The following is a 54,650-nucleotide window of genomic DNA, read 5'->3' as shown; positions in this document are numbered from 1 at the left end:
TCGAGCGCATGGTCTACCAGTTCTCGTGGCTGCATCGGAGCCTCCTTGAACGTTTGGACGGAACGGTGCCGTCCCGACGTCGACTGTAGACGGGACGGTACCGTTCCGTCCACCCGCTAGACTGCGACCCATGGCACGCACCCCGACCGGCGCCGCGGTCCTCCAGCCCGAGGTCACGCAGGCCATCAGCGAAGCCGTCATGTGGGAGCTCGCCGAACAGGGCTACGGGCGGCTTTCGATGGAAGCGGTGGCGAAACGCGCCGGCGTCGGCAAGAGCGCGCTGTACCGGCGGTGGGTGTCGAAGGACCACATGATCGCCTCCGTGGTGACGGAGTTCAGCGTGACCCGCGCGGCGGAGGCCGACACGGGCTCCCTGCGCGGCGACCTGCGCGAGACGATGCAGGCCCTGATCGACTGGCTCACGCACCCGCTGTTCTCGCGGATCCTGCCGGACCTGGTCGCGGAGGACGCCCGCAACCCGGACCACGGCCGCGGCCTGCGCGAGGCCATCGGCGGCCCCCGCCGCGAGGTCGGCGAGGCGATGCTGCGCCGCGCGATCACCCGCGGCGAGCTACCGGCGGACCTGGACATGGAACTGGCGCTCGACGCCCTGGCGGCGCCGATCTACTGGCGCCTGGTGGTCCGCCTGGCCCCGGCGGAGGCGGACTACGTGGACCGCCTGGTGACCTACGCCCTGCGCGCGCTCGGGGCCCGGGAGGGGTGAGTCAGGTGCGGGCCGGCTCGCCGCTGACGCGCTCGATGTTGGCGCCCAGGCGGTTGAGGTTCTCCACGAAGTGCGGGTAGCCGCGGTCGATGTGGAAGACGTCCCAGACCTCGGTGACACCGTCCGCGCACAGGCCCGCCAGCACCAGACCGGCGCCCGCGCGGATGTCCGACGCCCAGACCGGCGCGCTCGACAGCGTCTTGACGCCGCGGACCACCGCGTGGTGGCCGTCCGTGCGCGCGTCGCCCGACAGGCGGACCATTTCCTCGATGAAGCGGAAGCGCGCCTCATAAACGTTTTCGGTGATCATCGAAGTGCCTTCGGACACCGCCGAGAGCGCCACCGCGAACGGCTGCAGGTCGGTCGCGAAGCCGGGGTACGGCAGCGTCACCCAGTCGACCGCCTTCGGGCGCTCCGGCTGGACCACGCGGAAGCCCTTGTCACCGAACGTCTCGACGTCCGCGCCGGCCAGCTGCAGCTTGTTGAGGATCAGGTCGAGGTGGTGCGGGTTGACGCCGCGGACCGTGACGTCGCCGCGGGTCATCGACGCCGCGAACGCCCAGGTCGCGCCGACGATCCGGTCGCCGATCACGCTGTGCTCGGTCGGGTGCAGCTGCTCCACGCCGTGCACGGTCAGCGTCGAGGTCCCGGCGCCGTCGATCTTCGCGCCCATCTCGGTGAGCATCGTGCAGATGTCGACGATCTCGGGCTCGCGCGCGCAGTTGTCGATGACCGTGGTGCCCTCGGCCAGGACGGCCGCCATCAGGATGTTCTCGGTCGCGCCGACGCTCGGGAAGTCGAGCCAGATCTGCGCGCCGACCAGCGTCTCGGCCTTCGCGACGACGCAGCCGTGCTCGATCGTGCTCGTCGCGCCCAGCTTGCGCAGGCCGTTCTGGTGCATGTCCAGCGGGCGCGAGCCGATCGCGTCGCCGCCCGGCAGCGCGACGACGGCCTGCTTCAGCCGCCCGACCAGCGGGCCCAGCACGCAGACGGACGCGCGCAGCTTGCCCATCGCGGCCGAGTCCGCGCGGTGCGACAGCTCGGCCGGCGTCGTGATGGTGGCGGTGTCGCCTTCGATGACGACCTCGCACCCGACGCTCCGCAGCACGTCGCCCATCAGCGGGACGTCCAGGATCTGCGGGCAGTTCGTGATGGTCGTGGTGCCCTCGGCCAGCAGGGCCGCGGCCATCAGCTTCAGCACGCTGTTCTTCGCGCCGACCACGTCGACCTCGCCGACCAGCCGGGCTCCGCCATGCACGTCGAAGTGCTCGCTCATGGCCGCCAATCATGCCCTCTCGCCCGGATTCGGCCCGGGCGGGGGCCGCTATGGTGGGTTCATGGTCGTTCGCATCAACCGCGTCTACACGAAGGTCGGCGACAGCGGCACAACCGCGCTCGGCGACGGGTCCCGCGTACCGAAGACGTCCCCGCGCCTGGGCGCGTACGCGGACACGGACGAGACGAACTCGGTACTGGGACTGGCGATCGCGGTCGGCGGCCTGCCGGACGAGGTCGCGGACGTGCTGCGTGCGGTCCAGAACGATCTGTTCGACGTCGGCGCGGACCTGTGCCTGCCGATTTCCGACGACCCGCCGTACCCGCCACTGCGGATCACGGAGAAGTACGTGGAGCGGCTCGAGGGCTGGTGCGACGACTTCAACGAGCGGCTGCCGAAGCTGACGTCGTTCATCCTGCCGGGCGGGACCCCGGGAGCAGCGTTCCTGCACCAGGCGCGGACGGTGTCCCGGCGCGCCGAGCGGTCGGCTTGGGCGCTGTACGAAGCTGAGCCGGAGACGACGAACCCGGTGGCGCTGAAGTACTTGAACCGGTTGTCGGACTTGCTGTTCATCCTCGGCAGGCTGGCCAACCCCGGCGGCGACGTGCTCTGGCAGCCGGGCGGGCAGCCCTCCTAGATCCCCCAGCTCTCCCGCAGCGACCCCAGCGCCTGGTGGAAGCCGGGGAAGGTCTTCTTCACGCATTCCGGGTCGTCCAGGGTCACGCCGTCGACGAGCAAGCCCGTGATGCTGAACGCCATCGCGATCCGGTGGTCGCGGCGGCACTTCACCAGTGCTCCCGTCGGCGCGCCCGGCTGGATTTCGATCCAGTCGCGACCCGTCTCGACCTGGATGCCCAGCGCGCGCAGGTTCTCCTCGCACGCGTCCAGCCGGTCGCACTCCTTGATGCGCGTGTTGTACACGTCCTCGATGCGCACCGGACCCGAAGCGAACGGCGCGATCGCCGCCAGGGTCGGGACCGTGTCCGAAATGTCGCGCATGTTCACCGTGACCCCACGCAGGCCGCCGGACGGCCCCGCGACCGTCACCGAGTCCTCGGCCAGCTCGATGTGCGTGCCCATCTGCTCCAGCACGTCCACGAACCGGACGTCGCCCTGCAGCGCGGCCGACCCCAGGCCCGGGATGGTCACCGTGCGGCCCGTGACCGCCGCCGCGGCCAGGAAGTAGCTGGCCGTCGACGCGTCCGGCTCCACCGGGTACTCGCACGCCTGGTACGGCCGCGGCGGCACCACGAACGTCTTGCCCTCGCGACGGACGTCCACCCCGAACCGGCGCATCATCTCCAGCGTGATCTCGACGTACGGGACCGACACCAGGTCCGTCACCGTGATCCGCAGCCCCTCCGCGGTCAGCGGCCCGAGCAGCAGCAACGCCGTCAGGAACTGGGACGACAACCCCGCGTCGAGGGTCAGCGAACCGCCCTTGACGCCGTTCGCGCGGATCGTCAGCGGGTGGTGGCCCGGCTCGCCCTCGAAGGTCAGGTCGACGCCAAGCTCCCGCAGCGCGTCGGTCAGCGGGCCGAGCGGGCGCCGGCGCATCTGGTCGGACGCGTCGAAGTGGAACGTCCCGGTGCCGGCCGCGGCCAGCGCGGGCAGGAACCGGGCCGTCGTGGCGCCGTCGCGGCAGAACACGTCCGCTTCGGAGACCCCCGGGCCCGAAGGACGGCCCTCGATCGTCCACGCGCCCGGCTGCCGGTCGACGCCATAACCGAGCTTGACGAGCCCCTCGGCGAAGCCCTCGGTGTCGTCCGAATGCAGCGGACGGCCGAGGGTCGTGGTGCCGTGCGCGGCGGCGGCCAGGAACAGGCCGCGAGCGGTGACGGACTTGGAGCCGGGGATCTCGACGAGAGTCACGAACCCAGTTTAGTGTGGCGAGATCTCGGCCATCGGGCCCCAGTCGGAGGCGTCCTGGACGTTGATGATCTGCGGGTTGTCGCTGATGTAGGCACCCAGGTTCGCGACCGCCCACTTGAAGTGGTCGGAGCCGACGTGCGCGACGGCGGCGTCTTGCCCCTCGAAGCCTTCGACCAGCACGTACGTGTTCTTGTCGTCGAGGCTGCGGGACCACTCGAAGAACCGGTTGCCCGCTTCGCCCCGGGTGTTCTTGGTGTAGTCCGCGACGATGTCCGGCCAGGCTTCCGCGTGCTCCGGCTTGACCGGGAACTTGACCACGATGAAGATCATGGCCTCAACCCTAAGCCCTGGACCGGGGGTCCGGCTGTCTCGGTTTGAGACAAACAGGGTCAGGACGCGCGCGGAAGACGTCGCCCGGGCGGGGCGGATTCGAGCCAGGAGAGAAAGCCGGTCAGCGCGCCCGGGCCCATGGCGATCTCGATCGCCTCCTGGGTCTCCGACTCGCAGCGCAGCACGGTCGAGCCCTCGGGAACGGCGTAGGCCTCGCTCCCGGACGGGTCCCGCCGGTCGGCGATCTGCATGCTTTCGCGCTGGAAGACGCGGTCCGGGCCGGTCCGCAGGCTCCACACGCGGTACCAGACGAACTCGTCGCCCTCGTAGCGGCCCAGCCCCAGGTGCCAACTGGACCGCGCGGCGTCCGGACGCCACCGCAGCGCGACGCTCACGCCCCCGCCGCGACGCATCCGGATCCACCGCTGGCCGTACCAGGCGACCAGCACGGCGAGCACGATCAGGAGCCCGGCTACCACCACGGTGATCTTCACGGCCCGGCTCCTGCCCGTCTCCTGCTCAGGCCGACTGGCCTGCCGCGCGGAGCTGGGCGGTGGCCCTGGTCCGCTCGGTCTCGTCGTCGGCGCTCAGTGCCGCCTTCGCCGCGTCGACGTCGATTTCGTCGGAAAGCTCGGCGCTCTCGGCGAGGATGCTCACGCCGGTGCCGGTCACGGAGAGGAATCCGCCGTGCACGGCCGCGCAGACCGTCTCGCCGTCGGTGGTCGTCACCTTGACCACGCCACCCTCGACGAGCTGCCCGAGCACGGGTTCGTGACCGGCCATGATGCCGATCTCGCCCTCGGTGGTCTGGGCCACCACGAAAGTGGCGGTACCCGACCAGAGACGGCGCTCGACGGCCACCAGCTCCACGGACATCTCAGCCACGCAGCACTCCTTCGCTCGGGGTGTTACCACCGAGTGTAATAGGTCCGTATCCCGGTATGAGAACGGCGGGGGCTCGAGTCCACAGTGGACACCGCCCCCGCCGCCTCAGGGAAGTCACTTCTTGGTGATTTCCTTGTACTTCTTCTCGAGGTCCTCGAGGCCACCGATACCCAGGAACGCCTGCTCCGGGTAGTGGTCGAAGTCACCCTTCGAGATGCGGTCGAACGACTCGATGGTCTCCGAGAGCGGCACCGTCGAGCCCGGGATCTGCGTGAACGCCTCGGCGACCAGCATGTTCTGCGACAGGAACCGCTCGATGCGGCGCGCGCGCTGAACGGTGAGCTTGTCCTCTTCCGAGAGCTCGTCCATACCGAGGATCGCGATGATGTCCTGCAGCTCCTTGTACTTCTGCAGGATCCGGATGACCTCGGACGCCACCCGGTAGTGGTCCTCGCCGACGATGGCCGGGTCGAGGATCGTCGACGTCGACGCCAGCGGGTCCACCGCCGGGAAGATGCCCTTCTGGAAGACACCACGCGAGAGCTCGGTGGTGGCGTCCAGGTGGGCGAACGTCGCGGCCGGGGCCGGGTCGGTGTAGTCGTCCGCGGGGACGTAGATCGCCTGCATCGAGGTGATCGACCGGCCTCGGGTCGAGGTGATCCGCTCCTGGAGCTGGCCCATCTCGTCCGCCAGCGTCGGCTGGTAACCCACGGCCGACGGCATGCGGCCCAGCAGGGTCGACACCTCGGAACCGGCCTGGGTGAACCGGAAGATGTTGTCGATGAACAGCAGCACGTCCTGGTTCTGCACATCGCGGAAGTACTCCGCCATGGTCAGCGCGGACAGGGCGACGCGCATGCGCGTGCCCGGCGGCTCGTCCATCTGGCCGAACACGAGGGCGGTGTCGTTGATGACGCCGTCTTCGCTCATCTCCAGGAAGAGGTCGTTGCCCTCACGGGTGCGCTCGCCGACCCCGGCGAACACCGACGTACCACCGAAGTTCCGGGCGACACGGGTGATCATCTCCTTGATGAGCACCGTCTTGCCCACGCCGGCACCGCCGAAGAGGCCGATCTTGCCACCCTGGACGTACGGGGTGAGCAGGTCGACGACCTTCAGGCCGGTCTCCAGCATCTCCGTCTTGCCCTCGAGCTGGTCGAAGGACGGCGGGTTGCGGTGGATGCCCCAGCGCTCGAGGTCGTCGCCGTAGCCGGGCTCGTCGAGGCACTCGCCGAGCGCGTTGTAGACGTGGCCCTTGACCTTGTCGCCCACCGGCACGGTGATCGGCTTGCCGGTGTCGGTGACCTCGGCGCCCCGGACCAGGCCGTCCTGCGGCTGGAGCGAGATGGTGCGGACGAGGTTGTCGCCCAGGTGGCTGGCGACCTCGAGGGTCACCGTCTTGCGCAGCTGCTCGAACTCGATCTCGACCTTGAGCGCGTTGAACTGGTCGGGCACGGAACCGCGCGGGAACTCGACGTCGACGACCGGACCGGTCACCGACACGATGCGCCCCTTGGCGCGCGGGGCTTCAGTACTGGTCATCAATCATCACTTCCTGCTGCGGTGAGCGCGTTCGCGCCACCGACGATTTCGGAGATCTCCTGGGTGATCTGCGCCTGGCGGGCCTGGTTCATCTCCCGCGTCAGGTTGCCGACCAGCTCGTTCGCGTTGTCCGACGCCGCCTTCATCGCCGTCCGGCGGGCGGCCAGCTCGGACGCCGCGGACTCGAGCAGGGCGGCGTAGAGACGCGTGTTGATGTACTTCGGCAGGAGCGCGTCCAGCAGCTTGTCGGCACTCGGCTCGAACTCGTAGCTGGGGAGCAGCTCGCCCGCGGGCTTCTGCTCCTCTTCGCCGTCGGTGTACTCGACCTCCAGCGGCGCGACGCGCTTGGCGACCGGCCGCTGGGTCAGCATCGACACGAACTCGGTGTAGACGATGTGGATCTCGTCGACACCCTCGATGCCGTCGGCGTTGCCGTGCTCGTCGTCGACACCGGCCATGAACGACTCGACGAGGGCCTCGCCGGCCGCGACCGCGCCGGTGTAGGTCGGCTGGTCGGAGAAGCCCGTCCAGCTGTCCACGACCGGGCGGTCCCGGAACCGGTAGTAGTTCAGGCCCTTGTTGCCGGTGACGTAGATCTGCGCTTCCTTGCCCTCGTCACGGAGCAGGGAAAGCAGCTCTTCCGTCGCGCGCAGCACGTTGGAGTTGTAGCCACCGCACTGGCCCTTGTCACTGGTCACGACCAGGACAGCGGCCCGCTTCGGGTTCGGGCGCTCGACCAGCATGGGGTGGTCGAGGTTGGCCGCCGCACCGGCCAGCGCCGAGAGCACCTTGGTGATCTCGTCGGCGTACGGCCGGGAAGCGGCGACCTTCGCCCGCGCCTTGGTGATGCGCGCGGTGGCGATGAGCTCCATCGCCTTGGTGATCTTGCCGATCGACTTGGTCGCCTTGATGCGCGACCGAAGTTCCCGGAGTTGTGCGGCCATGAGCTATCAGCTCACTTCTTCGGGGCGGGCTTGTTGACCTTGACGGTCTCGTGCCCGACCTTGTCGGCGTCCATGGCGTCGGCGTCCGCCTCGACGAGGGACTTGCCCTCGGACGTGGTGAACTCCTTCTTGAACTCGTTGACCGCGTTGACCACGCTTTCGCGGGTCTCCTCGGGGAACTTGCCCGACTCGCGGATGCCACCGAGCAGGTCCGAGTGCTTGCGCCGGGCCGAATCGAGGAACTCGTGGTTGAAGCGGCGGACGTCCTCGGTCGGGACCGAGTCGTAGTGGCCGTTCGTGCCCAGGTACACCGTGAGGACCTGCTCCTCGACCGGGACCGGCGAGTACTGCGGCTGCTTGAGCACCTCGTACAGCCGGGCACCGCGCTCGAGCTGCGCCTTCGACGCGTCGTCGAGGTCCGAGGCGAAGGCGGCGAACGACTCCAGCTCGCGGTACTGCGACAGGTCGATCCGGAGCGAGCCCGCGACGTCCTTCATCGCCTTGACCTGCGCGGCACCACCCACGCGGGACACCGAGATGCCCACGTCGATGGCCGGGCGCTGACCGGCGTTGAACAGGTCCGACTGGAAGAAGCACTGGCCGTCGGTGATCGAGATGACGTTCGTCGGGATGTAGGCCGACACGTCGTTGGCCTTCGTCTCGATGATCGGCAGCCCGGTCAGCGAGCCGGCGCCCAGCTCGTCCGAGAGCTTCGCGCACCGCTCGAGGAGACGGGAGTGCAAGTAGAAGACGTCGCCGGGGAACGCCTCGCGGCCCGGCGGGCGACGCAGCAGCAGCGAGATCGCGCGGTACGCGTCGGCCTGCTTGGTCAGGTCGTCGAACACGATGAGGACGTGCTTGCCCTCGAACATCCAGTGCTGGCCGATGGCCGAGCCGGTGTACGGCGCGATCCACTTGAAGCCGGCGGAGTCCGAAGCCGGCGCCGCGACGATGGTGGTGTACTCCATCGCGCCGGCGTCCTCGAGGGACTTCTTGACCGCGGCGATCGTGGAGCCCTTTTGGCCGATCGCGACGTAGATGCAGCGAACCTGCTTCTTCTCGTCGCCGGTGTCCCAGTTGGCCTTCTGGTTGATGATCGTGTCCACGGCGACGGCGGTCTTGCCCGTCTTGCGGTCACCGATGATCAGCTGGCGCTGGCCGCGGCCGATCGGGGTCATCGCGTCGATCGCGGTGATGCCGGTCTGCAGCGGCTCCGACACCGGCTGGCGCTCGACCACCGAAGCGGCCTTGACCTCCAGCGGGCGGCGGTCGGTGGTCTCGATGTCGCCGAGACCGTCGATGGCGGCACCCAGCGGGTTCACGACGCGGCCGAGGTAGCCGTCGCCGACCGGCACCGACAGGACCTGGCCGGTGCGCTTGACCTGCTGGCCCTCTTCGATGCTTTCGAAGTCGCCGAGGATCGCGGCACCGATGGAGCGCGCGTCCAGGTTGAGCGCGACGCCCAGGACGCCGCCGGGGAACTCGAGCAGCTCGTTGGCCATGGCCGAGGGCAGGCCCTCGATGTGGGCGATGCCGTCACCGGCGTCGATCACGATGCCAACTTCTTCCCGGCTCACGTCCGGGGCGTAACTCGAGACGTAGTTCTCGATCGCGCTACGGATCTCATCCGAGGAGATCGTCAGCTCGGCCATGTCTTTCCCGCTCTCGCTTCGTTCTTGCCAGTATGCAAAGTCTTGTGTGACCCGGCGCTATGCCCGGGCCAGCCGCCTGCGCAGCGCCGCCAGCCGGCCCGCCGCGCTCCCGTCGATGACCTCGTCGCCGACGCGGACGACGAGCCCGCCGCCGAGCCGGGGGTCGACCTCGACGTGCAACGCGATCTGCCGCCCGTAGATGTCGTTCAGCTTCGCGCCCAGCTGGGCGGTCTGCTCGTCGGTCAGGGCGCTCGCGCTGGTCACGTACGCGACCGAGCGCTGGCGGCGTTCCGCGGCCAGCTTCACGAGCGCGTCGAGCCCGACGCCGACGCCGCGGCCCCTGGCCCGGCGGACGACCTGCTCGACGAGGGTCTCGGTGACCACGTCCACCTTGTCGGCGAACAGGCCACGCACCAGCGTCCGCTTGGCTTCGGCGGTACCGGTCAGGTCAGACAGCGCGGTCTCGAGCTCCGGGTGGTTGGCCACGACCCGCGCGACCTGGAAGAGCTGGGACTCGACAGTGTCGACGTTCCCGGTCTTCTCGGCCGCGGTGAGCAGTGCCGAACGGCCGAGCGACTCGAGCCCGTCCGTCAGCTGACGGGGGCTGGACCAGCGGCTGCCCGCCACGGCGTCGAGCACCTTCAGGGCCGGTTCGGACAGCTTCCCGTCGAACAGCCGGCGCACCAGCGAGGTGCGCGCCTCCGGCGACGCCGAAGCGTCGCTCACCGCCCGGCGCAGACCGATCTCGCGGTCCAGCAGGTCGACGACCGAGAGCAGCTCGTCGCCGACTGTGGCCGCGTCGGCTCCCGCGTCGGCCAGAACCTCGCCGAGGCGTTCCTCGGCGAGGCCGAGCGCTTCACGGCTCGCAGCATGCAGCGTCATTCCGGTCTACTTCCCCGCTCCACCAGCGGCACCGGCGGTGTCCAGCTCCGCGAGGAACCGGTCGACGGTGCCACGACGGCGCGCCTCGTCTTCGAGCGACTCACCGACGATGCGGCTGGCCAGCTCCACGGCGTTGCGGCCCATGTCGGCCCGCAGCTCGGCGATGATCTGCGCCTTCTGGGCCTGCAGCTGGGCCTGGCCCTGGGCGACGATGCGCTGGGACTCGGCCTCCGCCTCGGCCCGCAGTTCCGCCTTGATCTGCTCGGCTTCGAGCCGGGCGTCGTCGCGGATCTTCGCGGCTTCGCTGCGGGCTTCCTGCAGCTGCGCCCGATACTTGGCGAGCGCCTCCTCGGCCTCGGCCTGGGCCTTTTCCGCCTTTTCGATGCCGCCTTCGATCATCTGGGCGCGTTCTTCGTACGCCGCTTCGAAGCGCGGAACGACGTACTTCTTCAGAACGAGCAGCAGGATCACGAAGGCGACGATCCCGAGGATGACCTCGGGGATGTGCGGGATGATCGGGTTGGGCGCCTCTTCGGCGGCCAACACCAGGTCCGTCTTCAGCACAACGTCTCCTTAAGCGATGAGCTAACCGAACTCAGGCAGCGGAGGCGATGAAGTAGATGACGATACCGATCAGGGCCAGCACCTCGGTCAGAACGAAGGTCGAGAAGCCGATGCCCTGCAGCTTGCCCTGCGCCTCCGGCTGACGCGCCGTGCCGTTGATGACGGCGGCGAAGATCAGACCCACACCGATGCCCGGGCCGATCGCGCCCAGGCCGTACCCGATGGCGGCGAGGCCGGGGTTGATGTTGACGGCTTCAGCGGCGGCCTGGGCCAGAACGATGTTGCTCACGTGCATTTCCCTTCACTTCGGTCCACGCGCTCGCGTGAATCGGGGGCTTGTGTTCTCAGTGCTCCGACGCCAGCGCGGCGCCGATGTACCCGGCCGACAGCAGGGCGAAGATGTAGGCCTGCAGCACCTGGATGAAGGCCTCGAGGAAAGTCATCAGGATCGCGAAGATGAACGCCACCGGAGAGACGAGCTTCAGCCCGAAACCGTCGGTCTCGGTCAGCAGGAAGCTGCCGCCGAGGGTGAACACCATGATGATGAGGTGACCGGCGAACATCGCGGCGAACACTCGGATGGCGAGCGTGGCCGGCGCGATGAAGAACTTCTGCGCGAACTCGATCGTCGAGAACAGCGGCAGCACGAAGCCCGGGACTCCAGCCGGCGCGAGCTCCTTCTTCAGGTAGCCCTTGAAGCCGTAGCGCTTGAAGCCGACGTAGTGGTAGACCGGGTAGACGACCAGCACCGAAAGCGCGAGCGGGAACCCGATCCGCGCCATGGTCGGGAACTGGAAGAACGGGATGATCCCGAACAGGTTGTTCACCAGTACGAAGGTGAAGAGGCCGAGGATCAGCGGGATGAACGGCTTGAAGTCCTTCGAGCCGATCTGTTCCCGCGCGATGTTGTTGCGGCCGAAGTTGTAGACCGACTCGGCGATGAACTGCGACTTGCCGGGGACGACCTTCAGCTTCCGGGACGCCACCAAGAAGTAGGCGACGATGAGGATCAGCGAGATCACCACGAGCAGCATCGGCTTGGTGAAGCTGCCCCAGTACCCGGAGCCGAAAAGAGGCGGCAGGTTGAAGTCCGCCACACCGGGGGGCGTGAAAGTGCCACCCTCGGTCAGTACCAGCGCGCCCACTGGGCTCCTTCCGGTTCTCCCGGCCGGCGTTCACTCCGCCGGGGGAATCGTCACGATCTGGACTTAACGTACCCGATACGTATCGGGACGCCGGAGGCGGCTGCCCCACTGTGCGATGAACACGGCTTCACGTTCTGCACACGGGGTTGTCTCGCGTGAACACTGCCCTGCGGTCTACTTCGGACCAGCGGCGAAGAGGCGGAACTACACGGTCGCCACACTGCTGATCGCGGTTCGTCTTAGGGAGCGTGCGGTCGAGGCCGCCACCCTTGACGCGGACCATACCAGCAGGTCAATCAGTGCCGTACAGGCGTACTCCATACCAACCGATCAGCCCAGGACCTAAGTCCCGGGTCCGCCCGGGACCCAGGTCCGGACCCGGCCGGGACCGGGTTCGCAACGGCGCAGGCGGCGGCTTCGGGACTGTTTTCAGCACAAGACGCCTGTGGTCCCGGTCACACTCTTGCGGCGGCCGCCCAGTTCACCGTGAGTAACGGAAACCCACGGCAAAACGGACCGGCGTCAGGAGGGGATGATCGTCGGGATCTTGGTCTTGCGGAAGGCGGCGAACTCGGCCGCGGCGGCCAGCAGGATGGCGACGATCATCGTGATACCCAAGGACATCGGGTGCAGCGCGGTGACGCCCTTGAGCAAGGTGAGCGCACCGAACAGCAGCACGACCTTCACGACGTACCCGCCGAGCGCGATGACCATGACGAACATCGGGTCCTGGCCGGCGCTGAACCTCATCAGGCCCAGCGTCGACAGCGACGCGAGCATGGCGAGCACCCCGCCGACGAGCGAGCCCAGAAAGCCGGGCATGCCCTTGAGGATGCTGAAGAGCGCGATGCAGACGATCACCGCGGGCGGGGTCACCAGCAGCGAAGCCTTGGTCATCGCGCGGGCGGCCTGCAGCACCACCTTGGCGTGCGGGTTCTCCTGCGCTTCGGTTCCGGTCTCGCTCACAGCTGGCTCCCTGCTCGGTTCAGCCACCGAGTGTAGAGAACGCGCCTGGTCAGGTTCCGGGCTGGTTGCGTGAACGCAGGCGCGGCACGATCGAGACCACCACCGCGAACACCAGCCCCACCCCGATGATCCACAGCGCCGCCACGTCGTCGAACAGCGTCACCGAGACCGCGCCGAACGCCAGGATCCCCGCCCACAAGTAGATCAGCAGCACCGCCCGGCGCTGGGAATGGCCGATCTCCAGCAGCCGGTGGTGCAGGTGCATCTTGTCCGCCGCGAACGGGCTCTCGCCACGGCGGGTGCGGCGGATGACCGCCATGATCAGGTCCAGCAGCGGGACGAACAGCACCGCCGCCACGACCACCAGCGGCGACAGCAGCGCGATCGCGTCCTTGCCGCTGAACTGCGGGTACGGCACGCGCCCGGACGCCGACGTCGTCGCGCCCGCGAGCATCAGGCCGATCATCATCGACCCGGAGTCGCCCATGAAGATCTTCGCGGGCTGGAAGTTGTACGGGAGGAACCCCAGACACGCGCCGGCGAGCGTGGCCGCGATCAGGGCCGGCGGGTAGGTGCCGACGTCGCCGCCGGAGCTGTCGAGCAGGCCCAGCGAAAACGCGCACGTCGCCGCCGCCGCGATGAAGCCGAGGCCGCCGGCCAGGCCGTCCAGGCCGTCGACGAAGTTCATCGCGTTGACCATCACCACGACCATCACGACCGTGAGCAGCGCGCCCTGGTTCTTGTCGAGCACCAGCACCGAGCCGAACGAGCCGGCGTTGCCACCCCACGGCACCCAGAACGACACCCACTGCACGCCGAAGATGACCAGGATCCCGGCGCACATGACCTGGCCGGCCAGCTTCGTCCAGGCGTCCAGCTCGAACCGGTCGTCGAGCGCGCCGATCAGCGAAATGACGCCGGCCGCGAGCAGCACGCCGACCGAGTCGAACGAGGCGTCGAAGCCGTGCGACAGCGCGGGCAGCTGGTGGGCCAGTCCCATCGCGCCCGCGACGCCGAGGAAGATGCCGATCCCGCCCATCCGCGGGATCGGGGCGACGTGGACGTCGCGCGCACGCGGGTTGGCGATCGCGCCGACGCGGATCGCGAGCCGGCGCACGAGGCCGGTGAGCAGGTAGGTCACCGCCGTCGCGGTCAGCGCGACGAGGATGTATTCCCGGATGGGGAGAAGACCGGATAAGGGCGGCACGGGTGCGTCACGCTCGCGGGGTCGGGGTCACCCGCGACACGCTATCGTGCCGCGGAAAACCGCTTGATCCGGCTTCAGGCCAACGATTCCGCGGGAACACCGAGCACCTCCGCGATGGCGTCCTTGCTCACCGCGCCCTCGCGCAGCACCACCGGTTCGGTGCCGGTGAGGTCCACGATGCTCGACGCGACGGGCTGGCCGCTCGAGCCGCCGTCGAGGTACACCGCGACCGAGTCGCCGAGCTGTTCCTGCGCCTCCTGCGCGGTGCTGGCCGGCGGCCGGCCCGAGACGTTCGCGCTCGACACGGCCATCGGGCCGACGTCGCGCAGCAGCTCCAGGGCCACCGGGTGCAGCGGCATCCGGAGCATCACGGTGCCGCGGGCGTCGCCGAGGTTCCACTGCAGACTCGGCGCGTGCGGGAGCACGATGGACAGATCGCCCGGCCAGAACGCTTCGACGAGCGCGCGTGCCTGCGGGGGCACGCCGAGCACCAGGCCGTCCACAGTGGACCACGAGCCGACGAGGACGCCGACCGGCATGTCCGGGCCGCGGTTCTTCGCGCGCAGCAGCGCCTGGACGGCGCCCGCGTCGAACGCGTCGGCGCCGATGCCGTAGACCGTGTCGGTCGGCAGCACGACCAGCCTGCTCGACCGCACCGCGCCCGCGGCCGCCGTCAGTCCGTCGGCCCGGGACTCCCGCTTGCTGCAGTCGTAGACCACGCTCATGAGCGCCAAGAGTAGTCCCGCCGCCGGAGCGGGCGTCCGCCGCGTCACACCGGCGCACTGACAACCGGCCAGACTTTCGTCGTGGGGCAAGCGGGTAAACCTCCCGCCGGGGCCGAACCGGGGCACCGCGGCTCAATACGGTCGATCATCGGGACCCACCACCCCCGTGGGTTCCCAGCGAAGGAGCCGCAGATGCGTTCCAGAACCCCGAAGGCACTCGCCCTGCTCGCCGCGGTCACCGTCCTCACCGGGCTCGGCGCCGGCACCGCCGCCGCCGAGCCGCTGACCCGCGGCTGGCCGGCCCCGATCGACGCCGCGCACTGGGAGAACCAGGACCACATGACCTGGTCGGACTACCAGAAGGTGCCCGGCACGAACTGGGCCGACCCGAACCTCAAGCCGACCCAGCGCACGTTCAAGGGCGCTGTCGTCCTCGCCGACTACTCCGACCAGGACTTCGTCGTCACGCAGCCCGCGGGCTCGACCGTGTTCGGCAACCCTGGCCCCGCCGCCGCCGGCATCCCGCGCGCGAACGTCGCGCAGTACTACCAGGACTTCCTCAACAAGCCCGAGGCGCTCAACAACGGGCACACGATCAACGAATACTGGATGGAGGACTCCGGCGGCCGCCTCGGCGTGCAGCTGACCGCGTTCGGGCCGTACCGGCTGCCCGGCAAGTCCTTCGAGTACGGCATGGAGTTCCAGCCGGACGCGTGCCCGCCGAGCGCGAACTGCGACCGCGACATCCGCACGGACGCCGGCAACGCCTGGCGCGCCGACGTCGGTGACGCGGCGAACCAGTTCGACTTCGTCTTCTACCTCTCCGCCGGCCAGGACGAGAGCTCCACCTGGCAGGAGTTCGGCGAGATGAAGTTCGGCACCAAGGAGAACGTGCCCGACGCGTTCGGGCCGCCGAACCACGACCTGCCCAACTACGCGGCCACCCGGTACGTGCCGTGGACGTCGTGGGCGTCGGCCGCCAGCATCTGGCCCAACGCCGGCAACGGCAGCTCGGTGCAGGCCGAGAGCTCCGGCCAGTCGACCTACGCCCACGAGTTCAGCCACATCCTGGGCATCGGCGACAACTACAACAACCCGTTCGGGATCCCGCCGTGGCGGGACTACTCCGGCGCCTGGGAAATGCTGTCCCGCGGCACGTTCAACGGCCCGGGCGGCCCGCACACGCGCTGGCAGATCCCGGCAACGCAGGGCAGCTCGATGGGCGCGCAGCACATGCTGCGCAACAAGCTGAAGCTCGGCATCGTCGACCCGGCCGACGTCCTGCAGCTCGACCGGAACCAGCTGGCGACGTCCGGGCCGGTGTCGGCCCGCATCACCGCGCGCGAGGCCGAGGCGCAGCCCGGCGCGTTCACCGGGCTGAACATCAAGCTCACCGGCGGGGACAAGAGCCCGAAGTGCGACAAGGCGACCGACCCGTTCTGCGACGGCGGCGGCTACGACAACTACACCCTCGAGGTCGTCGACCGGATGGGCGCGGACTCCTTCTCCCCGGACTCCGGCGTGCTGATCGCCAAGACGAAGGACAAGGACAACGCGCCCTTCGAGTGGGTCATCGACGCGAACCCGCAGGACATCGGCATCACCGACTACACGAAGCCGGACGGCACACCGGTGAAGATCACCATCGGTGACTACCGGCAGCTCAACGACGCCCTGTTCAAGGCGGGTACCGAGGCGGCGAGCCCGTACGAGTTCACCGACCAGGCGAACCGGCTGAAGTTCCTGGTCACCGACCTCGCGCGGGACCGCAAGGGCGTCCTGTCGTACACGGTGACGGTGGCTTCGCTGGACGGCGCGGGCAGCCAGGCCCGCGGCGCCGCGGTGACCCCGGCCCTGCCGGCGTTCGCCCGCGGCGGCCTCGCGACCTGCGACTTCGGCCTGCTCAACACGGGCTCGGCTCGCGGGGCGAAGGCACCGTACGACACGGACACGTACCGGTTGGGCGTGTCGACGGACGCCCGCGGCTGGGAGGTCCGGCTGCCGAACGAGCTGGCGACGGCGAAGTTCGGCGGGCACGTGAAGGTGCCGGCGTACGCGAAGCGCGGAGCGGGCGGCGACCTCGCGGCCCGGGTGAAGCTGACGGCGACATCGGTGAGCGACCCGTCGAAGACCGCGACGGCGAGCTGCACGGCGTTCGGCTTCTAGCGGCTGGTCCGGAGGGGGCCACTCGCGGGTGGTCCCTCCGGGCGGCTGTTCAGCCCAGCCGCTTAGCCGTGACGAACCGGGACCGGCCCGCGAGGTCCGCGTGGCCTTCGACGCCCGTCAGCACCCGCCGGGCCCGCACCAGCGCCGGGACCGCCGAGCCGTGCGTGTCGTCGTGCTCGATCGCCAGCCCGCCGCCGGGACGCAGCAGCCGCGCTCCCGCCGCGATCGCGTGCCGGATCACCGCCAGGCCGCTCTCCTCCGCGAACACCGCGCGCGGCGGGTCGTGCTCCGCGACCTCCGGGGGCACCGGTGTGCCCTCCGGGACGTACGGCGGGTTGCACAGCACCAGGTCGACCAGGCCGTCGAGCTCGGCGAACATCGTCGGGTCGCTGATGTCGCCGGAGTACAGGCGGATCGGGGTGTTGCCCGCGTCGGCGTGGACGTCGGCGTTGTGGCGCGCCCAGGCCAGCGCCTGCGGGTCGACGTCCACCGCGTAGACGACCGCGTCCGGCCGCGCGTTCGCGACCGCCAGCGCCAGCGCGCCGGAGCCGGTGCACAGGTCCACCACGACCGGGAACTCGCGCCCCTGCAGGAACTTGACGCCCCATTCGAGCAGCAGCTCGGTCTCCGGCCGCGGCACGAACACCCCCGCGCCGACCGCGACGGTGATGTCCCCGAGTGCCGCCCAGCCGGTCAGGTACTGCAGCGGGATCCGCTTCGCGCGCTGCTGGACGAGCTGGCCGATCGCCTCGATCACCGGCGGGTCGACCAGCGGCACCATCGGCAGCCTGCCGCGTTCGACCCCCAGCACGTGCGCCGCGATCACCTCGGCGTCGAACCGCGGCGAGGAGACGCCGGCGCGTTCGAGGATCCGGGTGGCCTCGATGATGGCCAGGCGCAGCGGCTGCCGATTCACTCGTCGTCCTTCACCTCGTCAAGCCTGGCACACCAGGCGGAACTCCCCCGTCAGGACACGCGCCGGTCCCACGCCGTCCAGCGTATCGAGACGCCCTCAGCCCCCGGCGGACAAGTACCCGGCCAGCGCGCTCCGGCGCCGCTGCAGCGTGCCGATCCGGTCGTCCATCGCGGTCAGCTCGCGGTGCAGCAGGCCGGCCAGCTCCGGGCACAGGTCGAGGTGGGCTTCCTCACCGCTCGCGCACTGCAACGCGGACGCGATGACCTCGGTGGTCAGCCCGGCTCCGAGCAGCCGCCGGATCTGCCGCACGCGCACGACCGCGTCCTCGTCGTAGGTCCGGTAGCCGTTGCCGTCGCGCGAGGCCGTCAGCAGGCCCTGCTCCTCGTAGTAGCGCAGCAGCCGCGTGCTGACGCCGGTGCGTCCCGCGAGCTCGCCGATCCGCATGTGCCCCCCATCCCCTTGCGGGTTGACCTTCACACCGATGTGAAGACCTAACGTCGGCGGCATGACCGAACATTTCCGCCACGTCGTCCGGGGTTCCGGGCCCGGCCTGCTGCTCGCCCACGGGGGCGGCGGCAGCGTCGAAGGCAACTTCGGCCCGATCCTCGGCGACCTCGCGCGCACGCACACCGTCGTCGGCCCCGACTACCCCGGCTCCGGCGCGACGCCGCGCAGCGAAACCCCGCTCGATCTGGACGAAGTCGCCGACGAGCTGGTCTCGATCGCGGTCGGCGCCGGGGTGGAGCGCTTCGCGATCCTCGGGTACTCGCTCGGGACGGCGGTCGCGGTCCGCGCGACCACCCGGCACCCGGACCGCGTCACCGGCCTGATCCTGACCAGCGGGTTCGCCCGGCTCGACAACCGGATCCGGCTCGCCGTCGACGTCTGGGCCGCGCTCCTGCACGACGACCCGCGGCTGCTCGCGAAGTTCCTCACGCTGGTCGCGACCGGCGGCCCGCACCTGGAGTCCCTGACGCCGGAGCAGCTGGACCGGGCCGTCGACGGGCTCGCCGCGTTCCTCCCCGACGGCAGCCCCGAGCAGGTCGGGCTGGTCGCGCAGGTCGACACCCACGCGGAGCTGGCCGCGATCGCCGTGCCCACGCTCGTCGTCGCGACCACGCTCGACGGGCTCGCGTCACCCGCGTTGTCGCGCGAGCTCGCCGACGGCATTCCCGGCGCCGGGCTCGTCGAAATCGAGGCCGGCCACAACATCGGCGTCGAAGCCCGTGACGAATGGCTCGCCGCCATCGAAAAGTTCCTCGGAGGCCTCTGATGGACCTGGAAGTCGTGCTCCCGAACGAACACCCGGACCTGGACCCCGCGCGGCCCGCCGAACTCGCGCGGCTGGCCGAGGACCTCGGCTACCACGCCGCCTGGCTGCCCGACCACCTCATCCCGCCCGGGGCCTTCGGGGACGTCTTCGGCGGGGTCTACGAGCCGCTCGTCACGCTCGCGCACATCGCCGCGCGGACCAGCCGGATCCGGCTCGGGACGTCGGTGCTGATCGTGCCGCTGCGGGAGCCGTTCGCGCTGGCCAAGCAGGTCGCGACGCTCGACCGGCTCTCCGGGCACCGGTTCGACCTCGGGGTCGGCACCGGCTGGAACGAGCCCGAGTTCGCCGAGGTCGGGGCCGACTTCCGCACCCGCGGCCGGCGGGCCGACGCCACCCTCGACCTGCTCGCCGAGGTCTTCCGCACCGGCCGCGGCCCCGGCGGCGGGTACTTCGAGCCGCGGCCCGCCGGGCCGGTGCCGATCACCGTCGGCGGCAACTCCGACGTCGCGCTGCGCCGGGCCGCGCGGATCGGCTCGGGCTGGATGAGCGCCGGCCTGTCCCCCGCCGAAGTCGGCGAGCGCGCCGGAAAGCTCATCGGCATGACAAACGGCCGCGAAACACGGGTCACCGCCAGAATGGAATGGAACGGCGGCGATCTCGGCGCCGCCATCGCGCGATTCCGGGCGTATATCCTGGCCGGGGCGGACGCGGTGGCCGTCCACTTCGGCCCGGCCGAGGACTACGGACAGCGGATGACCGTGTTCGCCGAGGGCGTCGCCGATCTCTAGGATGCCCGAGACGCCGACCCCCGGGAGCGCCAGTGCCGACCGAGCCGACCACGCGCCGCCGGGTCGCGTTCATCTTCCCCATCTACAACGAGGAAGCGAACATCGACGTGCTGCACCGCACGGTCGACGAGGTCACCGCGCCCCTGGCCGGGCGGTACGACTTCAGCTTCATCTACGTCGACGACGGCAGCCGGGACGCGTCCCTGGACCGGCTCACCGAGCTGGGGGCGCGCGACCCCCGCGTCACGGTCGTCGAGCTGTCCCGCAACTTCGGCCACCAGATGGCGGTCACCGCCGGGCTCGACCTGGTGGACGCCGACGCCACGATCATCATGGACAGCGACCTGCAGGACCCGCCGCGGGTCGCCCTCGAGCTGCTCGAGAAGTGGGAAGAGGGCTACGAGGTCGTCTACGCGCAGCGCCGGTCGCGCCGGGATTCGCCGTTCAAGCGGTTCACCGCGAGCGCGTTCTACTGGTTCCTCCAGAAGATGGCCGCCGTCGAGATCCCGAAGAACACCGGCGACTTCCGGCTGGTCGACCGCAAGGTCGTCGACGAGCTGCGCAAGTACCGCGAGCGCGACCGGTTCCTGCGCGGCCTGGTCAGCTACGTCGGGTTCAAGCAGACGGCGGTGCTGTTCGACCGCGACCAGCGGCACGCCGGCGTCACCGGCTACCCGCTGACGAAGATGCTGCGCTTCGCCGCCGACGGCATCCTCGGGTTCTCGACGACGCCGCTGCGGATGATCACGCGGATGGGGTACCTGATCTCGCTGCTGAGCTTCCTCGGCGTGCTCTACGTCGTCGGCGTGAAGCTGTTCGCGCCGGAGACGGCGGTGCCCGGCTGGGCGTTCATCACCATCGCGATGTTCTTCCTCGGCGGCATCCAGATCATCATGCTCGGCGTGCTCGGCAGCTACATCGGCCGCACGTACTCGCAGGTCCAGAACCGGCCGCTGTACACGGTGGCCTCGGTGCGCACGGGCGTTCCCGAGTCCGCCGAAGACCGCCGGAGCGCCGCCCGATGAGGCTCGTCACGGCCACGCAGGTGCGCTTCGGGATCGTCGGGATCGGCAACACGCTCGTCGACGTGCTGGGCTACGCGCTCCTGGCGACGCTGGGCGTGCCGACGTTCGTGGCGAACCTCATCTCGACGACGGCGGGCATGCTGCTGTCGTTCACGCTGAACCGGAACTTCACGTTCCGGGCGAAAGACGGCGACGTCCGGCGTCAGGCGGTGCTGTTCTTCGTGGTGACGGCATTCGGGCTCTGGGTGGTCCAGTTCCTCGTCATCACGCTGGTGAGCCACCTGTTCCCGGGGGTCAACCTGCTGGTGCCGAAGGGCGCCGCGATCGTCGTCGGGCTGTTCTGGAACTACCTGCTCTACCACTACGTCGTGTTCCGGCACCGGCCCGTTTCGCCCGTTCCCGGTGCAGCGCCCGCCGACTCTGTGTGATCTCGTACGCTGGTCCGGGTGCGATCCCGTGAACTCCGCTTCGGCCTGGGCGTCTTCGTCCTCTCCCTGGGCGTGCTGCTGCTCCGGTTCCTCGTGCCGAGGCCGGTCGGGATGGCGGACAACGGTGACGGCTGGCGCCTGCTGTGCGACCTCGGCGGCCGGCACCCGGAGCTCAAGTCCGAGTTCTACGTGCACTTCAGCTACGGGCCGGGATCGGCCTGCAAGAGCGACTACATCTCGAGCCAGGCGTGGCTCGACTGGTTCGCGAGCAAGCTCGGGAAGGTGCTCGGCTCGCCGGCGGAGCTCAACCTGCTGGTGCTCGGCGCGATCACGTGCGTGCTGGTCGCGGCCGGCGTCGCGGCGACGGTCCTCGGCCTGGAGCTGAGCCGCCGCAACCGCGTCATCGCCGCGGTGCTCCTGCTGCTCGTGATGGCCGATTCGGCGTTCTTCGGTTACTTCGCCTCGGTGCTCAGCGAGGGCGCCGGGTTCGTCGGCATCCTGCTGATGGCCGGCGGGCTGCTGCTGATGAACCGCACGGGCGCGTGGCGGTACTGGGGCGCCGCGCTGACCGTCGTGGGCGCGCTGATCGGCATCAACGCGAAGTCGCAGACGCTGCTGCTGATCCCGCTGTTCGTGCTGGCGCTGGCGCTGATCCGCCCGCTCGGCGCGCGGGGCCGGGCGCGGTGGCTGCTGCCGCTGGGCGTGCTGCTGATCGTGGGCGCGGGGACGGCGGCGGTGCAGTCCCAAGGCGACCCGGCCAACGCCGAGTACCGCGAAGCGAACATGTACCACGTGGTGTTCGACAGCATCGTGGACGGCAAGCACGACACGGACGCCGACCTGGCGGCGCTGGGCCTGCCGCCGAGCGCGAAGAAGTTCATCGGCACCGGCTGGTGGGCGGCGAGCCCCTGGACGGACGCGGACTACAACGGCTTCCGCGACAAGATCAGCCGCCGCAACGTCGTGCAGTACTACGCCTCCCACCCGACGCGCACGCTGCAGATCCTCCAGCAGGGCGCGGTCGACACCCTGACCGCACGCCCATCCCGGCTGGGCAGCTTCGCCGAGTCGGCCGGGTTCCCGCAGATGGCCCAGGAGTACCGGGTGCCCGTGTTCTCCGGGCTGTCCGCGCTGGCCGCGCCGCTGGGGCTGTTCCTGCTGGTGCCGTTCTGGCTGCTGACCGGCTGGGCCGGGGTGCGGGCCTTCCGCCGTCGTGCGCGCGAGTACGGCGTCGTCGTGTTCTTCCTGCTGCTGTTCGCGGTGGGCCAGTTCGGGCTGTCGGCGCTCGGCGAGGGCGTCGAGGGCGTGAAGCACCAGCTGCTGACGCTGTTCCCGACGTTCCTGGCGTTCGTGTTCGCGGTGCTGAGCTTCTTCCCGCGGCCGGCTCGGCCGGCGGAGAAGGCCGCTCCGGAGGAAGAGCCGGCGACGGAGGTCTTCCAGGCCTTCAAGGAACCGGAGCAGCCCGCCGTCCGCTGACGGCCGTCACGCCGTGCGCGGCCTCCTCCACAGCCAGACGACCGCCAGCACGCCGGCCACGCAGGGCGTCATCCCGGCCCAGCCCAGCGCCGGCGGCAAGCCGGTGTCGCCGGACGTGTCCCGGATGAGCAGCCCGGTCAGGCCCACGCTCACGCCGAGCACGAGCCCTACCGTCGCCGTTGCGCGGGCCCACCGCTTGCCCGCCCGGACGGCCAGGATCGTCGCGAGCCAGGTCACCACACCCGCGGCGCCGACCACGGCCAGCAGGCCCCGGCAGGTGTCGACGGCAGCGCCGAGCTGCGCCGGGGTGTAGCTGGGGTAACCGGCACGGAGGTGGTCGGCCAGCAGGTCGGCGACGAACGAGAAGGCCGCTGCGAAGACGGTCAAGGCGAGCCCGGCCCACAGCGCCGCCGACACCCGGAACGTGGCGCTCATCCGTACATCGCCACCTGGTAGAACGCCGCGAGGGCCTGGTCGATGGGGTGGGGCTGCGGCACGCCCGCGGAGTCGAGCCGGTTCCACCGCTGCAGGTTCACCGCGACGGCCAGCTGCCGCTCGCCGTCGGCCCGGATCACGGCGAGGGCTCCGCCGCCCCAGACCGTGCCGCCGTGGCCCCAGAAGGTGGCCTGGCCGGGAGCGTCCACCGGGTGCAGGCCGAGGCCGTAGTCGATCAGCTTGCCCTCCTGCGAGATGACCTGGACGGTGCGTTGCATCTGCGCAAGCGACGACCGGTCGACGATCTCGCCGGCGAGCAGCTTGCGGTAGAAGCGGTTGAGGTCCGCGACGGTCGAAACCAGCGAGGCCGCCGGCCCCACCCAGGACATGTCGAACTCGCTGTAGTCGCGCGGCGGGTCGATCATGCCGAACCACGATTCGTAGAGCCGCGAGTGCGGACCGCCGACGTGCGTTCCACTGGGGAGCTCGGTGTCCAGGAGGCCGGCGCGCTCGATGACGTCCCGGGTGATGACCTTGTCGGCCGGGGTGCCGGTGACGTGTTCCAGGAGCTCGCCGAGGAGCAGGTAGCCGGTGTTGGAGTACAACCCCGGCGTACCGCCCGGGGTGCCGGCGGCCGGCGCGGTGACCCCCATCCCGATCAGGTCGGCGGCCTCGAACCGGGTGAACCGGTGGTCGTCGAAGCTCTCGGGCCCGGTCTTCGCCAGGTCAGGGAACGCTCTGAGCGCGGGATAGGCGTACGGCAGGTATTCGGCGAGCCCGCTGGTGTGGTTGATCAGCATCCGGACCGTGATCGCGTCACCGCGCGCTCCGGGCACCAGCCGCGGCAGGTAGTGGCCGATCGGGGTGTCGAGCCCGATTTCGCCGTTCTCGACCTGCTGCAGCACGGCGGCGGCGGTGAAGGTCTTGGTGATGCTGCCGACGCGGTGCCGCAGGCCGGCGGTGACGGGACGGCCGGTGGCGACGTCGGCCACCCCGGCCGCGCCGCGCCAGACCTGGTCACCGGCTCGCACCTCGGCGAACAAGCCCGGCATCCCGGCGCGGTGGACGTTCTCGAGGGCGGCGTCCAGTTCGGACGGGTCCAGTGTGTTCGGCACGTCAAGGGTCCTTTCTCGATCCACGGGAAGGCTGATGTCCTCATTATGCACGCACCGCGTGCAACAGCAAGTGCATAGGTTAGACTGCCGGTGGACGAGAGGGGTGCGATGACAGGCCGCAGGCGCTGGGCGACCGAGGAGATCCTGGATACGGCAGCTGAGCTGCTGCGCACGAGCGACGCCGAGTCGTTCAGCGTGCGCAAGCTCGCCGCGGCGCTCGGGACCGATTCTTCGAGCCTCTACCGGCACTTCCGCAACAAGACCGAGCTGCTGCGCGCGGTCGCCGACCGGATCCTCGTGGCCGCCATGGACGGCTACCGTCCCGAGGGCGACTGGAAACAGCGCCTCACCGCCACGGCACTGCGCTTGCGGGAGGCGTTCGGGCAGCACCCGCAGATCGCCGCGATCTGGGGACGCTACGCGTCAGGCGGGACCGGCTCCCGGCTCGTGATGGAAGAGGTGCTGCAGGCGCTGCGCACGTCGGGGCTGCCCGAGGAAGAAATCCCGGCGCGCTACCACCGGCTGGCGATCCTCATCGCCGCGTTGATCGCCTCCGAGGCGGGGGTCAGCACCGTGACCCCCACCGAGCACGAACAAGGCATGGAACAGTTCCGCGTCGCGGTACTGGGCGCCGACCCCGAACGCTTCCCGGCCTTGTCCCACTTCGCCCGCGAAGTGCGCCCCCTCGGGGCAGACCGCCGCGCGGCGTTCGAAGAGCTCCTCGCGGCGCAGCTCGACCGGATCGAGGCCGGGATCCCCTGACCGGACTCCGTGTCGACCCCGCAATCACGCGTGTCGACCGTCGAATCACGCGTGTCGACCGATTCAGCCCGACTGCGAGGCCAGGCGCTCTTCGCGGTCCGCTGTCGCCAACGCGTCCAGGACGCCGTCGAGGTCGCCGTCGAGGACCTGGTCCAGGTTGTACGCCTTGTAGTTCACGCGGTGGTCCGAGATCCGGTTCTCCGGGAAGTTGTACGTGCGGATCCGCTCCGAGCGGTCCACCGTGCGGACCTGCGACCGCCGGGCGTCCGACGCCTTGGCCGCGGCCTCCTCCTCGGCGTTCGCCTGGAGGCGGGCCTGCAGCACCTGCAGGGCCCGCGCGCGGTTCTGGATCTGGGACTTCTCGTTCTGGCACGACACGACGATGCCCGTCGGCAGGTGGGTGATCCGCACCGCCGAGTCGGTCGTGTTGACGCTCTGGCCGCCGGGGCCCGACGAGCGGAAGACGTCGATGCGCAGGTCGTTCGGGTCGATCTCGACCTCGACCTCCTCCGGCTCCGGGTAGATCAGCACCCCGGACGCCGACGTGTGGATCCGGCCCTGCGACTCGGTCGCCGGCACGCGCTGGACGCGGTGCACGCCACCCTCGAACTTCAGCCGGGACCAGACGCCGTCGACGACGGCCGACTTGGTCTTGACCGACAGCGTGACGTCCTTGTAGCCGCCCAGGTCGGAGTCCACCGAGTCGAGGACCTCGGCCTTCCAGCCATGGCGCTCGGCGTAGCGCAGGTACATCCGCAGCAGGTCGCCGGCGAACAGGGCCGACTCCTCGCCGCCCTCGCCGGACTTGATCTCCATCACGACGTCGGAGCCGTCGTACGGGTCGCGCGGCAGCAGCAGCTCGGTGAGCTTCGACTCGAGGTTGGGGATCCGCGCGCTCAGCTCCTCGGCCTCCGCGGCGAACTCCGCGTCCTCCGAGGCCATCTCCTTGGCGGCCGAGAGGTCGTCGCGGACGGTGTCGAGCTCGTGGACGGCGCGCACCACCGGCGTCAGCTCGGCGTAGCGGCGGCCGAGCTTGCGGGCGCGCGCCTGGTCGGCGTGCACCGCCGGGTCCGCCAGTTGGGTCTCCAGCTCCGCGTGTTCGGCGAGCAGCCCCTTGAGCGAGCTCGAATCCACCTGTGCCACCTCTCAGCCCGGGTCAAGACAAGAAACGGCGCCCACCCGAACGTGCGGGTGGGCGCCGTTGAAAAAGCTACTTGGCGTCGGCGTCCTTCTTCTGACGCTTGCCGTAGCGAGCCTCGAAGCGCGCGACCCGGCCACCGGTGTCCATGATCTTCTGCTTGCCCGTGTAGAACGGGTGGCAGTTCGAGCAGATCTCGACGTGGATGTCGCCACTGGTCTTGGTGCTGCGCGTGGTGAAGCTGTTTCCGCAGTCGCAGTTCACGTTCGTGACCACGTACTCGGGGTGAATGCCGCTCTTCATGGTGTCCTCTCTCGTTGGCTCCGGGTCCCCAGTCGTTCACGGGGTGAACCGGCGCCGGACTTCAGCGGCTAATTCTGCCAGACGGGCTGACGATCACTGGAACGCACCCCGCTGACCTGGTATTCCGAACGCCGTGAAGGCCTCCTTACCGGCTCTTATGGCCGGTAAGGAGGCCTTCACGGACTTACGTGCGTGACGCTCAGTCGTCTTCGCCGCCGCCGAGGGCGGTCTTCGACACCTGCATCAGGAACTCGGTGTTCGTCTTCGTCTTGCGCAGCCGCGAGATCAGCAGGTCGATGGCCTGCTGCGAGTCGAGCGCGTGCAGCACCCGGCTCAGCTTCACGGTCACGGCCAGCTCGTCCGGGTTGAGCAGCAGCTCGTCCTTACGAGTACCGGACGGGTTGACGTCGACGGCCGGGAACACGCGGCGCTCGGCGATCTTGCGGTCGAGCTTGAGCTCCGCGTTACCGGTGCCCTTGAACTCTTCGAAGATGACCGTGTCCATCGTCGACCCGGTCTCCACCATCGCCGTGGCGAAGATGGTCAGCGAGCCGCCGTTCTCGATGTTGCGCGCCGCACCCAGGAACCGCTTCGGCGGGTACAGCGCGGTCGAGTCGACACCACCGGACAGGATCCGGCCGGACGCCGGGGCCGCCAGGTTGTACGCGCGGCCGAGCCGGGTGATCGAGTCGAGCAGCACGACGACGTCGTGGCCCATCTCGACCAGGCGCTTGGCCCGCTCGATGGACAGCTCCGCGACCGAGGTGTGGTCCGCCGGCGGCCGGTCGAAGGTGGAGGCGATGACCTCACCCTTCACCGAGCGCTGCATGTCCGTGACCTCTTCCGGACGCTCGTCCACGAGGACGACCATCAGGTGGCACTCGGGGTTGTTCGTCGAGATCGCGTTCGCGATGTCCTGCATGATCGTGGTCTTACCGGCCTTCGGCGGCGACACGATCAGGGCACGCTGCCCCTTGCCGACCGGCATGATCAGGTCGATCACGCGGGTCGTGAGCTTGTGCGACTCGGTCTCGAGGCGCAGCCGCTCGTTCGGGTACAGCGGGGTCAGCTTGGTGAAGTCGGGACGCCGCTTGGCCTCGTCCGGCTCCAGCCCGTTGATCGAGTCGACGCGCACCAGCGGGTTGAACTTCTGCCGCTGCTGCTCGCCGTCCCGCGGCTGGCGCACGACGCCGGTGATGGCGTCACCACGGCGCAGGCCGTACTTGCGGACCAGCGAAAGCGAGACGTACACGTCGTTCGGGCCGGCGAGGTAGCCGGAAGTCCGCACGAACGCGTAGTTGTCGAGCACGTCCAGGATGCCCGCGACGGGCAGCAGGACGTCGTCCTCGCGGATCTCGGTGTCCGGCGAACCGCCGACGTCGCGCTGGCCGCCACCACTGCCGCGGCGACGACGGTCGCGGAAGCGACGGCCGCGACGGCCGCCTTCCTCGTCGTCGTCCTGCTGCTGCTGGGCGCGGTTGTCGCGGTTGTCCTGGCCGCGGCTGCCGCCGTCCTGCTGGTTGCGCTGGCGGTTGCCGTCCTGGCGGTTGTCGTTGCGGCCGCCCTGGCGCTGCTGGTCGCGGTTGTTGCCGCCACTCTGCTGACGGTCGCCCCCGCCCTGCTGGCGGTCACCGCTCTGCTGGCGGTCACCGCTGCCCTGGCGTTCCCCGCTCTGCTGACGGTCCCCGCTGCCCTGGCGGTCGCCACCGCCCTGACCGTCGGGCGACCCGGCGGCGCGGTTCGAGCCGCGACGACGCCGGCCGCGGCCACCCTCCTCGGGCTGGCCGTCCTGGCCCTGCTGGCCGTCCTGCTTGTCCTGCTGCGGGCGCTCGGCCTGCGGCGGGGTGTCCACCGCGGGCGCGCTCGCCACCGGGGCCTCGGCCTTCGGCTCCGGCTTGGTCTCGACCGGCGCCGACGCCGCCGCGGCCTTCGGCTCGCGCTTCGGGGCCTTGACCGGCTCGCCGACGCCCTCCAGCGGCAGGGTCTCGGCAGCCGCACGCTTGCGAGACTTGCCCTGACGCTCACGGATCGCGGCGATCAAGTCGCCCTTGCGCATGCCCGTCGTCTCACCGACGCCGAGCTCCCCAGCCAGCGAACGCAGTTCCGCCACGGTCTTCCCGGTCAACCCGCCGACCGTCTTCTTGGGAGCGGGGGTGGTGCCGTTCGACTCCGCGGCGCTGCTACCCACGTCGCTCAAAAGATCGGTGTTGCTCACACATGTCCTTCCTGACCGATCCACGCCTCCAGGCGGATCAGCGGACTGCCGCTCGCTTCTGATCGCGAACCGGCGTATCTGCCCCCCGATACGGGAGATGAGCTCTTCGGCCGTGCGAAACACAGCTGGAGCGCCTCCACCACAGGGTTTGCGTCCTCCCTTCGGAGGACACGAAATTCGGCACCGCCGAAACCGGAAACCCGCCTACGTTCATCCGCGTTACCCCGCTTGCCAGGCGGTGCGGATTCGGCGGATCAACGAAGGATGCGATCCGGGAGGACCGGCATCGGGTGCGGAAACGCACGGTGATCGAACGCCCCCGAGGGTAGACCGCGCGGGTGCCGGGTGCAACAACCACCCCCCGCGTGGCGGGCCCCGCCGCAGGCACGTGACCCAGCCTTCACTGCGCCGCAACCTGCACGCCCGTGAGATCAACGGGCAGTTCGAAGACGTCGAAGCCCTCAACGTCGACCTCCGGCGGCAATATTCCCGTCGTGGTCAGCGCGAGCACCGTGGGGCCCGCGCCGGAGACGGCGGCGGCGACCCCGCGTGCACGCAGCGTCGTCACCAGCTCGCCGCTCGCCGGGTACGCGGGCGCCCGGTAGTGCTGGTGCAGGCGGTCTTCGGTGGCCGCGAGCAGCAGCTCCGGCTTCGCCGTCAGCGCGTGCACGGCGAGCGCGGCGCGGCCGGCGTTGTGCGCCGCGTCGGCGTGCGGCACGGTCGCCGGGAGCAGGCCGCGCGTGGTCGCGGTGGCCGAGCGCACCGACGGCACCGCCACGACCGGCCGGATCGCCTCGTGCGGCGCGAGCCGCTCGGCGTGGAACTCCGCGCCTTGGCACCAGGCCACGACGAGGCCGCCGAACAGGCTCGCCGCGGCGTTGTCGGCGTGGCCTTCGAAGCCGGCGGCCAGCTGCAGCGCGCCGAACTCGTCGAGCTCCCGGCCCGCGAGCGCGTACCCGGCGGCGACGCCGGAGACGACCGCGGCCGCCGACGAGCCGAGCCCGCGCGCGTGCGGGATCGCGTTGTAGCAGCGCAGGTGCAGGCCCGGCGGCTCGACGCCGAGGTGCTCGCAGGTCCGCCGGATGGCGCGCACCACGAGGTGGGTTTCGTCGGTGGGGACGTCCTCGACCCCACCCGCGCCGGCGTCGATCACCTCGACCTTGAGCCCGGCGTCGATGACCCGCACCTCGACGACGTCGTGCAGGCCCAGGGCCATGCCGAACGCGTCGAAGCCCGGCCCGAGGTTCGCCGTCGAGGACGGGACGGTGACCTTGAACCCCGCGCTCACCGCAGGTCCAGCGCCGCCGCGACCGCCGAGGGGTCCACCGCGAGGGGCTCGACCTCGACGTTGCCCGCCAGAGCCGTCTGCGGGTCCTTCAGGCCGTGCCCGGTGACGGTGCAGACGACCTTGGAGCCGCGGGGCAGCCTGCCGTCGGCGACCGTGGCCAGCAGGCCGGCCACGCTGGTGGCCGACGCCGGCTCGACGAACACGCCTTCGCGCCCGGCCAGCAGCCGGTACGCCTCGAGGATCTTCTCGTCGGTGACGGCCTCGAAAAGCCCGTTCGACGCGTCCTTCGCCTTCACCGCGGCGGTCCACGACGCCGGGCTGCCGATCCGGATCGCCGTCGCGATCGTGTCCGGGTCGCGCACCGGCTCGCCGTGCACCAGCGGCGCCGCACCGGCCGCCTGGAAGCCGAACATCCGCGGGGTGTTCTTCACCACATCGTCGGCCGCGTACTCCGAATACCCCGCCCAGTAAGCGGTGATGTTCCCCGCGTTGCCGACCGGCAGGCAGTGGATGTCCGGCGCCGCGCCCAGCGCGTCGCAGATTTCGAACGCCGCGGTCTTCTGGCCGGCGATGCGCACCGGGTTGACCGAGTTGACCAGGGTGACCGGGTAGTCGGCCGCGGTCTTGCGGGCCAGCTCGAGGCAGTCGTCGAAGTTGCCGTCGACCTGCAGGATCCGCGCGCCGTGCAGCACGGCCTGGGCGAGCTTGCCCATCGCGATCTTGCCCTGCGGCACCAGCACGGCGCAGGTCAGGCCGGCGCGGGCGGCGTAGGCCGCGGCCGAGGCGGACGTGTTGCCGGTCGACGCGCAGATCACCGCCTTGAGCCCGCTGGCGAGCGCGTGCGTGATGGCCACGGTCATCCCGCGGTCCTTGAACGAGCCGGTCGGGTTGGCGCCCTCGACCTTGAGGTACACCTCGCAGCCGGTCAGCTCGGACAGGTAACGCGCGGACAGCAGCGGCGTGTTGCCCTCCCCGAGCGTGACGACCTGCGCCCCGTCCGGAACCGGGACGCGATCCCGGTACGCCTCGATGATTCCCGGCCACGGCTGGCTGCTCATGCGTCCTCGCCCTCCACCCGCATCACGCTGACAACTTCGTGGACGACGTCGAGCTTCGCGATCTCGTCCACAGTGGACTGCAGGGCCGCGTCCGGGGCCTGGTGCGTCACCACGACCAGGCTCGCGCGGTCGCCGACGTCGCTCTGCCGCACGGCCGCGATGCTCACGCCGTGCCCGGCGAACGCCTGCGCCACCTGGGCGAGCACGCCGGCGCGGTCGGCCACGGAAAGGCTTACGTGGTACCGGGTCGGCGTCTGGCCCATCGGCCGCACCGGCAGCGCCGCGTGCGCGGACTCGCGCGGGCCGCGGCCGCCGGCGACCAGGTTGCGGGCCACCGCGACGAGGTCGCCGAGCACGGCGCTCGCGGTCGGCGCGCCCCCCGCGCCCTGGCCGTAGAACATCAGCTCGCCGGCGGCGTCGGCCTCGACGTAGACGGCGTTGAACGCGCCACCGACCCCGGCCAGCTGGTGGCTGCGCGGGATCATCACCGGGTGCACGCGGGCGGAGACCGACTCGACGCCGTCGTCGTCGGTCACGCGTTCGCAGATCGCCAGGAGCTTGACCGTGCGGCCGAGCATCCGGGCCGCGCCGAGGTCGGCGGCGGTGACGTCGGCGATGCCCTCGCGGTGCACGTCCGAAGCGGTCACGCGGGTGTGGAAGGCCAGCGACGCGAGGATCGCGGCCTTCGACGCGGCGTCGTAGCCGTCGACGTCGGCCGTCGGGTCGGCCTCGGCGTACCCGAGCCGGCTGGCTTCGTCGAGCGTCTCGGCGTACCCGGCGCCGGTCGAGTCCATCGCGGACAGGATGTAGTTCGTGGTGCCGTTGACGATGCCCATCACGCGCGTGATCCGGTCGCCCGCGAGGGATTCGCGCAGCGGGCGCAGCAGCGGGATGGCGCCGGCGACGGCGGCCTCGAAGTAGAGGTCCGCGCCGGCGGCGTCGGCCGCCTCGAACAGGTCGGCGGAGTGCTCGGCCAGCAGGGCCTTGTTCGCCGTGACGACCGACTTCCCGGCCTTCAGCGCGGCCAGCAGCCAGCCGCGCACCGGCTCGATGCCGCCGACCAGCTCGACCACGACGTCGACGTCGTCGCTGGTCACGAGCTTCTCGGCGTCGGCGGTCAGCAGCTCCGGCGGCAGCTCGGGGTGCTTGTCCGGGCGGCGGACGGCGATGCCGGCCACCTCGACCGCCACGCCGGCGCGGGCGGCCAGCTCATCGGCCTGCTCGGCCAGCAGCCGGGCGACCTCGCCGCCGACGGTCCCGCAGCCGAGCAGGGCGACCTTGACGGCCCGTCGTTCTTCAGGGGCAGTCACTGTGTTCAGACCTCCAGGCGCAGCATGTCGTCGGTCGTCTCGCGCCGCAGCAGCAGCCGGGAGCCGCCGTTGCGCACGGCGACCACGGCCGGTCGAGGCTGCCGGTTGTACGTGCTCGCCATCGAGTAGCAGTAGGCACCGGTCGCCGCGACCGCCAGCAGGTCGCCGGGAGCCAGCGTGTCGGGCAGCCAGCAGTCTCGTACGACGATGTCGCCGGACTCACAGTGTTTTCCCACCACCCGGGACAGTACGGCCCGAACCGGCTGGTTGGCCTCTTCCGCGGAGCGGGAAACCAGCCGGACGTCGTACACCGCGTCGTAGAGCGCGGTCCGGATGTTGTCGCTCATCCCGCCGTCGACGCTGACGTACCGGCGCACCGCGTCGTCGCCGAGCGAGACGTCCTTGATCGTGCCGACCTCGTACAGCGTGACCGTGCCGGGACCGGCGATGGCGCGGCCGGGCTCGCCGGCGATGCGCGGCACCGGCAGGCCCGCGTACGCGCACTCCTTGCGGACGATCTCGCGGATCTGCGTGATCATCTGCGCCGGCGGCGGCGGGTTGTCCTTCTCGGTGTAGGCGATGCCGAAGCCGCCGCCGAGGTCGACCAGGCTCAGCTGGTCGAGCAGCTCGGGGCCGTGCTCCTTGGCCAGGTCGGCGAGCAGTCCGACGACGCGGCGGGCGGCGACCTCGAAGCCGTCGGCGTCGAAGATCTGCGAGCCGATGTGGCTGTGCAGGCCGGTGAGCTTGAGCGAACGCGCGTTGAGCACCCGGCGCACCGCCTCGGCGGCGTCGCCGGAAGCCAGCGAGAACCCGAACTTCTGGTCTTCGTGGGCGGTCGCGATGAACTCGTGGGTGTGCGCCTCGACGCCGACGGTGACCCGGATGAGCACCGCCTGCACGACGTCGTGGCGCGCGGCGATGTCGGCCAGCCGGGCGATCTCGAAGTACGAGTCGAGCACGATCGTGCCCACTCCGGCGACGACCGCGGCTTCGAGCTCCGCGGGCGACTTGTTGTTGCCGTGGAAGGTGATCCGGTCGGCCGGGAAGTTCGCGCGCTGCGCCACGGCGAGCTCGCCGCCGCTGCACACGTCGAGGCTCAGCCCCTGCTCGGCCACCCAGCGGGCGATCTCGATGGACAGGAACGCCTTCGACGCGTAGTGCACGAGCGTTGGGTCGTCGAACGCCTCGGCGTAGTCCGCGCAGCGGGACTTGAAGTCGGCCTCGTCGACGACGAACAGGGGCGTGCCGTGCTTCTCGGCGAGCTCGCGGACGTCGACCCCGGCGATCCGCACGACGCCGTCGGCGGCGCGGAACGTGTTGCGGGGCCACACTTTCGCCGGCAGCTTGTCGAGCTCCTCGGCCCCCGAAGGCTGGAGCCCGGAGGTGTCGGCGTGGGGGTAGACGTCGGCGTGCCTGGGGCCCGCGGGGTGAGCCATGGGTTACATCCGTTCCGGAGCAGAAACACCGAGCAGGGCGAGCCCGTTCGCCAGCACCTGGCGCGCCGCCTCGCACAGCGCGAGCCGCGCGAAGGTCAGCGGGGTGGCTTCTTCGTCACCCATCGGGAGGACTCGGCCCACGGTGTAGAACTTGTGGTAGGCGCCCGCGAGTTCTTCGAGGTAGCGCGCGATCCGGTGCGGCTCCCGCATGTCGGCGGCACGGCGCACCATTTCCGGGAATTCGCCGATGGTGCGGATCAGGTCGCCCTCGGCGGGCAGCGTGAGGAGTCCGAAATCGACGTCCGATCCGGACTGCTTCACGAGGCCGAGGTCGGCCGCGTTGCGCTGCAGGGACGCCAGCCGCGCGTGGGCGTACTGGACGTAGTAGACGGGGTTGTCGTTGGAGTGCTTGCGCAGCAGGTCCAGGTCGACGTCCAAAGTGGAGTCCACGGAGTACCGGATCAGCTCGTAGCGGGCCGGGTCGACGCCGACGGCCTCGACGAGGTCCTCCATGGTGATCACGGTGCCCGCGCGCTTGGACATCCGCACCGGCTTGCCGTCGCTGACCAGGTTGACCATCTGGCCGATCAGCACCTCGACCGTCGCCGGGTCGTCGCCGAACGCGGCGGCCGCGGCCTTGAGCCGGGCGATGTAGCCGTGGTGGTCCGCGCCGAGCATGTAGATGCACAGGTCGAAGCCGCGGTTGCGCTTGTCCTTGAAGTAGGCCAGGTCGCCGGCGATGTAGGCCGGGTTGCCGTCCTGCTTGATGACGACGCGGTCCTTGTCGTCGCCGTACTCGGACGACTTCAGCCACCAGGCGCCGTCGTTGAAGTACAGGTTCCCGGAGTCCTTCAGCTGCTGGACGGCGGTGTCGACCGCACCCGACTCGTGCAGCGAGTTCTCGTGGAAGTAGACGTCGAAGTCGGTGCCGAAGTCGTGCAGGCTCTGCCTGATCTCGGTGAACATCAGCTCGATGCCGATCCGGCGGAACGTCTCGTGCCGCTGCTCCTCCGGCAGCGACAGCGCGCTCGGCTCGGCCTTGATGACCTCGGCCGCGATGTCGTTGATGTAGCCGCCCGCGTAGCCGTCTTCCGGCGCGGGCTCGCCCTTCGCGGCGGCGACCAGGGACCGGACGAACCGGTCGATCTGGGCACCGGCGTCGTTGAAGTAGTACTCGCGGGTGACCTCGCCGCCCTGGGCGCCCAGCACCCGGCCCAGCGCGTCGCCGACCGCGGCCCAGCGGGTGCCGCCCAGGTGGATCGGGCCGGTCGGGTTCGCCGAGACGAACTCGAGGTTGATCTTCGTCCCGGCCAGCGCGTCCCCGCGCCCGAACGCCGCGCCGGCGTCGAGCACCTGGCGCACGATGTCACCCTGCGCGGCCGCGGCGAGCCGGAAGTTGAGGAAGCCGGGGCCGGCCACCTCGGCCGAGGTGACGCCGTCGTCCGCCGCGACGGCCGCGGCGAGCGCCTCGGCGAAGTCACGCGGCTTCAGCCCGGCCTTCTTGGCCACCTGCAGGGCCAGGTTCGTCGCGTAGTCGCCGTGGTCGGGGTTGCGCGGGCGTTCGATGGTCACCTGCTCCGGCAGCACGGCGTCGTCGATGCCGCGTGCGGCGAGCACCTGCACGGCGGAGCTGCGGACCAGGTCGGCGAGAGCGGCGGGAGTCACTCGTCGAATTCTAGGTGTGCCCAGGTCGGACGGTTTCAGCGGTCTCGGCCACGTTACGAAGGGCATCCACAAACGGCTTTTCCGGGGGCTCCGGGTGGCGGAGCCCCCGGCCCGAGGCGAAGCCTCGGCAGGGCACTGTGAGGTGTTAACGGTGATCAGACGGGCGGTCTCTACACTGGCCCGGGCGGGAATCCGTCCGCATCCACCAGAGGGAGAACGCGGAAGCCATGGCGAACGGGACAACTCGGAAAAAGGGCTCGGCGGTGAAGGCGGCCCGCGGTTCCGTGGTGAGCAAGAAGGGCACGCCGTGGGGCACGATCATCGCCGTCGTGGCCATCGTCGCCCTGGCCGGCGCCGTGATCACCTACTACATGGTGGCGTCCGCGCCGAAGCGTGAGCAGTCCGACCGCGAAGCGGCCGCGGCCTCGTTCGCGCCGACGGCGTCCGACCCGGACCCCTCGAAGCGCATCCCCGGCGTGGTGACGGCCACCTACACCGGCAGCGTGCACGTGCTCCCGACCGAGCGCGTCGCCTACGACAAGACCCCGCCGTTCGGCGGCCCGCACGACGGTTACTGGGCCACCTGCACCGGCACGGTGTACCCGAACGCGGTCCGGACCGAGAACATGGTCCACGCGCTCGAGCACGGCGCCGTCTGGATCGCCTACAACCCGCAGCAGGTCAGCGGCGACGCGCTCAACCTGCTGAAGGTCCGCGCCGAAGGCAAGCCGTACACGATGCTGTCGCCGTACCCGGGCCTCGACAAGCCGATCTCGCTGCAGTCGTGGGGCCACCAGCTGAAGCTGGACAAGGCCGACGACGCCCGGATCGACGAGTTCATCGCCGCACTGCGCAGCAACCCGAACGGCGTCTACCCCGAGGTCGGCGCGTCCTGTGACGCCCTCGGTGCGGGCCAGTTCGACCCGGACAACCCGCCGCCGTTCGACCCGTCGAAGCCGGGCCCGGACGCCAAGCCGATGGACTACAAGGGCACGCCGGAAGCCCAGGCCGACCAGCAGACCGGTGGCGTGAGCCAGCAGCCCGTCCCCTCGACCGGCGCCCCCGCGCCTTCGGCGACCCCCACCAAGTGAGCACCGAAGCCGACGTCGACGTCGAAGCTCCCGAGCAGCCGACCTGGTCCCGCTGGGTGATCATCGGCGGGACGCTGCTCGCGGTGCTGCTGATCGGCGCGACCGCGGGGATGTTCCTCACCCGCACCATCGACGACGACCCGGCCGCCGCAACCCCGGCGGCCGGGTCGGTCGAGGTCGGCTTCGCCCAGGACATGTCGACGCACCACCTGCAGGCCGTCACGATGGCCGGCTGGGCCCGCGACCACTCGACCGACCCGCAGATCCGTCAGCTGGCCTTCGACATCGAGCGCACGCAGCTCGAGCAGGTCGGCCGGATGAAGGGCTGGCTCATGCTGTGGGACCAGCCGGAGCAGGCGATCGGCGCGCCGATGAAGTGGATGACCGAGCCGATGACGGGCCACGACGGCATGGCGATGGGCACGTCCTCGGTCAACCCGGGCGCCGGCGCGCTGATGCCGGGCATGGCGACGGAGGCGGAGCTGGCCAAGCTGCGTTCGCTGTCGGGCAAGGAGCTGGACGTCTACTTCCTCCAGCTGATGCTCCGCCACCACCAGGGCGGCACGACGATGGCCCAGTACGCGGCGGCGCATTCCTCGATGACGGCGTTGCAGGCTTTGGTCCGCAGCATCCTCACTTCGCAGGGCGCGGAGATGGACCAGATGAAGCTGATGCTTTCGGGCCGGGGCGCCCAGCCACTCCCCTGACTACCAGCTGAGCTCCTGGCACCGCCGCGCACAGTGCGGCGCTTCCACCTGCAGCGTGGCGTGCTCGATCGCGTACCGCGTCGCCAGCAGGTTCTGCGCTTCCGTCAGCACGTCCGACTGCTGCGCGGGCGGCGCCAGCGTCAAGTGCGCCGAAGCCACCTCCATGCCGGACGTCAGCGTCCACACGTGCAGGTCGTGCACGTCCGCGACGCCCGGCAGCGCGGCCAGCTCCGCGTTGATCGCGCCGACGTCGACGCCCCGGGGCGCGTGCTGGAAGAGGATCCGCAGCGCGCGCCGGGCCAGCGTCCACGTGCGGGGCAGCACGAACAGCCCGATCGCGACACCGATGATCGGGTCGGCGTAGCGCCAGCCCGTCAGCAGCGTCAGCGCGCCGCTCACCAGCACGCCGACCGAGCCGATCAGGTCGGCCAGCACTTCGAGGTAGGCGCCCCGGACGTTGAGGCTCTCCTTCGCGCCCGACCGCAACACGGCGAACGACACGAGGTTGGCCGCGAGGCCGGCCGTGGCGGCCAGCAGCACCGGCAGGCCGGGCACCGCGGGCGGGTCGCTGATCCGGCCGACGGCCTCGACGAGGACGTACCCCGCGACGCCGAACAGCAGGACGGCGTTGGCCAGCGCGGCCAGCACTTCCGCGCGGTAGAGCCCGAAGGTGCGGCTGACCGTGGGGCCCGTGCGCCGCGCCAGGATGATCGCGGTCAGCGCCATGCCGACCCCGAGGACGTCGGTGAACATGTGGGCCGCGTCGGAGATCAGGGCCAGCGAGCCGGTCGTGAAGCCGACGATGAACTCCAGCACCATGAAGCCGGCGCCGATGCCCAGGGCGATGGTCAGGCTCCGCACGTAGCGGCCGGACGCGCTCGCGGGCGTGACCGACTGCCCGTGCCCGTGGCCGTGTCCCATTACGCCTCCGTTCCCGGTTTCACCGTCGAGGCCAAACATATAGTCGGATGCGCATACGTGCAACAGAGGGCACCCTAAATTCACCCACCCGAAAGCTACTCCGCGGGCTTCCGGTGACCAATCCACCAGGAGGGGTTTCCCAGCGGGCGGACCCGTCACGCTTCGGCGTCGACCATCCGCCGCAGCAGGTCGCGCAGCTGCACGCGGTCGTCCGGACCGAGCGCCGCCAGCGGTTCGGCCGCGAAGCCCAGCGACCGCCGGAAGTTCCGCGCCAGCACGGCACCCGCGGGTGCGGCCACGATGTTCTTGACCTGCCGGTCGCGAGCGTCGGACCGGCGCTCGACCAGGCCGCGGGCTTCCAGCCGGTCGATGATCCCCGTCACGTTCGAGCGCTCCGAGTTCAGCTTCTCGGCGATCCGGTGCATCGGCAGCGGCTCCCCGAGCGCGCCGAGCACCTTGGCCCGCACCGTCGTCAGCCCCTGGGCGGGCGTACTGCGCGGCGAAGTTCGCCGTCGAAGGCAGGCCGAAGTGATCCTGGGCGCGACGAGGGCCGACGCGCCGGCGTTCCGCATCCAGACGTCGAAGCAGGCCGAGGAGTTCGTCGGGCTCAAGTTCGCCGACCGCGACGGCTCGGCCGTGCAGCGGCTGACGACCGGCCGGCTCGCCTAGCGCACCAGCCGGAAGAAGCCGCGGACCTGCTCGACGAACAGCCCGGGCTGCTCGAGCGCGGCGAAGTGCCCACCGACGGGAAGCTCCTCGAACCACCGCAGGTCGGTGTAGCGCTGCTCGACCTGCCGCCGCGACGGTCGCACGATCTCCTTGGGGAACACCGAAACCCCGGCCGGAACATCCACTGTGGACAGATCACGGTCGTTGTTCTCCCAGTACATCCGCGCCGAAGACGCCGCCGTCGCGGTGAACCAGTAGGCGGAGATGTCATCGAGGATCTTCTGCCGGTCGACGGCGTCCTCCGGGTGGCCCTTGTTGTCGGTCCAGGCCCAGAACTTCTCGGCGATCCAGGCGGCCTGCCCGGCGGGCGAGTCGGTGAGGCCGTAGCCGAGCGTCTGCGGCCGGGTGGCCTGCTGCGCGGAGTAGCCGGCCCCGGACCGCCGGAACTCTTGGAGGTCGGCGAGGGCCAGCCGCTCCTCGGGCGTCGGATCGTCCTCGGCCATCGGCACTGGAGCGAAGTTGACGTGCACCCCGGCGACCCGCCCGGACCGCGCGAGGGCGTTGGTGATGGCGGCGCCCCAGTCACCGCCCTGGGCGCCGTAGCGGTCGTAGCCGAGCTCCCGCATGAGCAGGTCCCACAGCTCGGCGACCCGCGCGATCTTCAGCGCGGGCTTGTCACTCCACCCGAACCCGGGCAGCGACGGCGCGACGACGTGGAAGGCATCGGCGGGGTCACCCCCGTACTTCGCGGGGTCACTGAGCGGCCCGAAGACGTCGAGGAACTCGAGAACGGACCCGGGCCACCCATGGGTGAGCACGAGCGGAAGCGCACCAGGCTCCGGCGACCGAAGGTGCACGAAGTGCAGACCGACACCATCGACCTCGGCCCGGAACTGCGGAAAGGCGTTGAGCCGGGCGGCGAACCCGAAGTCGTACTCCTCACCCCAGTCCCGGCAGAGTTCCTGGACATAGGAGAGCGGAACACCCTGCGACCAGTCCCCGACGGTCTCGGCCTCGGGCCACCGAGTCCGCCGAAGCCGCTCCCGCAGGTCGGAGATATCAGCCTCATCGAGAGACACCTGGAACGGCTTGACCATCTCGGCTCCTTCAGGTGGGCTTCCCACGCTAGCGACGTCCGGGCGAATGGATCAACTTTCCTACCGCTGACCAGCCAGTTTGCCCCTGGACCCACCTGCCCGCAGGGGGTCGGGGTGATGCGCTAAGCTTTCGGAGTCGCCCAGCGATGGGCCCTCGTAGCTCAGGGGATAGAGCACTGCCCTCCGGAGGCAGGTGTCGCAGGTTCGAATCCTGCCGAGGGCACGTTTGTCTACAACAACCAGTCAGCCCCTGTAGACGAAATCGCGACAGGGGCTTTTTCGCGTCTCACTTTTCCGGTGGGGCACCGCGCCAGCGCCAGCCTGTTTGGCGCGGCCTGCCCGGGACCTCGACGCGGTCCATCGCCCACAAGAGCGCCGTCCACGGGTCCAGGTCCGAGACGTCACCGACGTGCGGGAACAGCCGGGACACCGTTCGGGCGCAGACGTCTCGGGGTGGGTCCAGCGTCAAGCCGAGGCCGCGGGCCACGTCCTCGCCGTGGACCAGCACCTCCGCGCACCCCATTGCCGCGAAACCGGCTGGGTCCGCGTTGCCCGTCGGGTGGTATGCGCGCGCTTCCGGGGACGCCGTGCGGACCACCGCCGCGAGGATCGCGCTGCCCGCCAAGGCGAACTCCAGCGCGTCGGCCGACGTCGCGTCCTTCTCCAGCGCTGCCAGGAACGGCACGTAACCACTGGGACGGCGTGAGACGAGCTGGGCCGCGTACGACAGCAAGCAGTCGCCGATGTGCTCCGCGGTGCGGAAACCGTCCAGGTCGCCCGTGCCCGCCACTGTCGTCCAGTCCTTCGAAGCCGCCGGGCGCAACCCGTCGGCCAGGCAGACGATGGCCGCTTCCAGATGATCGGCGGAAACCTGCTTCATGATCGCGACCCTAGCCGGTAGTTTCCCGGTGCGACACCGAACTGGCGCTTGAACGCGTGCGAGAACGCGAAAGGCGAGCCATAGCCCACCTTCGAAGCGATCGAGGGCAGCGGCAAATCCGTGTCCTGCAACAACCCGGCCGCCGTGGTCAAGCGCCACCACGTCAGGTACGCCATCGGTGAGTGGCCGGTCAACGCCGTGAACCGGCGGGCGAGCGTCGCGCGGGACAAACCCACCTGGGCCGCCAGGTCCTCGATCCGCCATGGTGCCTCAGGATTCGCGTGCAGGGCCGCCAACGCCGACGCGATCGCGGGGTCGCGCAACGCCTGGGGCCAGCCCGTGTCCGCGTTGCTCGCCAGCCACGCGCGGATCAGGTACACCAGCAACAAGTCCAGCAAACCGGCGAGGACCGTGGCCGAACCTGGACGATGCGAAGTCACCTCGGCTCCGAGCAGGTCGATCGCCGCCCGGAGTTCCGAAGACCCGCCCACCTCGGCCGGGACGTGCACCACCTCCGGCAGGCTCGCCAGCACCGGGTGGCGGCGCGCGTGGGACAGGCGGTACTTGCCGCACAGGAACTCCGTGCGGCCGTCCGGCTCCTCCACCGCCGCCTCGAACGGCACCGCCCCGAACGCGTCCGGCCGCGACGACAGCGTGTGGGAGCTGCCGTGCGGGACCAGGACCACGTCGCCCGCACCCAGGGGTACCGGCTCGCCGGCGGCCGGGATCAGCCAGCCGCTGCCGCGCAGCAGCACGTGGAAGCCCGCGCCCTCGTACGGCGCGAAGCGGTAACACCAGTCGGCGCCGGCGCGAAGCCGGTTCGACGTCGGCTGCCCGATCCGTACCGCGGTGATTGCGTCACTCAGCAGGTCCACACCGCAACTATAAGACGTTCGCGCATCAAAGTGAGCAAGAAGAGCATTGGAAAGCTCATTTGAGAGCGTCAGAGTGGAGTCATGCACATCGGTGACGTCGAAGTCGTGAAGGTTCTCGAGTGGGAGGGCGAGATCGCCCCGGCGCGGACCATCGTCCCCAGCCCGCCCGAGCTCTGGCAGGACAACGCCCACTGGCTCGCGCCCGACCACTGGAACCCCGGAACCGGCGGCTACCGCGGCACCGTCCAGACCTGGGTGCTCCGCAGCGAGGGCCGGGTGATCCTCGTCGACACCGGCGTCGGCAACGACCGGCACCGCCCGCAGATCCCGCTGTTCGACCACCTGACGACGAACTTCCTCGACCGGCTCGCCGACGCCGGCGTCCGGCCCGAAGACGTCGACGTCGTCGTCAACACCCACATCCACTACGACCACGTCGGCTGGAACACCTTGCTGCGCAACGGCGAATGGGTGCCGGCCTTCCCCAACGCCACCTACCTGATCCCCCGCGCCGACCAGACGTACTTCGACCCGCGCAACGCCCACCGGCGCCCCGCCCCGCGCACCGAGCACGAACAGCTCCGCCGCGAAGGCAGCCTGCTCGTCTACGCCGACAGCATCGCGCCCGTGCTCGGCAAAGCCGTGCTGTGGGAAGGCGACCACCGCATCGACCGCAACCTGACCCTCGAGCCCGCGCCCGGCCACACCCCCGGCTCGTCCGTCGTCCGCCTGGCCTCCGGCGGAGACCGCGCCGTGTTCGTCGGCGACCTGCTGCACAGCCCCGTCCAGATCCTCGCGCCTGAGCACAGCAGCTGCTTCTGCGAAGACCAACAGCAGGCCGCTGTCACCCGGCGCAGCGTCCTCGAACGCGCCGCGGACAACCGCGAGCTCGTCGTCCCCGCCCACTTCGCCGGCCCCGGCGCCGCCGAGGTGCGCCGCGACGGCAGCCGGTTCGCCATCCACCGCTGGGCGGGTGATCCTGTCGAAAAGCTGTGAACCGGACGGATCCGGCACTGCCGGGCGGCTCCGCGCGTTGTCAGGGGGACAAGGAGGAACCATGGGTGCACTAGGGACACTGCTCGGCTTCGCGCTGAGCCTGTACCTGCTCGTGCTGATCGCGCGGATGGTGCTGGACTGGGTCGGGATGCTGGCCGACAGCCCGCCGTGGACGCGGCGGGCCCGGAGCCTGGCCTACTCGGCGACCGAGCCGGTCATCGGGCCGGTGCGGCGGGTCGTGCGGCCGGTGCGGATCGGCGGGATCTCGCTCGACCTCGCCTTCACGCTGGTCTTCATCGGGGTGATCGTGCTGCGGGGGATCGTCTTCGCGCTTTAGAAACTGCCTCGGTAGCCCGGGGACAGCCGGTCGATGCCGCGTTCCAGCTCGCTGCGGACCCCGCGCAGGTCGATGCCGTCGGGGTCGACCAGCGCTTGCATCGAGATCCCGCGCAGCTGCGCCAGCAGCGCCGACGCGTACGCATCCGCGTCGCGGACGCCGGTGATGGACCCGTCCGCGACGCCGCTGGCCAGAGTCTGGGCGATGGCGAACCGGAAACGGCGGTCGGCCTCGGTCAGCGCGCCGCGCAGGGCCGAGTACTCCGCCGCCGCGTCGCCCCAGCACGCCAGGAAGGCCTGGTTGAGCGTCGGCATCGTGCGGATCAGCTCGAAGATGATGTCGAGCAGCGCGCGCAGCATGTCCATCGGCGTCGCAGTGGCCGAACCGGTCCGGGCCGCGACGGCCTCGCTGTAGGCGTTGGTGAACTCCTCGACGGCGTACTCGACCAGCCGCTGCCCGAGCCCGTCCTTGTCGCCGAAGTGCTGGAAGATGACGGACCGCGCGTAGCCGGAGCGGGCGCAGACGGCCCCGAGCTTCAGCCGGCCGAACCCCTCGTCGGCGACGAGGTGCGCGGCGGCGTTCAGAATGCGCGCCTCGACGGCGGCTTCCTCGCCGTCCTGCGGGATCCGGTCTGCGGCGGAACGGTCCACGCGCGTCATGCTAGCCACTCGAACCGGACACCACCGGCCGAACGGTCAGCGGATCGTGCGAGGACCGTCAGCGCGGCCGCGCACCCTCGGGTCATCACCACCGACCCGAGAGGACTCTCCGATGACTGCCAAGACCGTGCTCGTGTCCGGGGCCAGCATCGCCGGCCCGTCCGCGGCCTACTGGCTGCGCCGCCACGGCTACCGCGTGACCGTCGTCGAAACCGCCCCCGCGCTGCGGCCCGGCGGCCAGGCCGTCGACTTCCGGGGTGAGCAGGTGAAGCTCCTGCGGGCCATGGGCATCCTCGACGACGTCCGCCGGTTCGAGACCGCGATGGGCGACCAGACCGTGCTCGGCCTCGACGCACAGCCCCAGTTGACCGTGCCCGGCGCCGCCTGGAGCGGGGAGGTCGAGATCCTGCGCGGCGACCTCGCGCGGATCCTCTACGAACACACCAAGGACTACACGGAGTACGTCTTCGGCGACCGCGTCACGAGTCTCACCGAGACCGCCGACGGCGTCGACGTCACCTTCCGCCACGGCGCGCCGCGCCGGTTCGACCTCGTCGTCGGGGCCGACGGCGTGCACTCCGGGGTGCGGGCCGCCGCCTTCGGGCCCGAGCCGGACTTCCGGCACGACCTCGGGTTCGGGATCGCCGGGTTCACCGCGCCCAACCACCTCGGCCTCGACCACACCAGCATCATGTACAACGAGTCCGGCCGCGGCCTGAGCGTGGGCAGCCACCGGCTGGCGGACCGGCTGCACGTCGGCCTGGTCTTCGCCGCCGACGGCGTCGAGTTCCGCCGCCGCACCCCCGACGAGCAGCGCGCCCTGGTCGCGCGGCTCTTCGCGGACACCGGCTGGGAGACACCGAAGCTGCTCGAGGCGCTGCCGGAGGCGGACGACCTGTACGTCGACTCGATCAGCCAGATCCACCTCGACCGCTGGTCGACGGGCCGGGTCGTGCTGCTCGGCGACGCCGCCTGGTGCGCCGGGCCCGGCGGGTCCGGCACCGGCCTCGCCATGATGGGCGCGCAGGTGCTGGCCGGCGAGCTCGCGGCGGCCGGCGGCGACCACGTGACGGCGTTCGCGAAGTACGAGGAGCGCCTCCGCAAGCCGGCCACGGTCGGGCAGAAGAACGGCAAGGGCTCGGGCAACTTCCTCGCGCCGCGCACCGCCGCGAAGATCCGCAGCCGCAACCGCGCCTACCGGATGCTGAGCACGCGGCTGTTCGGCAAGGTGTTCACCTGGATGACCGATCGCGCCGCCAACGCACTGGAATATCGTGAGTACCCCGCGCTCACGTCCGCGTGAAGCGACGATCTTCGTCTCTTCGGGGGACTCGGCTGGCGACCCGGCGTGGCCTGCGTCACTCTTGACGCCATGTCAATACGTCGGGCCGCCGACGCCCCGGTCCGGACGGCGCTCGTCGGCCTGACCGTGCTGGCCTTGGGCGTGCTCACGGCGCTCAACGCGCGCTCCCTGCCCGTGATCGGCGACGGCACGACCTACTCCGCCGAGTTCAGCGAGGCGGCCGGCGTGTTCGAGGGCAACGACGTCCGCATCGCCGGCGTCGAGGTCGGCCGCGTCTCGGAGGTCAAGCTGCGCGGCGACCGCGTGCTGATCTCCTTCCAGGTCAAGGGCGCGTGGCTGGGCGACGCGACGGGCGCGGCGATCCGGCTGAAGACCGTGCTCGGCCAGAAGTACCTCGCGCTCGACCCGCAAGGCGACGGGACGCTGGATCCCGGACAGCCGATCCCGCGCTCGCGCACCAGCGTTCCCTACGACATCCTCGACGCGTTCGGGGAGCTTTCGTCCACTGTGGACAAGATCGACACCGCCCAGCTGGCGAAGAGCTTCGACACGCTGACGGCGACGCTGGCCGACACGCCGCAGAGCGTCCGGGCCGCGCTCACCGGGCTGTCACGGCTGTCGGACACGCTCGCCACGCGGGACCACCAGCTCGCCTCCCTGCTCGGCAACACGCGCGTCGTTTCGCAGACGCTCGTCGACCGCGACAGCGCCGTGCGGCAACTCCTGGACGACGGGAACCAGCTGCTCGCCGAGGTGAGCGACCGCGAACAGGCGATCAGCTCCCTGCTCGACGGGTCACGACGGCTCGCCACCGAGCTGTCCGGGCTGATCAGCGACAACGACGCGCAGCTCGGCCCGCTGCTCACCCAGCTCGACCAGCTGACGTCGATGCTGCAGCGCAACCAGGACGCGCTCGCCGCCGGCATCCGGGGGTTCGCGCCCCTGGTCCGGCTGGGCGTCAACCTCTCCGGGAACGGCCGGTGGATCGACGGCTACCTGTGCGGGCTCGTCCTGCCGTCGTTCGGCCCGCTGAACGAAGAAGGCTGCCACGGCTGAGCCCGCGTGGCATGCTGGCGCCGTGCGATACCTGCTCCTGCTGTGCGGCGACGAGTCCGCGGGCGCGGCGGCCGGCCCGGAAATGGCCCGGCGCTGCCACGAATGGGCCGCCGAGGCCGAAGGGCGCGGCGTCCGGCAGGGCGGCGTGGGCCTGCACCCGCCTGCCGAGGCGAAGACGATCCGGGTGCGGGACGGCTCGGTCCTGCTGACCGACGGCCCGTTCGCCGAGACCAAGGAACAGGTCGGCGGCTACAACATCCTCGAGTGCGCGGACCGGTCGACAGCCGTCGAGGTCGCTTCGCGGCACCCGTGGGCCGCGATCGGCACGCTGGAGCTGCGCGAAATCCTCGACGGGCCGCCTACGGCTTCGTGATCTTCACGGTCACCTGGTTGTCGCTGTAGGTGTAGGCGACGTACTCGAACTCGACGCCGGTGCGCTCGACGTACTCCGTCCAGGCGCGGTACTCGTGCCGCTTCCAGCCGGGGAAGTTGAAGAACTCGTCGAAGTGCACGATGCTGCCCGCGCGCAGCCGCGGCCCGCACTGGTCGAGCACGGTCTTGGCCGAGCTGTAGAGGTCGCCGTCGACGTGCAGGAAGTCGACGTGCTTTTCGTGCGTCCCGAGGAAGCCCGGGAGACTGTCGGCGAACAGGCCGACGACCAGCTCGGCACCGGGGACGTCCGGCAGGTCGTCGCGGGCGAAGGCGCCGGCGGGCATGCCGTTGAGCCACGCTTCGGGCAGCCCGTCGAAGGAGTCGAAGCCGTAGACCTCCCGGCCGCCCCGGGCGCCGGCGATCGTCCGGAGCGTGTTGCCGGACGCGACCCCGAACTCCAGCGCCATCCCGCCTTGCGGCGCCAGGGAAAGCGCGTACTCGAGCGTCTCCTTCGGCCGGCCGAAGTGCCTCGCGCCGACCAGGTTCTCGCGGGCGAAGACGTTGCTCTCCAGCGCGGCGTCCTGATCGCCGGCGTAGACGATGTCGCGACGGCTGCGAATCTCGAACTCCACCACCCGGTCGAGGACGCGGTCACTCTGACGGACGATCTCTTCGCGGAGCTCGGCGGCCATCCGGTTCAGCTGATCGGTGTACGGGTCGTGCACTTTCGAGGCCAGCCCGAACAGGAGCCTACCCAGCGTTCGCCGCAGGGTTTTCGTTACGGGTGAACGGGTTTCCGTAGGGCTCATTCAGGGACGGTACCTGACGGGGCCGGACGACCCGCGCACTCCCCTGGGCCGCGGCACAGAGCGTGACCTCGTCCGCAGCGTCCACTGTGTACACCTCGCACCGGCAGGTGGCTCGCGATCTTCCGGCCTGCACCACGACGGCGTGGGCCCGCAGCAGGACACCGGTGGCCGGGCGGAGGTAGTCGATCGTGAAGCCGGCGGTGAGCAGCGCGGGCCCGAGCACGGTGCCGGCGGCGAAGGTGAGCGCGTTGTCGGCGGCGTAGGCCAGTACGCCGCCGTGGAGAAAGCCGTTCTGCTGCTCAAGTTCGTCGCGGATGTCCAGTTCCAGGGTGGCCGCGCCGTCACCGAACCCGGTCAGCCGGGCACCGAGCAGCCGGCTGAACGGCTGGCTAGCCAAACCCGCGCGGGCGGCTTCGAAATCCAGCATGCATCCTCACTTCACTAGTGAAGTGAGGATGGCGCTCCGGGTGCCGGGCTGTCAAGATCGGGGCGTGCCCGAACCCGACCAGCGCCTGTTCTTCCTGCTCCAGCAGGCCGCCCACCGGCTGCGCGTGGCCGCCGACCGCCGCTGCTCGGCCGCGGCCGGCATCACGACGGCCCAGCTCGGGGCACTCTTCGCCGTCCGCGAAGGCGCCTTGACCCAACGCGAGCTCGCGGCCCGGCTCGGCCAGCGCGAATCCGCGGTGACGGCGATGGTGACGCGCCTGGTCGACGCGGGCCTGGTCGGCAAGAGCGCCCATCCGCGCGAGCACCGCGCGGTGCTCCTGGAGCTGACCGCGGCGGGCGAAGACGCGCTGGTCCGGGTGGCGCCGGAGATCGAAGAGTTCAACGCTCAGCTGCACGCGGTCCTGGGCGAGGACGGCTTCCGGCGGACCTCCGAGGGAGTCGCCAAGCTCGCCGCCCGGGAGTGGTGAGGCCGGCTCACGCCACGATGAGCCGGAACCCCGCGTCCCACTCCGGCAGGTCCAGCAGCTCCGCGTGGTCCTCGTGCCAGCGCCCCGACTCCAGGTCGGCCCGCAATCGGGCAATTCCCCGGGACACCGCCTCGGGCGACGTCTGCGCGAGCGCCGAACACGACCGCCGCACCGCCGGGTCGAGGTAAGCCTCCGGACGGCGCCAGTGAGCCGGGAACACGCCGTCCGTGAAGTCCCACGGCACCGGCAGCTCGACCACCGAAGACGCGCCCAGGAAATTCGCGATCTCCGGCGCCGACGGACGGGACCGCTCGAGCAGTGCCACCTCCGGCACGTAATCCCGCACGAGCCAGAAGTCGTTGTGCAGCGCGGTGTCGTAGGCCAAGACGACCTGACGGCGCGAAACGCGGCGCAGCTCGGCAAGACCCCGTCGCCAGTCCGGCCAGTGGTGCACGGTCAGCACCGCCAGAGCCGCGTCGAACGTGCCGTCGGCGAACGGCAACGCCTCCGCGACTGCGCGCACCACCGGGGCGGCTTCAGGACGCCGTTGCCGGATCATCTCCGCCGACGGCTCCACGGCGACGACGCGCCGGGAAGGAGGCTCGTACGACCCCGTGCCGGAGCCGACGTCGAGCACGGAACCCGCCGAACCCAGCGCGTCGAGCACCGGCGCGAGCCACCGCGGGTCGGTGCGCCTCCCCAGCGCGTAGCCGACGCCGATCTCGTCGTAGCGGGTCATCGCTCGGGGCTGTCGCCGCCGTTCTGCTCGGCCAGGAACCGCTCGAACTGGGACCCGAGCTCCTCCGCGGTCGGCATGTGCTCGACCGACTCCGCGAGCAGCGAACCCCGCTCCGAGGCCTCGATGAACGTGTCGTACTGCCGCTCCAGCGCGCGGACGACTTCGGCGATCTCGTCGGAGTCCGCGACCTGGCGGTTGATCTCGGCGTCGGCGAGGTCCGCCGCCGCGCGCAGCTCGCCCTCGGCCAGGCTCAGGCCGGTCGAGCGGCCCAGCGCGTCGAGCACGATCAGCGACGCGGACGGGTACGTCGACTGCGCCAGGTAGTGCGGCACGTGCGCGGCGAACCCGACGGCGTCGTGGCCCCACTCGCCGAGGCGGTACTCCAGCAGCGCGGCCAGGCTGCCCGGCACCTGCAGCCGGTTGGGCAACGGCTGGTGCTCGCCGACCAGGTCCTTGCGGGTCGCGTGCACGGTGACGCCGAGCGGGCGGGTGTGCGGCGCGCCCATCGGGATGCCGTGGAACCCGGCGGTGAGCCGGACGCCCCAACGCTCGACGAGGTTGCGCACCGCGCGGCAGAACCGCTCCCAGTCGTGGTCGGGCTCCGGGCCGGACAGCAGCAGGAACGGTGTGGCGTCGGCGTCGTGCAGCAGGTGGACGACCAGTTCCGGCGCGTCGTAGTCCTCCCAGTGGTCCACGGCGTAGGTCATCGTCGGCCGGCGCGAGCGGTAGTCGATGAGCCGGTCGACGTCGAAGCGCGCGATCACCCGGTGTTCGCCGCCGAGCAGGTGCTCGGCCAGCACACGGCCCGCCGAGCCGGCGTCCATGAACCCTTCGAAGTGGTGCATGAGCACCGCTCCGGTCAGGTCGGGGACGTCCGAGTCCACCTCGTACAGGTCGTCGGGATCGAGTCCCACCGGGTCCTCCAGCTCGCTGATACAGCAATCCATCAAGCACAACACACCCCGACGGCGAATCCATTCCTCCGACGGTGTGGCCGATCGTAACGGCACGCGATCGAAGGCGGACCGAATCGCCATCGTGACACTTGTCGTGGGCACGCAAGGCGCCGATCGGGCACGCTTGACCTGTGACCGAACACAGCACGAACACAGTGGCGTTGCGGCTGCGGCCGCCGGCGCACCGGGTCAGCCGGCGGGCCATCGGCTACTGGACGGCCACCGCCGCGATCCTGTGGATCATCCTCATCGGGGTGCAGGCGGTCATCGTGCTGACCAGCGACGATCCGCCGGCGTTCCTCGACGTCACGCTGATCGTCTCGTGCGTGCTCGCGCCGCTGCACCTGATCGTGATGCCGCAGTGGCGCTACCACGTGCACCGCTGGGAGGTCACCGACGAGGCCGTCTACACGCAGGCCGGCTGGCTGAAGCAGGAGTGGCGGATCGCGCCGGTTTCGCGGATCCAGACCGTCGACATCGAGCGCGACCCCTTCGAGCAGCTGTTCGGGCTGGCGAAGATCACCGTGACGACGGCGTCCGCGGCGGGTCCGCTGCGCATCGCGGGCCTCAGGCACGACCGCGCGCTGGAGCTGGCCGACGAGCTCACGAAGACGACACAAGCGATCCGGGGTGACGCGACATGAGCCCCGCCGACGCACTCTCCCCCGCGGAGGCGGCCGAGAGCACCGAAGCCCTGGTGACGCCGCCCGCCGAAGGCTCGCAGGACGCGCCGTGGCACCGCCTCGACCGGCGCATGCTGCTCATCCGGCCGGTGCTGGACCTGGTGCGGTCGCTGCCGGTGCTGCTGGGCGCGCTGCTCGTCGGCCAAGGCGAACCGTGGCAGTGGATCGGTCTCGTTTTCACCGCGATCGCCGTGTTCACCGGCGTTTCGCACGTGCTGACCTCGCGCTACCGGATCACCGAGACACAGGTCGAGTGGCACACCGGGCTGCTGCTGCGCAAGCAGCGGGCCATCCCCCGCGACCGGATCCGCACGGTCGACGTCACCTCCGAGCCGAAGCACCGGCTGTTCAAGCTGGCGGCCGCGCGGATCGGCACCGGGCGGCACTCGCACGGCAAGGGCCCGGGCAAGGACGAGCTCGTCCTCGACGCCGTCACGATCGCCGAAGCGCAGCGGCTGCGGACGCTCCTGCTGCACCGCAAGGCCGTGGAGACGGCGGCCGAAGACACCGCCGCGGCTCCCGCGCCGCCGGAGCAGGTCGTCGCCGTGGTCGACAAGAAGTGGCTGCGGTACGCGCCGTTCACGTTGTCCGGGCTGGCGGTGGTCGGCGCCGCCGTGGGCACCGTCTACCACTTCGCGCACGAGCTGCACTTCGACCCGGTCCAGTTCTCGCTGGTCCAGACGGTCGTCGGGCACTTCGCCGACACTCCGACGTGGGTGAGCCTGGTGCTGGCCGCCGCCGGGCTGCTGGTGCTCGTCTCGCTGCTGTCGGTCGGCGGGTACGTGCTGTCGTTCTGGAACTTCCGGCTCACTCGCGAACCCGCCGGCACGCTGCACATCCGGCGCGGCCTGATCACGACGCGCTCGGTGTCGATCGAGGAGGACCGCCTGCGGGGCGTGGAGATCCGCGAGCCGCTGCCGCTGCGGCTGGCCGGTGGCGCCCGCTGCGTCGCCATCGCCGGCGGCCTGCGCGAGGGCAAGGGCGCGGACAAGAGCGGCGGCCTGCTGCTCCCGCCCGCGCCGCTCGCGAAAGCGCACGAGGTCGTCGCGGAGGTGCTCGGCGAAGACCCGGCCGCGACGCCGCTGGTGCGCCACCCGCGCCGGGCGCTGTACCGGCGGCTCTCGCGGGCCGTCGGCGGGGTGCTGCTGCTCGCCGCGGCGCTGTACGGCCTGGCGTGGCTCGGCCCGCTGCCGGACTGGCCGTGGCAGGTGGCGCTCGCGCTGGTGCCGTTCGCCGCGCTGGTCGGCTGGGACCGCTACCGCGGCCTCGGGCACGCCTTCACCGGCCGCTACCTGGTGACGCGCTCGGGTTCGCTGGACCGCGGCACCGCGGCGGTCCGCCGCGACGGGATGACCGGCGTCGTCGTCGAACGCTCGTACTTCCAGCGCCGGGCCGGGCTGGTCACGATCATCGCGCCGGTCGCCGCGGGCAAGGGGCACTACCGCGTGCTCGACGTCGGCGAGGCCGACGGGCTCGCGCTCGCCGACCAGGCGATGCCAGGCCTGCTGACGCCGTTCCTGGAGCGTGGCTGACCCGTACGGCGTCGTCCACGGTAAATGGCGGCTGGTCGTACTACAACAAAACGCAGATCGGCACGTTTCGGTGGATATTACGTCGGGTCACCGGCGGTGACGAAACCCGGCGCGTTCCGGACGCTCTGACCCGCGGTTTTTCCCCAATGGCGGGCCGTCGGCAGAATGCTGGCCTTCGTTTAACACAACGTGCTAATTTATTCACCCCGTGTGATAGCGAAGGTCGTTTTTGTCTCACCGAGAGGTCATGATGACGCCTGCCGTCAGTACCGTCGACGGTTCCGCCACCACCGCCCCACGCCGCACCCCCGGCGCCAGCAGCTCCCGGAAGGTCCTCCAGCTGCTCCTCGCCTTTTCCGAACGCCGCTGGGAGGCCAGTGTCGCCGAGCTCGCCGCGACGATCGGCACCCCGGTCGCGACGACCTACCGCTACGTGGCCCTGCTCAAGGAGCTGCAGCTGCTCGAGGAAGGCCGGGCCGGGCACTACCACCTCACCAGCCAGGTGATGCCGCTCGCGCGCGCCGCGCAGCTGGCGAACGACCTCGTGCGGCTGGCGAAGCCGTCGATGGAGGAAGCGGCCCGCGAGCTCGGCGAGACGGTGATGCTCTTCCAGCAGTTCGGCGACGCCGCCGTGTGCGCGGACCGCGTCGAATGCGACCGCGCCATGCGGTTCACGTTCGAGCCGGGGCATTCCGTGCCGCTCGGCGTCGGCGCGTCGGGGAAGATGCTGCTCGCGCTGCTGCCGGAGATCGAGCGCGACCGGCGGCTGGTGCCGATCGTCGAACAGCGCGGCACGATCGTGCGCGACGAGCTCAAACACGCGCTGGAGAACCGGTTTTCGGTCAGTTCCGGGGAAATCGACGAAGGCGTCTGGGCGTGTTCGGTGCCGGTGGCCACCTACGGGCGGCGGCCGACCGTGCTGAGCCTGGCCGGGCCGGCCGCGCGGATCACCGACGAGGCCCGGCACACCGCGATCACCGCCCTGCAGGGGTACGCGACCCGCATCCAGCGGACGGTTTCGTCTTATTCGCTGTGAAAATCCCGGCCGGGCGCGTACGAATGCCTTCGTGATCCGGCTCGCACGCCCCGACGACCTGCCCGCGTTGATCGACATCGAACGCGAGGCGGGCAGCCTCTTCCGCGCCCTCGACATGGCCGCGATCGCCGACGACGACCCGGGTTCGGTGGCCGAGCTGGCGGTGTACCAGTCCGACGGCCGCGCCTGGGTGAGTGTGGACGACGGCGACCGGCCGGTGGCCTACCTCGTCGCCGAGGTGGTCGACGGGCACGCGCACGTCGAGCAGGTCTCGGTGCGGCCCTCGCACGCGCGGCGCGGGCTGGGCAGCGCGCTGATCGAGACGCTCGCCGGATGGGCGGCCGCACGCGGGTTGCCGGCGCTGACGCTCACGACGTTCACGGCCGTCCCGTGGAACGCGCCGTACTACGAGCGGCTGCGGTTCCGGGTGCTGGCGGACGCGGAAATCGGTGCCGGACTGCGGGCGATCCGCCGCGCGGAGGCGGCCCGCGGCCTGGACGCCTGGCCGCGCGTGGCGATGATCCGTCCGCTCTGACCTGGGGTTCTCACCTGCGTGGGGGATCCACTGGCGCACCCGGTCGAACATGTGTTCTACTGTGCTCGCCGGCCTCGGAGGGGGAAGCTCCTGGGCCGGCCCACAGACTTCGGAGGTTGTCATGGCGGTCAAGATCACCCACCTGACGAACGGCCAGCAGGTGCGTTTCGCCAACGCCGACGGCGCCCGCCGCTACGCCGAGATCATGGGCGGCGGCGTCGACAAGTGGCGCTTCGCGGTCGTGCCCGAGGACCCGATGCTCCGGAAAATGTCGGACTCGGTCGTTAACGTGCCCGTATGGCGCATGACTTCCAGGTAGTGGTGGATACGGCCGACCCGCACGTGCTCGCCGACTGGTGGGCCGAGACGCTCGGCTGGCCCGTGGAACCGACCGACGAGGACTTCATCCGCGAGATGATCGCGAAGGGGTACGCGAAGGAAGAGGAAACCCGGACGTACGACGGAGCACTGGTGTGGAGAACGGGGGCGGCGATCCGCCATCCGGACTCCCCACCCGAGGGTCCACCCCGGCGGATCCTGTTCCAGGAGGTCCCGGAGCCGAAGACGGTGAAGAACCGCCTCCACATCGACGTGTGGGTCGGCGCGGACAACGTCGAGGCAACCCTGGAGAAGCTGACGGCGCGCGGGGCGAAGTACCTGCACCGGGGGCGGCAGGGGCCGCACAGCTGGGTGACGATGGCGGACCCGGAAGGCAACGAGTTCTGCATTTCGTGAGCCGGGCACGAGTTCCGGCTCCAATCACGCGAGATCCGCTTGCGGTCACGCGAAACCCGGCCTCGGACACGCCCTCGACGGGGCGCACGAACGTCGTGAACGACTCTTTCCTGCCGTCGGAGGACAGGAAAGAGTCGTTCATGACCTCGGCGCGGTTCGGCCACAGTCTGGGCGGCCCACCCGGAACGTCGCGAATGACTCATTCGGGGCTTCGGAGGTCCCGAATGAGTCATTCGC

At 70.5% G+C, this 54,650-nt stretch carries 62 protein-coding genes and 1 tRNA gene (1 of these 63 running past the window's edge); 25 read left to right on the top strand and 38 right to left on the bottom strand.

Annotated elements, in window-relative coordinates; all coding sequences use genetic code 11:
* On the bottom strand, nucleotides 1–35 hold the beginning of the coding sequence (locus AB0C38_RS19830; protein WP_360675079.1) for a nuclear transport factor 2 family protein. Its footprint begins 403 nt before the window's first position; only the first 35 of its 438 coding nucleotides appear in the window; the start codon lies at nucleotides 33–35; the stop codon falls past the left edge of the window.
* 95 nt (nucleotides 36–130) lie between these two features.
* Between AB0C38_RS19830 and AB0C38_RS19825 the strand changes: the two genes are divergently transcribed.
* Nucleotides 131–724: a TetR/AcrR family transcriptional regulator gene (locus AB0C38_RS19825; protein ID WP_360675076.1), complete on the top strand. Its 594-nt coding sequence runs from the start codon at nucleotides 131–133 to the stop codon at nucleotides 722–724.
* 1 nt (nucleotide 725) lies between these two features.
* On the opposite strand, the gene murA is transcribed toward AB0C38_RS19825, so the two are convergent.
* Nucleotides 726–2,000, bottom strand: coding sequence for a UDP-N-acetylglucosamine 1-carboxyvinyltransferase (gene murA / locus AB0C38_RS19820; RefSeq protein WP_360675073.1), 1,275 nt, complete (start codon nucleotides 1,998–2,000; stop codon nucleotides 726–728).
* 61 nt (nucleotides 2,001–2,061) lie between these two features.
* On the opposite strand from murA, the gene AB0C38_RS19815 reads away from it, so the two are divergent.
* Nucleotides 2,062–2,637, top strand: a complete 576-nt coding sequence (locus tag AB0C38_RS19815; RefSeq protein ID WP_360675070.1) for a cob(I)yrinic acid a,c-diamide adenosyltransferase — start codon at nucleotides 2,062–2,064, stop codon at nucleotides 2,635–2,637.
* Here AB0C38_RS19815 and aroA read toward each other — a convergent pair.
* The 14 genes from aroA to AB0C38_RS19745 all read right to left on the bottom strand — a co-directional run bounded on the left by aroA (nucleotide 2,634) and on the right by AB0C38_RS19745 (nucleotide 14,714).
* Nucleotides 2,634–3,872, bottom strand: a complete 1,239-nt coding sequence (gene aroA, locus AB0C38_RS19810; protein ID WP_360675068.1) for a 3-phosphoshikimate 1-carboxyvinyltransferase — start codon at nucleotides 3,870–3,872, stop codon at nucleotides 2,634–2,636. The two genes, AB0C38_RS19815 and aroA, sit on opposite strands and share 4 nt — an antisense overlap.
* Nucleotides 3,873–3,881: 9 nt before the next feature.
* On the bottom strand, nucleotides 3,882–4,202 hold the full coding sequence (locus tag AB0C38_RS19805; RefSeq protein WP_360675065.1) for a putative quinol monooxygenase: 321 nt from the start codon (nucleotides 4,200–4,202) through the stop codon (nucleotides 3,882–3,884).
* 59 nt (nucleotides 4,203–4,261) lie between these two features.
* Nucleotides 4,262–4,696 carry a DUF2550 domain-containing protein gene (locus AB0C38_RS19800; RefSeq protein ID WP_360675062.1) on the bottom strand — a complete coding sequence of 145 codons (435 nt, stop codon included), beginning with the start codon at nucleotides 4,694–4,696 and terminating at the stop codon, nucleotides 4,262–4,264.
* A gap of 25 nt (nucleotides 4,697–4,721) precedes the next feature.
* Nucleotides 4,722–5,087, bottom strand: a complete 366-nt coding sequence (locus AB0C38_RS19795) for a F0F1 ATP synthase subunit epsilon (protein WP_125312946.1) — start codon at nucleotides 5,085–5,087, stop codon at nucleotides 4,722–4,724.
* A 114-nt stretch (nucleotides 5,088–5,201) separates the two neighbouring features.
* Entirely contained in the window at nucleotides 5,202–6,629 is a 1,428-nt protein-coding gene (gene atpD, locus AB0C38_RS19790) for a F0F1 ATP synthase subunit beta (RefSeq protein ID WP_285476233.1), read from the bottom strand.
* Nucleotides 6,629–7,573 (bottom strand): F0F1 ATP synthase subunit gamma, encoded by a 945-nt coding sequence (locus AB0C38_RS19785; protein ID WP_360675058.1) that lies wholly within the window; start codon nucleotides 7,571–7,573, stop codon nucleotides 6,629–6,631. Before AB0C38_RS19785 ends, atpD begins: the two co-directional genes overlap by 1 nt.
* 11 nt (nucleotides 7,574–7,584) lie before the next feature.
* A complete protein-coding gene (gene atpA, locus AB0C38_RS19780) occupies nucleotides 7,585–9,225 on the bottom strand; it encodes a F0F1 ATP synthase subunit alpha (RefSeq protein ID WP_360675055.1) in 1,641 nt (546 codons plus the stop codon).
* Between the two features lie 57 nt (nucleotides 9,226–9,282).
* Nucleotides 9,283–10,107 (bottom strand): F0F1 ATP synthase subunit delta, encoded by an 825-nt coding sequence (locus AB0C38_RS19775; protein WP_360675052.1) that lies wholly within the window; start codon nucleotides 10,105–10,107, stop codon nucleotides 9,283–9,285.
* A 6-nt stretch (nucleotides 10,108–10,113) separates the two neighbouring features.
* Nucleotides 10,114–10,671, bottom strand: coding sequence for a F0F1 ATP synthase subunit B (locus AB0C38_RS19770; RefSeq protein ID WP_360675049.1), 558 nt, complete (start codon nucleotides 10,669–10,671; stop codon nucleotides 10,114–10,116).
* 31 nt (nucleotides 10,672–10,702) lie between these two features.
* Nucleotides 10,703–10,960, bottom strand: a complete 258-nt coding sequence (locus AB0C38_RS19765) for an ATP F0F1 synthase subunit C (RefSeq protein WP_360675046.1) — start codon at nucleotides 10,958–10,960, stop codon at nucleotides 10,703–10,705.
* Between the two features lie 55 nt (nucleotides 10,961–11,015).
* Nucleotides 11,016–11,816, bottom strand: a complete 801-nt coding sequence (gene atpB, locus AB0C38_RS19760; RefSeq protein WP_360675044.1) for a F0F1 ATP synthase subunit A — start codon at nucleotides 11,814–11,816, stop codon at nucleotides 11,016–11,018.
* 522 nt (nucleotides 11,817–12,338) lie between these two features.
* Nucleotides 12,339–12,782, bottom strand: a complete 444-nt coding sequence (locus tag AB0C38_RS19755; protein ID WP_360675041.1) for a hypothetical protein — start codon at nucleotides 12,780–12,782, stop codon at nucleotides 12,339–12,341.
* Between the two features lie 49 nt (nucleotides 12,783–12,831).
* Nucleotides 12,832–13,989: an MraY family glycosyltransferase gene (locus tag AB0C38_RS19750; RefSeq protein WP_360675038.1), complete on the bottom strand. Its 1,158-nt coding sequence runs from the start codon at nucleotides 13,987–13,989 to the stop codon at nucleotides 12,832–12,834.
* 74 nt (nucleotides 13,990–14,063) lie between these two features.
* Nucleotides 14,064–14,714, bottom strand: coding sequence for an L-threonylcarbamoyladenylate synthase (locus AB0C38_RS19745; protein WP_360675035.1), 651 nt, complete (start codon nucleotides 14,712–14,714; stop codon nucleotides 14,064–14,066).
* A gap of 192 nt (nucleotides 14,715–14,906) precedes the next feature.
* On the opposite strand from AB0C38_RS19745, the gene AB0C38_RS19740 reads away from it, so the two are divergent.
* Nucleotides 14,907–16,880 (top strand): M6 family metalloprotease domain-containing protein, encoded by a 1,974-nt coding sequence (locus AB0C38_RS19740; RefSeq protein WP_360675033.1) that lies wholly within the window; start codon nucleotides 14,907–14,909, stop codon nucleotides 16,878–16,880.
* Nucleotides 16,881–16,929: 49 nt separating this feature from the next.
* On the opposite strand, the gene prmC is transcribed toward AB0C38_RS19740, so the two are convergent.
* Both prmC and AB0C38_RS19730 read right to left on the bottom strand, forming a co-directional pair.
* Entirely contained in the window at nucleotides 16,930–17,796 is an 867-nt protein-coding gene (prmC, locus tag AB0C38_RS19735; RefSeq protein WP_360675030.1) for a peptide chain release factor N(5)-glutamine methyltransferase, read from the bottom strand.
* A gap of 96 nt (nucleotides 17,797–17,892) precedes the next feature.
* Entirely contained in the window at nucleotides 17,893–18,240 is a 348-nt protein-coding gene (locus AB0C38_RS19730; protein WP_360675027.1) for a MerR family transcriptional regulator, read from the bottom strand.
* A 61-nt stretch (nucleotides 18,241–18,301) separates the two neighbouring features.
* Here AB0C38_RS19730 and AB0C38_RS19725 point away from each other — a divergent pair, with 61 nt between their 5' ends.
* The 5 genes from AB0C38_RS19725 to AB0C38_RS19705 are packed head-to-tail and all read left to right on the top strand — an operon-like array spanning nucleotide 18,302 to nucleotide 22,786.
* Nucleotides 18,302–19,069, top strand: coding sequence for an alpha/beta fold hydrolase (locus tag AB0C38_RS19725; protein ID WP_360675024.1), 768 nt, complete (start codon nucleotides 18,302–18,304; stop codon nucleotides 19,067–19,069).
* Nucleotides 19,069–19,857: a TIGR03619 family F420-dependent LLM class oxidoreductase gene (locus AB0C38_RS19720; RefSeq protein ID WP_360675021.1), complete on the top strand. Its 789-nt coding sequence runs from the start codon at nucleotides 19,069–19,071 to the stop codon at nucleotides 19,855–19,857. Before AB0C38_RS19725 ends, AB0C38_RS19720 begins: the two co-directional genes overlap by 1 nt.
* Nucleotides 19,858–19,889: 32 nt before the next feature.
* Nucleotides 19,890–20,882: a glycosyltransferase family 2 protein gene (locus AB0C38_RS19715; RefSeq protein WP_360675018.1), complete on the top strand. Its 993-nt coding sequence runs from the start codon at nucleotides 19,890–19,892 to the stop codon at nucleotides 20,880–20,882.
* Nucleotides 20,879–21,310, top strand: coding sequence for a GtrA family protein (locus tag AB0C38_RS19710; protein WP_360675015.1), 432 nt, complete (start codon nucleotides 20,879–20,881; stop codon nucleotides 21,308–21,310). Before AB0C38_RS19715 ends, AB0C38_RS19710 begins: the two co-directional genes overlap by 4 nt.
* Nucleotides 21,311–21,328: 18 nt before the next feature.
* A complete protein-coding gene (locus AB0C38_RS19705) occupies nucleotides 21,329–22,786 on the top strand; it encodes a hypothetical protein (RefSeq protein WP_360675012.1) in 1,458 nt (485 codons plus the stop codon).
* Nucleotides 22,787–22,792: 6 nt separating this feature from the next.
* Here AB0C38_RS19705 and AB0C38_RS19700 read toward each other — a convergent pair whose 3' ends face one another.
* Entirely contained in the window at nucleotides 22,793–23,221 is a 429-nt protein-coding gene (locus tag AB0C38_RS19700; RefSeq protein WP_360675009.1) for a hypothetical protein, read from the bottom strand.
* Nucleotides 23,218–24,336 carry a serine hydrolase domain-containing protein gene (locus tag AB0C38_RS19695; protein ID WP_360675006.1) on the bottom strand — a complete coding sequence of 373 codons (1,119 nt, stop codon included), beginning with the start codon at nucleotides 24,334–24,336 and terminating at the stop codon, nucleotides 23,218–23,220. Before AB0C38_RS19695 ends, AB0C38_RS19700 begins: the two co-directional genes overlap by 4 nt.
* A 108-nt stretch (nucleotides 24,337–24,444) precedes the next feature.
* On the opposite strand from AB0C38_RS19695, the gene AB0C38_RS19690 reads away from it, so the two are divergent.
* Nucleotides 24,445–25,098 (top strand): helix-turn-helix domain-containing protein, encoded by a 654-nt coding sequence (locus tag AB0C38_RS19690; RefSeq protein WP_360675004.1) that lies wholly within the window; start codon nucleotides 24,445–24,447, stop codon nucleotides 25,096–25,098.
* A 63-nt stretch (nucleotides 25,099–25,161) separates the two neighbouring features.
* Here the strand turns inward: AB0C38_RS19690 and prfA are convergent, their stop codons facing one another.
* From prfA to argS, 8 genes are all read right to left on the bottom strand, one after another.
* Entirely contained in the window at nucleotides 25,162–26,232 is a 1,071-nt protein-coding gene (gene prfA, locus AB0C38_RS19685; RefSeq protein ID WP_360675002.1) for a peptide chain release factor 1, read from the bottom strand.
* A gap of 76 nt (nucleotides 26,233–26,308) precedes the next feature.
* Nucleotides 26,309–26,539: a 50S ribosomal protein L31 gene (gene rpmE / locus AB0C38_RS19680; RefSeq protein ID WP_284744227.1), complete on the bottom strand. Its 231-nt coding sequence runs from the start codon at nucleotides 26,537–26,539 to the stop codon at nucleotides 26,309–26,311.
* Nucleotides 26,540–26,738: 199 nt separating this feature from the next.
* On the bottom strand, nucleotides 26,739–28,754 hold the full coding sequence (rho, locus tag AB0C38_RS19675) for a transcription termination factor Rho (RefSeq protein ID WP_360674999.1): 2,016 nt from the start codon (nucleotides 28,752–28,754) through the stop codon (nucleotides 26,739–26,741).
* Nucleotides 28,755–29,154: 400 nt separating this feature from the next.
* The gene (gene thrB / locus AB0C38_RS19670) at nucleotides 29,155–30,042 is read right to left on the bottom strand and encodes a homoserine kinase (protein WP_360674996.1); all 888 of its coding nucleotides are present in this window, start codon (nucleotides 30,040–30,042) and stop codon (nucleotides 29,155–29,157) included.
* Nucleotides 30,039–31,100 carry a threonine synthase gene (gene thrC, locus AB0C38_RS19665; protein WP_360674993.1) on the bottom strand — a complete coding sequence of 354 codons (1,062 nt, stop codon included), beginning with the start codon at nucleotides 31,098–31,100 and terminating at the stop codon, nucleotides 30,039–30,041. The genes thrB and thrC overlap by 4 nt, the downstream gene beginning before the upstream one ends.
* Nucleotides 31,097–32,419: a homoserine dehydrogenase gene (locus tag AB0C38_RS19660; RefSeq protein WP_360675609.1), complete on the bottom strand. Its 1,323-nt coding sequence runs from the start codon at nucleotides 32,417–32,419 to the stop codon at nucleotides 31,097–31,099. The genes thrC and AB0C38_RS19660 overlap by 4 nt, the downstream gene beginning before the upstream one ends.
* Nucleotides 32,416–33,846 carry a diaminopimelate decarboxylase gene (gene lysA / locus AB0C38_RS19655; protein ID WP_360674990.1) on the bottom strand — a complete coding sequence of 477 codons (1,431 nt, stop codon included), beginning with the start codon at nucleotides 33,844–33,846 and terminating at the stop codon, nucleotides 32,416–32,418. Before lysA ends, AB0C38_RS19660 begins: the two co-directional genes overlap by 4 nt.
* 3 nt (nucleotides 33,847–33,849) lie before the next feature.
* A complete protein-coding gene (argS, locus tag AB0C38_RS19650) occupies nucleotides 33,850–35,511 on the bottom strand; it encodes an arginine--tRNA ligase (RefSeq protein WP_360674987.1) in 1,662 nt (553 codons plus the stop codon).
* Nucleotides 35,512–35,774: 263 nt separating this feature from the next.
* Here argS and AB0C38_RS19645 point away from each other — a divergent pair, with 263 nt between their 5' ends.
* The gene (locus AB0C38_RS19645) at nucleotides 35,775–36,602 is read left to right on the top strand and encodes a DUF3105 domain-containing protein (protein ID WP_360674984.1); all 828 of its coding nucleotides are present in this window, start codon (nucleotides 35,775–35,777) and stop codon (nucleotides 36,600–36,602) included.
* Nucleotides 36,599–37,309, top strand: coding sequence for a DUF305 domain-containing protein (locus tag AB0C38_RS19640; protein WP_360674981.1), 711 nt, complete (start codon nucleotides 36,599–36,601; stop codon nucleotides 37,307–37,309). The genes AB0C38_RS19645 and AB0C38_RS19640 overlap by 4 nt, the downstream gene beginning before the upstream one ends.
* Here AB0C38_RS19640 and AB0C38_RS19635 read toward each other — a convergent pair whose 3' ends face one another.
* Nucleotides 37,310–38,230 carry a cation diffusion facilitator family transporter gene (locus AB0C38_RS19635; protein WP_360674978.1) on the bottom strand — a complete coding sequence of 307 codons (921 nt, stop codon included), beginning with the start codon at nucleotides 38,228–38,230 and terminating at the stop codon, nucleotides 37,310–37,312. It lies immediately after the preceding gene.
* 155 nt (nucleotides 38,231–38,385) lie between these two features.
* Nucleotides 38,386–38,697 (bottom strand): MarR family transcriptional regulator, encoded by a 312-nt coding sequence (locus AB0C38_RS19630; protein WP_360674975.1) that lies wholly within the window; start codon nucleotides 38,695–38,697, stop codon nucleotides 38,386–38,388.
* Nucleotides 38,698–38,758: 61 nt separating this feature from the next.
* On the opposite strand from AB0C38_RS19630, the gene AB0C38_RS19625 reads away from it, so the two are divergent.
* A complete protein-coding gene (locus AB0C38_RS19625) occupies nucleotides 38,759–38,899 on the top strand; it encodes a hypothetical protein (protein ID WP_360674972.1) in 141 nt (46 codons plus the stop codon).
* Here the strand turns inward: AB0C38_RS19625 and AB0C38_RS19620 are convergent.
* Nucleotides 38,896–39,996, bottom strand: a complete 1,101-nt coding sequence (locus AB0C38_RS19620) for an epoxide hydrolase family protein (protein ID WP_360674969.1) — start codon at nucleotides 39,994–39,996, stop codon at nucleotides 38,896–38,898. The two genes, AB0C38_RS19625 and AB0C38_RS19620, sit on opposite strands and share 4 nt — an antisense overlap.
* A 150-nt stretch (nucleotides 39,997–40,146) precedes the next feature.
* Between AB0C38_RS19620 and AB0C38_RS19615 the strand changes: the two genes are divergently transcribed.
* Nucleotides 40,147–40,219, top strand: a tRNA-Arg gene (locus AB0C38_RS19615).
* Between the two features lie 63 nt (nucleotides 40,220–40,282).
* Here AB0C38_RS19615 and AB0C38_RS19610 read toward each other — a convergent pair.
* Together AB0C38_RS19610 and AB0C38_RS19605 are read right to left on the bottom strand one after the other, a co-directional pair.
* Nucleotides 40,283–40,876 (bottom strand): hypothetical protein, encoded by a 594-nt coding sequence (locus tag AB0C38_RS19610; RefSeq protein ID WP_360674966.1) that lies wholly within the window; start codon nucleotides 40,874–40,876, stop codon nucleotides 40,283–40,285.
* The gene (locus AB0C38_RS19605) at nucleotides 40,873–41,751 is read right to left on the bottom strand and encodes an AraC family transcriptional regulator (protein WP_360674963.1); all 879 of its coding nucleotides are present in this window, start codon (nucleotides 41,749–41,751) and stop codon (nucleotides 40,873–40,875) included. The genes AB0C38_RS19610 and AB0C38_RS19605 overlap by 4 nt, the downstream gene beginning before the upstream one ends.
* An 81-nt stretch (nucleotides 41,752–41,832) precedes the next feature.
* Between AB0C38_RS19605 and AB0C38_RS19600 the strand changes: the two genes are divergently transcribed.
* Both AB0C38_RS19600 and AB0C38_RS19595 read left to right on the top strand, forming a co-directional pair.
* Nucleotides 41,833–42,747, top strand: a complete 915-nt coding sequence (locus tag AB0C38_RS19600) for an MBL fold metallo-hydrolase (protein WP_360674960.1) — start codon at nucleotides 41,833–41,835, stop codon at nucleotides 42,745–42,747.
* A gap of 61 nt (nucleotides 42,748–42,808) precedes the next feature.
* Nucleotides 42,809–43,084, top strand: coding sequence for a YggT family protein (locus AB0C38_RS19595; RefSeq protein WP_155541239.1), 276 nt, complete (start codon nucleotides 42,809–42,811; stop codon nucleotides 43,082–43,084).
* Here the strand turns inward: AB0C38_RS19595 and AB0C38_RS19590 are convergent.
* On the bottom strand, nucleotides 43,081–43,743 hold the full coding sequence (locus AB0C38_RS19590; protein WP_360674957.1) for a TetR/AcrR family transcriptional regulator: 663 nt from the start codon (nucleotides 43,741–43,743) through the stop codon (nucleotides 43,081–43,083). The genes AB0C38_RS19595 and AB0C38_RS19590 overlap by 4 nt on opposite strands.
* A 112-nt stretch (nucleotides 43,744–43,855) precedes the next feature.
* Here AB0C38_RS19590 and AB0C38_RS19585 point away from each other — a divergent pair, with 112 nt between their 5' ends.
* The 3 genes from AB0C38_RS19585 (at nucleotide 43,856) to AB0C38_RS19575 (ending at nucleotide 46,475) form a co-directional block, all read left to right on the top strand.
* On the top strand, nucleotides 43,856–45,046 hold the full coding sequence (locus AB0C38_RS19585) for an FAD-dependent monooxygenase (RefSeq protein WP_360674954.1): 1,191 nt from the start codon (nucleotides 43,856–43,858) through the stop codon (nucleotides 45,044–45,046).
* Between the two features lie 69 nt (nucleotides 45,047–45,115).
* Nucleotides 45,116–46,102, top strand: a complete 987-nt coding sequence (locus tag AB0C38_RS19580) for an MCE family protein (RefSeq protein WP_360674951.1) — start codon at nucleotides 45,116–45,118, stop codon at nucleotides 46,100–46,102.
* A gap of 22 nt (nucleotides 46,103–46,124) precedes the next feature.
* Complete coding sequence (locus AB0C38_RS19575) at nucleotides 46,125–46,475, top strand: YciI family protein (protein WP_360674948.1); 351 nt, start codon at nucleotides 46,125–46,127, stop codon at nucleotides 46,473–46,475.
* On the opposite strand, the gene AB0C38_RS19570 is transcribed toward AB0C38_RS19575, so the two are convergent.
* The gene (locus AB0C38_RS19570) at nucleotides 46,462–47,166 is read right to left on the bottom strand and encodes a class I SAM-dependent methyltransferase (protein WP_360674945.1); all 705 of its coding nucleotides are present in this window, start codon (nucleotides 47,164–47,166) and stop codon (nucleotides 46,462–46,464) included. The genes AB0C38_RS19575 and AB0C38_RS19570 overlap by 14 nt on opposite strands.
* Nucleotides 47,167–47,224: 58 nt before the next feature.
* The gene (locus AB0C38_RS19565; protein WP_360674942.1) at nucleotides 47,225–47,710 is read right to left on the bottom strand and encodes a PaaI family thioesterase; all 486 of its coding nucleotides are present in this window, start codon (nucleotides 47,708–47,710) and stop codon (nucleotides 47,225–47,227) included.
* 64 nt (nucleotides 47,711–47,774) lie between these two features.
* Here AB0C38_RS19565 and AB0C38_RS19560 point away from each other — a divergent pair, with 64 nt between their 5' ends.
* Nucleotides 47,775–48,197 (top strand): MarR family winged helix-turn-helix transcriptional regulator, encoded by a 423-nt coding sequence (locus AB0C38_RS19560; RefSeq protein ID WP_360674939.1) that lies wholly within the window; start codon nucleotides 47,775–47,777, stop codon nucleotides 48,195–48,197.
* Between the two features lie 7 nt (nucleotides 48,198–48,204).
* On the opposite strand, the gene AB0C38_RS19555 is transcribed toward AB0C38_RS19560, so the two are convergent.
* Complete coding sequence (locus tag AB0C38_RS19555; RefSeq protein ID WP_360674936.1) at nucleotides 48,205–48,936, bottom strand: class I SAM-dependent methyltransferase; 732 nt, start codon at nucleotides 48,934–48,936, stop codon at nucleotides 48,205–48,207.
* Nucleotides 48,933–49,850, bottom strand: a complete 918-nt coding sequence (locus AB0C38_RS19550) for a PAC2 family protein (protein ID WP_360674933.1) — start codon at nucleotides 49,848–49,850, stop codon at nucleotides 48,933–48,935. The genes AB0C38_RS19555 and AB0C38_RS19550 overlap by 4 nt, the downstream gene beginning before the upstream one ends.
* Nucleotides 49,851–50,023: 173 nt before the next feature.
* On the opposite strand from AB0C38_RS19550, the gene AB0C38_RS19545 reads away from it, so the two are divergent.
* The 6 genes from AB0C38_RS19545 (at nucleotide 50,024) to AB0C38_RS19520 (ending at nucleotide 54,413) form a co-directional block, all read left to right on the top strand.
* Nucleotides 50,024–50,536 (top strand): PH domain-containing protein, encoded by a 513-nt coding sequence (locus tag AB0C38_RS19545; protein ID WP_360674930.1) that lies wholly within the window; start codon nucleotides 50,024–50,026, stop codon nucleotides 50,534–50,536.
* On the top strand, nucleotides 50,533–52,107 hold the full coding sequence (locus AB0C38_RS19540; protein ID WP_360674927.1) for a PH domain-containing protein: 1,575 nt from the start codon (nucleotides 50,533–50,535) through the stop codon (nucleotides 52,105–52,107). Before AB0C38_RS19545 ends, AB0C38_RS19540 begins: the two co-directional genes overlap by 4 nt.
* 250 nt (nucleotides 52,108–52,357) lie before the next feature.
* Nucleotides 52,358–53,143 (top strand): helix-turn-helix domain-containing protein, encoded by a 786-nt coding sequence (locus tag AB0C38_RS19535; RefSeq protein WP_360675606.1) that lies wholly within the window; start codon nucleotides 52,358–52,360, stop codon nucleotides 53,141–53,143.
* Nucleotides 53,144–53,174: 31 nt separating this feature from the next.
* A complete protein-coding gene (locus AB0C38_RS19530; protein ID WP_360674924.1) occupies nucleotides 53,175–53,678 on the top strand; it encodes a GNAT family N-acetyltransferase in 504 nt (167 codons plus the stop codon).
* 121 nt (nucleotides 53,679–53,799) lie between these two features.
* Nucleotides 53,800–53,997 (top strand): hypothetical protein, encoded by a 198-nt coding sequence (locus tag AB0C38_RS19525; RefSeq protein WP_360674921.1) that lies wholly within the window; start codon nucleotides 53,800–53,802, stop codon nucleotides 53,995–53,997.
* Entirely contained in the window at nucleotides 53,976–54,413 is a 438-nt protein-coding gene (locus AB0C38_RS19520) for a VOC family protein (RefSeq protein WP_360674918.1), read from the top strand. Before AB0C38_RS19525 ends, AB0C38_RS19520 begins: the two co-directional genes overlap by 22 nt.
* Nucleotides 54,414–54,650: the final 237 nt, after the last annotated feature.

Source organism: Amycolatopsis sp. NPDC048633, from assembly GCF_040650695.1.
In the GTDB taxonomy this organism is placed as follows: Bacteria; Actinomycetota; Actinomycetes; order Mycobacteriales; family Pseudonocardiaceae; genus Amycolatopsis.
Note: the sequence above shows the minus strand (reverse complement) of the source record. Positions and strands in the feature narration are given on the sequence as shown.

Coding starts and splice junctions, on each gene's coding strand:
- lysA (WP_360674990.1), bottom strand. CDS start 33,846: ATGGCTCACCCCGCGGGCCCCAGGCACGCCGACGTCTACCCCCACGCC.
- AB0C38_RS19540 (WP_360674927.1), top strand. CDS start 50,533: ATGAGCCCCGCCGACGCACTCTCCCCCGCGGAGGCGGCCGAGAGCACC.
- AB0C38_RS19720 (WP_360675021.1), top strand. CDS start 19,069: ATGGACCTGGAAGTCGTGCTCCCGAACGAACACCCGGACCTGGACCCC.
- AB0C38_RS19565 (WP_360674942.1), bottom strand. CDS start 47,710: ATGCTGGATTTCGAAGCCGCCCGCGCGGGTTTGGCTAGCCAGCCGTTC.
- rpmE (WP_284744227.1), bottom strand. CDS start 26,539: ATGAAGAGCGGCATTCACCCCGAGTACGTGGTCACGAACGTGAACTGC.
- AB0C38_RS19785 (WP_360675058.1), bottom strand. CDS start 7,573: ATGGCCGCACAACTCCGGGAACTTCGGTCGCGCATCAAGGCGACCAAG.
- AB0C38_RS19730 (WP_360675027.1), bottom strand. CDS start 18,240: ATGCGGATCGGCGAGCTCGCGGGACGCACCGGCGTCAGCACGCGGCTG.
- AB0C38_RS19555 (WP_360674936.1), bottom strand. CDS start 48,936: ATGACCCGCTACGACGAGATCGGCGTCGGCTACGCGCTGGGGAGGCGC.
- AB0C38_RS19570 (WP_360674945.1), bottom strand. CDS start 47,166: ATGGCCGCCGAGCTCCGCGAAGAGATCGTCCGTCAGAGTGACCGCGTC.
- AB0C38_RS19635 (WP_360674978.1), bottom strand. CDS start 38,230: ATGGGACACGGCCACGGGCACGGGCAGTCGGTCACGCCCGCGAGCGCG.
- atpA (WP_360675055.1), bottom strand. CDS start 9,225: ATGGCCGAGCTGACGATCTCCTCGGATGAGATCCGTAGCGCGATCGAG.
- murA (WP_360675073.1), bottom strand. CDS start 2,000: ATGAGCGAGCACTTCGACGTGCATGGCGGAGCCCGGCTGGTCGGCGAG.
- AB0C38_RS19710 (WP_360675015.1), top strand. CDS start 20,879: ATGAGGCTCGTCACGGCCACGCAGGTGCGCTTCGGGATCGTCGGGATC.
- AB0C38_RS19580 (WP_360674951.1), top strand. CDS start 45,116: ATGTCAATACGTCGGGCCGCCGACGCCCCGGTCCGGACGGCGCTCGTC.
- AB0C38_RS19740 (WP_360675033.1), top strand. CDS start 14,907: ATGCGTTCCAGAACCCCGAAGGCACTCGCCCTGCTCGCCGCGGTCACC.
- AB0C38_RS19595 (WP_155541239.1), top strand. CDS start 42,809: ATGGGTGCACTAGGGACACTGCTCGGCTTCGCGCTGAGCCTGTACCTG.
- AB0C38_RS19620 (WP_360674969.1), bottom strand. CDS start 39,996: ATGGTCAAGCCGTTCCAGGTGTCTCTCGATGAGGCTGATATCTCCGAC.
- AB0C38_RS19775 (WP_360675052.1), bottom strand. CDS start 10,107: ATGACGCTGCATGCTGCGAGCCGTGAAGCGCTCGGCCTCGCCGAGGAA.
- AB0C38_RS19825 (WP_360675076.1), top strand. CDS start 131: ATGGCACGCACCCCGACCGGCGCCGCGGTCCTCCAGCCCGAGGTCACG.
- AB0C38_RS19585 (WP_360674954.1), top strand. CDS start 43,856: ATGACTGCCAAGACCGTGCTCGTGTCCGGGGCCAGCATCGCCGGCCCG.
- AB0C38_RS19700 (WP_360675009.1), bottom strand. CDS start 23,221: ATGAGCGCCACGTTCCGGGTGTCGGCGGCGCTGTGGGCCGGGCTCGCC.
- AB0C38_RS19725 (WP_360675024.1), top strand. CDS start 18,302: ATGACCGAACATTTCCGCCACGTCGTCCGGGGTTCCGGGCCCGGCCTG.
- AB0C38_RS19590 (WP_360674957.1), bottom strand. CDS start 43,743: ATGACGCGCGTGGACCGTTCCGCCGCAGACCGGATCCCGCAGGACGGC.
- AB0C38_RS19805 (WP_360675065.1), bottom strand. CDS start 4,202: ATGATCTTCATCGTGGTCAAGTTCCCGGTCAAGCCGGAGCACGCGGAA.
- AB0C38_RS19525 (WP_360674921.1), top strand. CDS start 53,800: ATGGCGGTCAAGATCACCCACCTGACGAACGGCCAGCAGGTGCGTTTC.
- atpD (WP_285476233.1), bottom strand. CDS start 6,629: ATGACCAGTACTGAAGCCCCGCGCGCCAAGGGGCGCATCGTGTCGGTG.
- AB0C38_RS19535 (WP_360675606.1), top strand. CDS start 52,358: ATGACGCCTGCCGTCAGTACCGTCGACGGTTCCGCCACCACCGCCCCA.
- AB0C38_RS19520 (WP_360674918.1), top strand. CDS start 53,976: ATGGCGCATGACTTCCAGGTAGTGGTGGATACGGCCGACCCGCACGTG.
- AB0C38_RS19745 (WP_360675035.1), bottom strand. CDS start 14,714: ATGAGCGTGGTCTACGACTGCAGCAAGCGGGAGTCCCGGGCCGACGGA.
- AB0C38_RS19815 (WP_360675070.1), top strand. CDS start 2,062: ATGGTCGTTCGCATCAACCGCGTCTACACGAAGGTCGGCGACAGCGGC.
- AB0C38_RS19610 (WP_360674966.1), bottom strand. CDS start 40,876: ATGAAGCAGGTTTCCGCCGATCATCTGGAAGCGGCCATCGTCTGCCTG.
- thrC (WP_360674993.1), bottom strand. CDS start 31,100: ATGAGCAGCCAGCCGTGGCCGGGAATCATCGAGGCGTACCGGGATCGC.
- AB0C38_RS19600 (WP_360674960.1), top strand. CDS start 41,833: ATGCACATCGGTGACGTCGAAGTCGTGAAGGTTCTCGAGTGGGAGGGC.
- AB0C38_RS19690 (WP_360675004.1), top strand. CDS start 24,445: ATGACAGGCCGCAGGCGCTGGGCGACCGAGGAGATCCTGGATACGGCA.